50 protein-coding genes (2 of these 50 cut by a window edge) are annotated in these 57671 nt (G+C 64.1%); 29 read left to right on the top strand and 21 right to left on the bottom strand.

The window, feature by feature from the left end:
• From DES41_RS23585 to DES41_RS23550, 8 genes are all read left to right on the top strand, one after another.
• Positions 1 to 135: the 3' end of a carboxymuconolactone decarboxylase family protein gene (locus tag DES41_RS23585; protein WP_211333061.1), read on the top strand. Its footprint begins 216 nt before the window's first position; the window shows 135 of its 351 coding nt (coding positions 217-351); its start codon lies off the left edge, out of view; it ends in the stop codon at positions 133 to 135.
• Between the two features lie 106 nt (positions 136 to 241).
• Entirely contained in the window at positions 242 to 1462 is a 1221-nt protein-coding gene (locus DES41_RS23580) for a mandelate racemase/muconate lactonizing enzyme family protein (RefSeq protein WP_245965849.1), read from the top strand.
• A gap of 26 nt (positions 1463 to 1488) precedes the next feature.
• Entirely contained in the window at positions 1489 to 2442 is a 954-nt protein-coding gene (locus tag DES41_RS23575) for a Bug family tripartite tricarboxylate transporter substrate binding protein (protein ID WP_245965848.1), read from the top strand.
• 8 nt (positions 2443 to 2450) lie between these two features.
• Positions 2451 to 3401, top strand: coding sequence for a 2-hydroxyacid dehydrogenase (locus tag DES41_RS23570; protein WP_114470114.1), 951 nt, complete (start codon positions 2451 to 2453; stop codon positions 3399 to 3401).
• A 274-nt stretch (positions 3402 to 3675) separates the two neighbouring features.
• On the top strand, positions 3676 to 4488 hold the full coding sequence (locus tag DES41_RS23565; RefSeq protein WP_245965847.1) for a CoA transferase subunit A: 813 nt from the start codon (positions 3676 to 3678) through the stop codon (positions 4486 to 4488).
• The gene (locus DES41_RS23560) at positions 4485 to 5243 is read left to right on the top strand and encodes a CoA-transferase (RefSeq protein WP_114470113.1); all 759 of its coding nucleotides are present in this window, start codon (positions 4485 to 4487) and stop codon (positions 5241 to 5243) included. Before DES41_RS23565 ends, DES41_RS23560 begins: the two co-directional genes overlap by 4 nt.
• On the top strand, positions 5233 to 6429 hold the full coding sequence (locus DES41_RS23555) for a CaiB/BaiF CoA transferase family protein (RefSeq protein WP_114470112.1): 1197 nt from the start codon (positions 5233 to 5235) through the stop codon (positions 6427 to 6429). The genes DES41_RS23560 and DES41_RS23555 overlap by 11 nt, the downstream gene beginning before the upstream one ends.
• Before the next feature lie 215 nt (positions 6430 to 6644).
• Positions 6645 to 7595 (top strand): LysR family transcriptional regulator, encoded by a 951-nt coding sequence (locus tag DES41_RS23550; protein WP_114470111.1) that lies wholly within the window; start codon positions 6645 to 6647, stop codon positions 7593 to 7595.
• A 138-nt stretch (positions 7596 to 7733) separates the two neighbouring features.
• Here the strand turns inward: DES41_RS23550 and DES41_RS23545 are convergent, their stop codons facing one another.
• The 5 genes from DES41_RS23545 to DES41_RS23525 all read right to left on the bottom strand — a co-directional run bounded on the left by DES41_RS23545 (position 7734) and on the right by DES41_RS23525 (position 13308).
• On the bottom strand, positions 7734 to 8660 hold the full coding sequence (locus DES41_RS23545; protein ID WP_170168272.1) for a Bug family tripartite tricarboxylate transporter substrate binding protein: 927 nt from the start codon (positions 8658 to 8660) through the stop codon (positions 7734 to 7736).
• Positions 8661 to 9148: 488 nt separating this feature from the next.
• Complete coding sequence (gene can / locus DES41_RS23540) at positions 9149 to 9802, bottom strand: carbonate dehydratase (protein ID WP_114470109.1); 654 nt, start codon at positions 9800 to 9802, stop codon at positions 9149 to 9151.
• A 164-nt stretch (positions 9803 to 9966) separates the two neighbouring features.
• The gene (locus tag DES41_RS23535; RefSeq protein WP_114470108.1) at positions 9967 to 10929 is read right to left on the bottom strand and encodes a Bug family tripartite tricarboxylate transporter substrate binding protein; all 963 of its coding nucleotides are present in this window, start codon (positions 10927 to 10929) and stop codon (positions 9967 to 9969) included.
• A 15-nt stretch (positions 10930 to 10944) separates the two neighbouring features.
• A complete protein-coding gene (locus DES41_RS23530) occupies positions 10945 to 12264 on the bottom strand; it encodes an arylsulfatase (RefSeq protein ID WP_114470107.1) in 1320 nt (439 codons plus the stop codon).
• A gap of 123 nt (positions 12265 to 12387) precedes the next feature.
• The gene (locus DES41_RS23525; protein WP_170168271.1) at positions 12388 to 13308 is read right to left on the bottom strand and encodes a LysR family transcriptional regulator; all 921 of its coding nucleotides are present in this window, start codon (positions 13306 to 13308) and stop codon (positions 12388 to 12390) included.
• 461 nt (positions 13309 to 13769) lie between these two features.
• Here DES41_RS23525 and DES41_RS23520 point away from each other — a divergent pair, with 461 nt between their 5' ends.
• Both DES41_RS23520 and DES41_RS23515 read left to right on the top strand, forming a co-directional pair.
• Positions 13770 to 15140 (top strand): YncE family protein, encoded by a 1371-nt coding sequence (locus DES41_RS23520; RefSeq protein ID WP_114470105.1) that lies wholly within the window; start codon positions 13770 to 13772, stop codon positions 15138 to 15140.
• Positions 15137 to 15586: a DUF305 domain-containing protein gene (locus DES41_RS23515; RefSeq protein ID WP_245965846.1), complete on the top strand. Its 450-nt coding sequence runs from the start codon at positions 15137 to 15139 to the stop codon at positions 15584 to 15586. Before DES41_RS23520 ends, DES41_RS23515 begins: the two co-directional genes overlap by 4 nt.
• Positions 15587 to 16399: 813 nt before the next feature.
• On the opposite strand, the gene DES41_RS23510 is transcribed toward DES41_RS23515, so the two are convergent.
• From DES41_RS23510 to DES41_RS23480, 7 genes are all read right to left on the bottom strand, one after another.
• Positions 16400 to 16900 carry a MarR family winged helix-turn-helix transcriptional regulator gene (locus DES41_RS23510; RefSeq protein ID WP_114470104.1) on the bottom strand — a complete coding sequence of 167 codons (501 nt, stop codon included), beginning with the start codon at positions 16898 to 16900 and terminating at the stop codon, positions 16400 to 16402.
• Between the two features lie 113 nt (positions 16901 to 17013).
• Positions 17014 to 20721: a molybdopterin cofactor-binding domain-containing protein gene (locus tag DES41_RS23505; RefSeq protein WP_114470103.1), complete on the bottom strand. Its 3708-nt coding sequence runs from the start codon at positions 20719 to 20721 to the stop codon at positions 17014 to 17016.
• Positions 20718 to 21260, bottom strand: coding sequence for a (2Fe-2S)-binding protein (locus DES41_RS23500; protein ID WP_114470102.1), 543 nt, complete (start codon positions 21258 to 21260; stop codon positions 20718 to 20720). The genes DES41_RS23505 and DES41_RS23500 overlap by 4 nt, the downstream gene beginning before the upstream one ends.
• A complete protein-coding gene (locus DES41_RS23495; protein ID WP_425466387.1) occupies positions 21235 to 21915 on the bottom strand; it encodes an isochorismatase family protein in 681 nt (226 codons plus the stop codon). Before DES41_RS23495 ends, DES41_RS23500 begins: the two co-directional genes overlap by 26 nt.
• Positions 21912 to 22985 (bottom strand): 2,5-dihydroxypyridine 5,6-dioxygenase NicX family protein, encoded by a 1074-nt coding sequence (locus DES41_RS23490; RefSeq protein ID WP_114470101.1) that lies wholly within the window; start codon positions 22983 to 22985, stop codon positions 21912 to 21914. The genes DES41_RS23495 and DES41_RS23490 overlap by 4 nt, the downstream gene beginning before the upstream one ends.
• 32 nt (positions 22986 to 23017) lie before the next feature.
• Entirely contained in the window at positions 23018 to 23845 is an 828-nt protein-coding gene (locus DES41_RS23485; protein WP_114470100.1) for an alpha/beta fold hydrolase, read from the bottom strand.
• Positions 23842 to 24627: a maleate cis-trans isomerase family protein gene (locus DES41_RS23480; protein ID WP_114470417.1), complete on the bottom strand. Its 786-nt coding sequence runs from the start codon at positions 24625 to 24627 to the stop codon at positions 23842 to 23844. The genes DES41_RS23485 and DES41_RS23480 overlap by 4 nt, the downstream gene beginning before the upstream one ends.
• 192 nt (positions 24628 to 24819) lie before the next feature.
• Here DES41_RS23480 and DES41_RS23475 point away from each other — a divergent pair, with 192 nt between their 5' ends.
• The 6 genes from DES41_RS23475 (at position 24820) to DES41_RS23450 (ending at position 32265) form a co-directional block, all read left to right on the top strand.
• Positions 24820 to 25974 (top strand): FAD-dependent monooxygenase, encoded by a 1155-nt coding sequence (locus DES41_RS23475; RefSeq protein WP_114470099.1) that lies wholly within the window; start codon positions 24820 to 24822, stop codon positions 25972 to 25974.
• 187 nt (positions 25975 to 26161) lie between these two features.
• Positions 26162 to 26740, top strand: a complete 579-nt coding sequence (locus DES41_RS23470) for an amino acid synthesis family protein (protein ID WP_114470098.1) — start codon at positions 26162 to 26164, stop codon at positions 26738 to 26740.
• 761 nt (positions 26741 to 27501) lie between these two features.
• Entirely contained in the window at positions 27502 to 28671 is a 1170-nt protein-coding gene (locus DES41_RS23465; RefSeq protein WP_245965866.1) for an ABC transporter substrate-binding protein, read from the top strand.
• A gap of 146 nt (positions 28672 to 28817) precedes the next feature.
• A complete protein-coding gene (locus DES41_RS23460) occupies positions 28818 to 30749 on the top strand; it encodes an ABC transporter permease (RefSeq protein ID WP_114470096.1) in 1932 nt (643 codons plus the stop codon).
• Positions 30746 to 31531 (top strand): ABC transporter ATP-binding protein, encoded by a 786-nt coding sequence (locus tag DES41_RS23455; RefSeq protein ID WP_114470095.1) that lies wholly within the window; start codon positions 30746 to 30748, stop codon positions 31529 to 31531. The genes DES41_RS23460 and DES41_RS23455 overlap by 4 nt, the downstream gene beginning before the upstream one ends.
• Entirely contained in the window at positions 31531 to 32265 is a 735-nt protein-coding gene (locus DES41_RS23450) for an ABC transporter ATP-binding protein (RefSeq protein WP_114470094.1), read from the top strand. The genes DES41_RS23455 and DES41_RS23450 overlap by 1 nt, the downstream gene beginning before the upstream one ends.
• 374 nt (positions 32266 to 32639) lie before the next feature.
• Here DES41_RS23450 and DES41_RS23445 read toward each other — a convergent pair whose 3' ends face one another.
• Together DES41_RS23445 and DES41_RS23440 are read right to left on the bottom strand one after the other, a co-directional pair.
• Complete coding sequence (locus DES41_RS23445; protein WP_147282948.1) at positions 32640 to 33050, bottom strand: hypothetical protein; 411 nt, start codon at positions 33048 to 33050, stop codon at positions 32640 to 32642.
• A gap of 123 nt (positions 33051 to 33173) precedes the next feature.
• Entirely contained in the window at positions 33174 to 34136 is a 963-nt protein-coding gene (locus DES41_RS23440; RefSeq protein WP_147282947.1) for a helix-turn-helix transcriptional regulator, read from the bottom strand.
• A gap of 788 nt (positions 34137 to 34924) precedes the next feature.
• Here DES41_RS23440 and DES41_RS37965 point away from each other — a divergent pair.
• The 4 genes from DES41_RS37965 (at position 34925) to DES41_RS37955 (ending at position 40029) form a co-directional block, all read left to right on the top strand.
• On the top strand, positions 34925 to 36553 hold the full coding sequence (locus tag DES41_RS37965; protein WP_147282946.1) for an LVIVD repeat-containing protein: 1629 nt from the start codon (positions 34925 to 34927) through the stop codon (positions 36551 to 36553).
• A gap of 194 nt (positions 36554 to 36747) precedes the next feature.
• The gene (locus DES41_RS37960) at positions 36748 to 37101 is read left to right on the top strand and encodes a hypothetical protein (RefSeq protein ID WP_147282945.1); all 354 of its coding nucleotides are present in this window, start codon (positions 36748 to 36750) and stop codon (positions 37099 to 37101) included.
• Between the two features lie 114 nt (positions 37102 to 37215).
• The gene (locus DES41_RS23435; RefSeq protein WP_147282944.1) at positions 37216 to 38661 is read left to right on the top strand and encodes a hypothetical protein; all 1446 of its coding nucleotides are present in this window, start codon (positions 37216 to 37218) and stop codon (positions 38659 to 38661) included.
• A gap of 3 nt (positions 38662 to 38664) precedes the next feature.
• Entirely contained in the window at positions 38665 to 40029 is a 1365-nt protein-coding gene (locus DES41_RS37955) for a hypothetical protein (RefSeq protein ID WP_147282943.1), read from the top strand.
• 529 nt (positions 40030 to 40558) lie between these two features.
• Here DES41_RS37955 and DES41_RS23430 read toward each other — a convergent pair.
• On the bottom strand, positions 40559 to 41449 hold the full coding sequence (locus DES41_RS23430) for a LysR family transcriptional regulator (protein WP_114470090.1): 891 nt from the start codon (positions 41447 to 41449) through the stop codon (positions 40559 to 40561).
• 229 nt (positions 41450 to 41678) lie between these two features.
• Here DES41_RS23430 and DES41_RS23425 point away from each other — a divergent pair, with 229 nt between their 5' ends.
• Positions 41679 to 42455, top strand: a complete 777-nt coding sequence (locus DES41_RS23425; RefSeq protein WP_114470089.1) for an enoyl-CoA hydratase — start codon at positions 41679 to 41681, stop codon at positions 42453 to 42455.
• Between the two features lie 169 nt (positions 42456 to 42624).
• Entirely contained in the window at positions 42625 to 43161 is a 537-nt protein-coding gene (locus DES41_RS23420; protein WP_211333059.1) for a hypothetical protein, read from the top strand.
• Between the two features lie 41 nt (positions 43162 to 43202).
• On the opposite strand, the gene dsbG is transcribed toward DES41_RS23420, so the two are convergent.
• A complete protein-coding gene (gene dsbG, locus DES41_RS23415) occupies positions 43203 to 43955 on the bottom strand; it encodes a thiol:disulfide interchange protein DsbG (protein ID WP_114470088.1) in 753 nt (250 codons plus the stop codon).
• A gap of 218 nt (positions 43956 to 44173) precedes the next feature.
• A complete protein-coding gene (gene dsbD / locus DES41_RS23410) occupies positions 44174 to 45970 on the bottom strand; it encodes a protein-disulfide reductase DsbD (RefSeq protein WP_114470087.1) in 1797 nt (598 codons plus the stop codon).
• Between the two features lie 122 nt (positions 45971 to 46092).
• On the opposite strand from dsbD, the gene DES41_RS23405 reads away from it, so the two are divergent.
• Together DES41_RS23405 and DES41_RS23400 are read left to right on the top strand one after the other, a co-directional pair.
• The gene (locus tag DES41_RS23405) at positions 46093 to 46761 is read left to right on the top strand and encodes a response regulator (RefSeq protein WP_114470086.1); all 669 of its coding nucleotides are present in this window, start codon (positions 46093 to 46095) and stop codon (positions 46759 to 46761) included.
• A 64-nt stretch (positions 46762 to 46825) separates the two neighbouring features.
• Positions 46826 to 48187 (top strand): ATP-binding protein, encoded by a 1362-nt coding sequence (locus DES41_RS23400; RefSeq protein WP_170168270.1) that lies wholly within the window; start codon positions 46826 to 46828, stop codon positions 48185 to 48187.
• An 821-nt stretch (positions 48188 to 49008) separates the two neighbouring features.
• On the opposite strand, the gene DES41_RS23390 is transcribed toward DES41_RS23400, so the two are convergent.
• Together DES41_RS23390 and DES41_RS23385 are read right to left on the bottom strand one after the other, a co-directional pair.
• Entirely contained in the window at positions 49009 to 49788 is a 780-nt protein-coding gene (locus tag DES41_RS23390) for an IclR family transcriptional regulator (protein WP_245965845.1), read from the bottom strand.
• A 29-nt stretch (positions 49789 to 49817) separates the two neighbouring features.
• Positions 49818 to 50642 (bottom strand): TauD/TfdA dioxygenase family protein, encoded by an 825-nt coding sequence (locus DES41_RS23385; RefSeq protein ID WP_114470082.1) that lies wholly within the window; start codon positions 50640 to 50642, stop codon positions 49818 to 49820.
• A gap of 212 nt (positions 50643 to 50854) precedes the next feature.
• Between DES41_RS23385 and DES41_RS23380 the strand changes: the two genes are divergently transcribed.
• Complete coding sequence (locus DES41_RS23380; protein WP_245965844.1) at positions 50855 to 51832, top strand: Bug family tripartite tricarboxylate transporter substrate binding protein; 978 nt, start codon at positions 50855 to 50857, stop codon at positions 51830 to 51832.
• A gap of 176 nt (positions 51833 to 52008) precedes the next feature.
• Here DES41_RS23380 and DES41_RS23375 read toward each other — a convergent pair whose 3' ends face one another.
• The gene (locus tag DES41_RS23375; protein ID WP_170168269.1) at positions 52009 to 52893 is read right to left on the bottom strand and encodes a helix-turn-helix domain-containing protein; all 885 of its coding nucleotides are present in this window, start codon (positions 52891 to 52893) and stop codon (positions 52009 to 52011) included.
• Positions 52894 to 53202: 309 nt separating this feature from the next.
• On the opposite strand from DES41_RS23375, the gene DES41_RS23370 reads away from it, so the two are divergent.
• Positions 53203 to 54420 carry an ABC transporter substrate-binding protein gene (locus DES41_RS23370; RefSeq protein ID WP_114470080.1) on the top strand — a complete coding sequence of 406 codons (1218 nt, stop codon included), beginning with the start codon at positions 53203 to 53205 and terminating at the stop codon, positions 54418 to 54420.
• A 42-nt stretch (positions 54421 to 54462) separates the two neighbouring features.
• On the opposite strand, the gene DES41_RS39240 is transcribed toward DES41_RS23370, so the two are convergent.
• Positions 54463 to 55491, bottom strand: coding sequence for a winged helix-turn-helix transcriptional regulator (locus DES41_RS39240; RefSeq protein WP_114470079.1), 1029 nt, complete (start codon positions 55489 to 55491; stop codon positions 54463 to 54465).
• A gap of 156 nt (positions 55492 to 55647) precedes the next feature.
• Here DES41_RS39240 and DES41_RS23360 point away from each other — a divergent pair, with 156 nt between their 5' ends.
• The 3 genes in view from DES41_RS23360 to DES41_RS38855 are tightly spaced (at most 44 nt apart) and all read left to right on the top strand, a layout consistent with a single transcriptional unit that may run on beyond the window.
• Positions 55648 to 56799: an iron-containing alcohol dehydrogenase gene (locus tag DES41_RS23360; RefSeq protein WP_114470078.1), complete on the top strand. Its 1152-nt coding sequence runs from the start codon at positions 55648 to 55650 to the stop codon at positions 56797 to 56799.
• A 44-nt stretch (positions 56800 to 56843) separates the two neighbouring features.
• On the top strand, positions 56844 to 57233 hold the full coding sequence (locus DES41_RS23355) for an acyl-CoA thioesterase (RefSeq protein ID WP_114470077.1): 390 nt from the start codon (positions 56844 to 56846) through the stop codon (positions 57231 to 57233).
• Positions 57234 to 57273: 40 nt separating this feature from the next.
• On the top strand, positions 57274 to 57671 hold the 5' portion of the coding sequence (locus DES41_RS38855) for an enoyl-CoA hydratase-related protein (RefSeq protein WP_211333058.1). Its footprint extends 1186 nt past the window's final position; 398 of the gene's 1584 nt are visible here — the first part of the coding sequence; its start codon is at positions 57274 to 57276; its stop codon lies beyond the right edge, outside the window.

Here is a 57671-nt window from a genome sequence, read left to right as displayed (position 1 = left end):
CGCGCCGCGGGTGCGTCCGAGGCGGAGCTGGCCGAGGCCATGGGCGCCGCGATGGAGCTCAGCGCAAGCCCGGCCTATGCGAAATCGAGCCAGCTCGCCAGAGACAGCGACCGGAACCGGCCGCTGTGGTTGTGAGTCCGCGCGCGGCGTCGCGGCGTCGCGCCGCCGCCATCTAAGCAAATTTTTTTGAAGGAGCGCCGATGGGCGGCGCATCCGAAACCTGTGGGCAGGAGGGACTGTCTTGCCCGCAACCAAGGAAGTCATCATGAAGGTCACGAAGATCGAAGTTCTGGAAGCCGAGCTGTCCGGCCAGAACGGCATCGCATCCTGGCACCACGTGTTCGCCCGTGTGCACACCGACGAGGGCATCAGCGGCCTGGGCGAAATCGGCATGGCGTACGGCACGGGCGCGCGCGCCGGCGGCCCGATGGTTCTGGCCCTGGGCGAGCGCTTCGTGCTCGGCCACGACCCGATGTCCACCGAGACGATCTGGGAACGCATGCTTCGCAAGTCCTTCTGGGCGGAGGGCGGCGGCCCCGTGGTCTTCGGCGCGATGAGCGCCATCGACGCGGCACTGTGGGACATCAAGGGCCGCGCTGCCGGCAAGCCGGTGCACCAGCTGCTGGGTGCGGACACGCCGGCGCCGCTGCGCTGTTACGCGAGCCAACTGCAGTTCGACTGGGGCACCAATGAGGTCGTCAACCTCGTCGAGCCTGCACGCTACAAGGACGCCGCGGTGCGTGCGCGCGAAGAGGGCTACGACGCCGTGAAGGTGGACCCGCTCATGGTGGCCATGGACGGCAGCCGCGCCGCCCGGCTGCGCGGCATCCTGACGCCCGAGCAGCGACGCATGGTCCGCGCGCGCATGGAAGCCATTCGAGACGGCATCGGCCCGGACGCCGACATCATCCTGGAACTGCACTCGTTCACGTCCACCGCCGGCGCGCTGCAGACGGCCGAGGAGGTCAAGGACCTGGGCATTCTCTTCATGGAGGAGCCGACCCACTACAACGGCGCCCGCGCCCACAACCGCGCAGCGCGCAAGTCCCCGGTTCCGATCGCGGCCGGCGAACGCATGTACACGCGCTGGGGCTTCCTGCCCTACCTGGAAGCCGAGTCGCTCGACATGATCCAGCCGGACGTCGGCCTGGTCGGCGGCATCAGCGAAGCCATGAAGATCGCGCACCTGGCGCACACCTTCGACGTCGGCGTGCAGGCGCACGTGTGCGGCTCGCCCCTGGCGTCGGCCATTGCGCTGCAGTTCGAAGCGGCGATCCCGAACTTCGAGATCCACGAGCACCACACCTACGCGCAGAAGTCCTGCAACCGCGACCTGTTCCTGGAAGACCTGCAGCCGCAGCGTGGCCGCTTCCATGTGCCGACCGGCCCCGGCCTGGGCATGACGCTGTCGCCCGACGCCGAGCGCCTCATGACCAAGACGTCCGTGCAGCTCGCGCGCTGAATCCCACCCAACCCTGGAGACAATCGATGAAGAAATACGTTGCAGCATTCGGCCTGGCCCTGACCGCCTCGATCGGCATGGCACAGAGCAACTACCCCGCCCAGGCCGTGACGGCCGTCGTCGGCTACGTGCCCGGCGGAGCCGCGGACATCATCATGCGCCAGCTGGCCATCCTGATGGGCCCGAAGTTCCCGTCCGGCCTGGTGGTGCTCAACCGCCCCGGCGCCGGCGGGAGCACGGCGGTTGCATCGATCGCCCAGGGCAAGCCCGACGGCTACACCTTCGCCTTCGTTCCGCACTCGAACCTGACCCTGTCGCCGCAGGTCAACAAGCTGTCGTACAAGAACCCGGACGACATCTTGCCGATCATCAACGTCGTGAACTACTCGACGCTGCTGGTCGTGGCCAAGAACTCCCCGTACAAGGATGCGAAGGAGCTCCTGGCCGCAGCCAAGGCAGCGCCCGGGACGGTGAGCGTCGGCTATCCGGGTGACACCACGATCAGCCATCTGAACGTGTTGGAGCTCGAGCGCGTGGCGAAGGTGGAGCTGCTCAAGGTTCCCTTCACGGGTTGGGGTCAGGGCAGTCCGCAGTTGTTGGGCGGGCACATCAATGCAGCCGTTGCCCAACCGACCGAAGCCACGTCGTTCCTGGAAGCCGGCACCGTCCGCGGGCTGGCCTCGTTCAGCGAGAAGCGCCAGACCGGCCTGCCCTCGGTGCCGACGATGAAGGAGCAGGGCGCAGACGTCGGCATCGGCGTTCGCTACATGCTGATCACCACCAAGGGCACGCCGCCCAACATCGTGAAGTACATCCACGACGCCGCCAAGGCCGCCACCGAGACCAAGGAGTTCAAGGACTTCGCTGCGTCCCACGGCCTGGAACTGGCCTACCAGGACGGCAACGCCATCCGCGAAGCTGCCTGGGCCGACTATCGGAAGTATGGCGAGCTGCTCAAGCAGCTTGCTGCGAGCAAGTAAAGAGCCCCATGACCACCCCCATCATCCTGCTGCTTTCCGGGATCAGCCCGGAGTACAACGCCGAACTGGAGAAGCACGGACGGCCTGTCCGTGCAATCGCCTCGGACCTGCGCGAGAAAGCCATTGCCGATCTGGGCGAGGACGTCAAGGTCGTCATCACGAACGGCTTCGCGGGCCTGACCCAGTCGGAAATGGAGCGGATGCCGCAGCTCAAGCTCATCTGCTGCGTCGGCGTCGGCTACGAAAACATCGACCTCGCCTGCGCGAAGTCCCGTGGTATTCCCGTGTCCTTCGGGCCGAACACCAACGCCGACGCCGTGGCCGATCACGCGCTCGCCCTGGTGCTGGGCCTGCTGCGGCGCGTGGTGGAGGGCAACGATGCGGCTTGCCGCGGCATCGAGCGCAACCAGCTCAGCATCCCCGAGCAGTTGCACGGCAAGAAGCTTGGCCTGTTCGGCCTGGGCCAGATCGGCAGCCGCATCGCCAAGCGGGCGGCCGGGGGCTTCGATGCCGAGGTCGGATACGTCGCTCTGCAGCCACGCGAGGAGTTCTCGTACCGCTACTTCGACAACCTGGTGGCCCTGGCCGACTGGTGTGACGTGCTAGTGCTGGCTGCCCCTGGCGGCAGCGACACGAACCGTCTCGTGAACGCCGAGGTCCTGCAGGCACTTGGCCCCAAGGGATACCTGGTCAACGTCGCGCGGGGCAGCCTGGTGGACGAGGAGGCGCTTGCGAAGGCCCTTCGTAACAAGCACATCAAGGCAGCAGCGCTGGACGTGTACGACAGTGAGCCGCATGCCCCGTACCAGCTCATCAACAGCGGCGAGGTGTTGCTCTCGCCGCACGTCGCTGGCCGCTCGGAGGAGTCGATGCGCAACATGGCCGAACTGGTGATGCGGAACATGAACAGCTTCTTCGCTGGAAACGGACTCGTCACGCCCGTACCGGAACAGTCCTGAGACACGCGGACGGGCGAACTCGGTCATACCCGGATCGCGCGGATGCTGGGCTGCATCGCGCCGTCCGATGGCCAGGATGCCCGCCGCGCGACGGGACTGGCTGGGCTTCGCTGCATGCCGCGCGACGCAGCATGCATCGGAACTTTCGATGCTCAGCGCGGAGAAATTTTGAGCCCATCGGACTATGCGATGCCTATGATGCCCCGGAGACAAGGTCCCGGCAGTTCGAGGCGTGCGGGGCCCACTGGATAGGCACTTTCACAACGGAGACAAGATGCTGCAGACCATGCCCCTCATGGAGGTCGACGACATCGCGGCGAACATCGCCGACGGTTGTCGTCTCGCGTTGCCGGTCGAGTATGCCGGCGTTCCCATGGCGCTGATGGCGCCGCTCCTGCGGCGTGCGCCGCGACGGCTGACGATCGTTGGCGTGCCCACGGCAGGCCTGCCGCTGGACCTGCTGCTCGGCGCGGGTTTGGTGGAGACCGTCGAGACCAGCGCGGTCAGCCTTGGCGAGGCCGGCGGCGCTCCGTGTTTCGCGCGCGCCATCGCGCAGGGTGCGATCACCATGAAGGACAGCACCTGCCCAGCCATTCACGCCGGCCTCATGGCCGCGCAGAAGGGTGCCCCCTTCACGACCTTGCGCGGCCTGATCGGCACCGATGTGCTGCATCACCGCAGCGACTGGCGCGTGCTGCAGAACCCTTTCTCCGAGTCACCCGATCCGGTCGTGGCGATTCCGGCCTTGCATCTGGACGTCGCCGTGTTCCACGCGCCGATGGCCGACCGCGAAGGCAACGTCTGGATCGGCCGTCGCCGCGAGCTGGCGGCCATGGCCTATGCGAGCGAGCAGACCTTCGTCACGGTCGAGCGCATCGTGGAGGGCCGCTTGCTTGACGATGAACGGACTGCGGCCGGCGTGCTGCCGGCGCTGTATGTGCATGGCATCGCCAAGGCGGAGCGGGGCGCCTGGCCCTATGGTCTGTGGGGCGAGTACGCCCCGGACACGGAGAGCCTGCAGCGGTATGCCCGCATGGCACGCACCGAGGAAGGCTACCGGCAGTGGGTCCAGGAGGAACTGAAATGAGCACAGCGACGGCACGCGAGCGGTTGATCGTCACCACCGCCAGGCTGCTCGAAGGCGTCAGGCATGTTGCCGTGGGCGCCTCGTCACCGATTCCGGCCGCCGCCGCCATGCTGGTGCGTGCACGCGCCGCTGAGAGCGGAGCGCGACCCGTGCGCATCTCCATCCTCGGATCGGTGCAGCACAATTTCTTCACCAACGGCTCAGCCGAGCTGTTCGACTGCGCAGGCCAGGGGCGCATCGACGCCTTCTTCCTGGGAGGCGGCCAGATCGACGGCCAGGGCAACATCAACCTGGTCGGCACCAAGGGCTACCCGCAAAGCCCCGTGCGCTGGCCGGGCTCATTCGGTTCGGCCTACCTGTACTTCGTCGTGCCCAGGGTGATCCTGTTCCGAGAGGAGCACTCTCCCCGGGTGTTCGTCGAGAAGGTGGATTTCATCAGCGCGCCTGGAACGAGCGCACCCGACGTGCACCGCACGGGCGGCCCGTACGCGCTGCTCACGGGCATGGCGCTGTTCATGTTCGAACCCGATCGCGCCCGGTTCCGACTCGTCAACGTCCATCCGGGCTGCACGCTGCAGGACGTGCGCGAGGCAACCGGCTTTGCTTTCGACGTGGACCCAGCGCTGGAGCCGACGCCGGAACCCGATGCACGCACGATGGCGCTGCTGCGCGGGCGCGTGCTCGAGGAGTTGAAGGAAACCTACCCGGGCTTTGCCGCCCAGATGTCCCAGGAGATCGAAACCCATGTGGAATGACCCGTCCGGCGCAAGCGCCGGCTCCCTGTCCGGCCTGCGGGTCATCGATGCGAGCCGGGTGCTCGGGGGGCCGTACTGCGGCCAGGTCCTGGCCGACCACGGCGCGGACGTCATCAAGGTCGAGCCACCCATGGGCGACGAGACGCGCGGCTGGGGGCCTCCGTTCGTGGGCGACGCCGCGAGCTACTTCATCGGCGTGAACCGCAACAAGCGCGATATCGCCATCGATGTGACGCAGCCAGCCGGCCAGGAACTGCTGACCCGGCTGCTTGCCGACGCGGACGTGTTCATCGAGAACTTCAAGATCGGCACGCTCGAGCGCTGGGGCCTGGGCGCCGATGCGCTGCGCAAGCGCTTTCCGCGCCTGGTGCATTGCCGCATCTCCGGCTTCGGTGCCGACGGCCCCTACGGCGGCCTGCCAGGCTACGACGCGGCCGTCCAGGCCATGAGCGGCCTCATGAGCGTCAACGGCGAGGCGTCGGGCCAGCCGCTGCGCATGGGCGTTCCGGTCATCGACCTGGTGACGGGCTTGAATGCCGTGATCGGCATCCTCATGGCGCTGCAGGAACGCGGAAAGAGCGGCCTGGGTCAGTTCGTGGAGTCGACCCTCTACGACAGCGGCGTGTCGCTGCTGCATCCCCAACTGCCCAACTTCTACCTCAACGGCAAGGTTGCGCAGCGCGTGGGCAACCGCCACCCCAACATCTGCCCTTACGACTCCTTCGAGACCAGCACCGCCCCGCTGTTCCTCGCGGTGGGCAACAACCGGCAGTTCGCCACGCTGTGCAAGGTGCTGGGCCGTCCCGAGCTGGCAGTCGACGCACGCTATGCCACCAACGCGTCGCGCAACGAGCACCGCGAGTCACTGCGGGCCTCGCTGGTCGAGTTGCTGAAGGACAGGGACTGCATCCAGGTCTCCCAGGAGCTCGTCAACGCAGGCGTTCCCTGCGGTCCGGTTCGCACCATCGACCAGGTCGTCGCCGATCCGCACACGCACCACCGGGGCATGATCGTGGACAAGGACGGCTACCGCGGTACCGGCAGCCCCGTCAAGCTGTCCCGCACGCCAGCGACGTACCGTAGCAAGCCGCCTGCGTTCGCCGAGCACACCGACGAGGTCCTGCGCGAACGCGGCATCGATCCCGCCGACTATGCCACCGTGCTGCCGCGCAAGCCGGTGCCCTGAACCGCACCGGGCTTCGCCCGGGACTGCTCTTGCAGGGCGGTCGCGCCTCGGTCGTTGGCGCGCGGTGCTGGATGGGCCGGCCGCGGGGCACCTTCGTGGGGCCTCCCATCCCGCGCCGACCTGTCTGCGCCCGTCTGCGCTGCAGGGCTGATCGCCGTGAACGGGCGCGATGGAGTCCTGTCGGGATCACATCGCCCAGTGCATCGAGGCTTGACATGCTGATACGCTCGCTGCGCGCCTTCCTTGCCTTGCACCGCTGCGGGACCGTTGTTGGTGCCGCCGAGAAGGTGCACCTGTCCCAGGCGGCGGTGAGCGTTCAGCTCAAGAACATGGAAAGCGAGCTTGGCGTCGCCCTGTTCGTGCGCACGAAGCGCTCGCTGGACTTCACGCCGGCGGGCCACATGCTGGTCCCGCTGGCCGAGCAGATGGTGTCGATCTACGAGGAGATGAAGGCGCTGAAGGCGGGCCGCCCGGTGGGCGGCGTGCTGTCGCTCGGCGTCATCAACAGCGCGCTCGGCGGCGTGCTGCCGGAGCTGCTGCGCGATATGACGCAGAGGAACCCTGGCCTGGAAGTCAAGGTCGTGGCAGGGATTTCCGGCGAGCTCGTCGCGCAGGTCGATCGCGGCACGCTCGACATGGCGATCGTGACGCAGCCGCCCAAGCGATTTCCGACGAACCTCGCCGTGCATCATCTGTACAGCGAGCCCTTCGCGCTGCTGACCCCGGCGGAGGAGCCGTGCGACGACATCGTCCGCGCCTTGCACTCGTCCAGGCCTTACATCGCCTTCGATCGCGGCACCTGGGCTGGGCAGTTGATCGACGAGTACCGGCTGAAGCGCGGCGTCATGACCAGGCCGGGCATGGAACTCAACTCCCTCGATGCGATCGCCGGGCTGGTCCGCCGAGGACTGGGAACCTCCATCGTGCCGCTGATCCGAGGCGCGTCCTGGCACGAGAGCCCGGACCTTCATGTGGTGCGCCTGCCGAACTTTGAACGTCCCGTCTCTCTCGTCTCGCGTGTGGCAGACCAGCGTGACACGCTGCGGGTCGCGTTGTTGGCGTGCTTCGAGACAGCGCAAGGCCTGGGCATGGGCGATGGCGCTGAGACACACGTACCGGCCGCCACGGGAACGGGCATCTACGAGCACTTCGGCGACCCGCACTGAGGCCGGGGAGCGCGTGGCCTCGGGGGCCACGCGCAGGGTCGCGCGCCTGGGCGCCTGCGCCCGCCGAGGTGCTGTGGCGCAAGGCATGTGCCGGCTTCCTGGTCGAAGCCCCGGCGTACGGCATGACCCCCGTGACGCTCAGTTGGCGAACGACAGGTTTGCTGCCTTCACGAGCTTGGTGTACTTGTCCAGGTCGGTTTGCCAGCGCTCGGTCATCTCCTTCGGTGTCGACTGCAGGACATCGATCTGGAATCCCTCCATGCGCTGGCGCACGTCCGGCATGGACAAGATCCGGTTGAGGGTCCGGTTGGCTTCGGCCACGATCTCCGGTGGCGTTGCCGGCGGCAGCACCATGCCCCACCAGACCGCGATCTCGAAGGTGCCAGGGATCTTCGCGTCCTTCAGTCCCGGGACGCCAGGAAGGGCGCCTGAGCCCTCCCTCGTGGTGATGAGCAGCGGCCGGAGCTTGCCGGAGTCGATGAAGGGTTTGACGGCCGTCACCGTGTCCATGATGAACTGGGTCTCGCCGCCCATCATGGCGTTGACGGCCGGTGCGCTGCCTTTGTACGGGATGTGCAGTCCCTTGAGCTTGGTGGCTTCCTTGAGCATCTCGGTCGCGATGAAGGTTCCTGTGCAGCACGAGGCGTAGCTGAACTTGTCCGAGGCGGCCTGGCTCGCCGCTTCCAGGTCCTGAAAGGTCTTGTAGGGCGAGCGCTGGTCCACGGCCAGCACATAGCTGGAGATGCCCACCATGCCGACGGAGTCGAAGTCCTTGCTCGGATCGAACGGAAAGCCCTCGCGCACGACCTTGTTCAGCGCGATGCTGTGCGAGGTCAGACCCATGGTGTACCCATCCTTCTTCGCCCTGGTCACTTCCTGCGATCCGATGAGGAGGTCCGCGCCCGGCTTGTTGACCACGACCGCGGTAACGCCCCATTGCTCGGCGAACTTCTGCCCGATGAGCCGCGCCATGATGTCGGTTGCGCCTCCGGCGGAGAAGGGCACGACGATGGTGAGTGTTTTCCCCTTCTCTGGGTAGCCTTGCGCCGTGGCGTGGGTCGGCACGGCGATTGCGAGTGCGGCTGCAAGCGCACATCCGAGCAGTCTTCTCATTCGGTTGTCTCCATTGCGATGTATTGCGGTTTGCGCCCCGTCGCCGCCTCATCGGCGCGACGCGCTGGTGTGCGCGGGTCGCTGTCCCCTGGGCAGAAAAAATGTAGGGCGCATCGACCGCCAGGGAAAGCAAGACTTTGCAATGCTGAACTTCGGACAGTCCGAAGCTCGGGAAGGCGCAAGCGGACACATGCGCTCGATCGCAATGTGGGGTGCGTCAGCGCGCTTGAATAGAGTGGCCTGAGCACGGCCACGCTGCGGCCGGAGGCTCAGCCGCAGTGCGATGTCGGAGCTCAGCTTGCGCGCTCGGGGATGGCGGCCAAGGCCATGCGTGGCATGGCGTGCGATGTGTTGGCGGTTCCGGCGCGAACGCGAGGCATGACCGCTCGTGCGAGGACTGCCCCCTCAGGTGCCGAGGGGCTGAGCTGGGGCGGAGCTGCCTATTGCCGGGGGTAGCGCTTGATCGCGTTGCGAAAGCTGTCGACGACCTGGTCGGGATGGTCGATGCTGACCTCGAGATCCTTGACCAGGCCGTCCTTGAGGCCATAGCACCAGCCGTGGATGGTCAGCGGCTGGCCGCGCGCCCAGGCGTCCTGCACGACGGTGGACAGGGCCACGTTGCCGACCTGCTCGATCACGTTGATCTCGCACAGCCGGTCGTGCCGCTCCTGCTCGGTCGCCAGGTAGTCGATGCGCTTGCGGTGGCGCAGCCGCAGGTCGGCGATGTGGGCCAGCCAGTTGTCGGCCAGGCCCACGCGCTGGCCCAGCAGCGCGGCACGCACGCCGGCGCAGCCGTAGTGGCCGGTGACCATGATGTGCTCGACGCGCAGGTGCTCCACGGCGAACTGGATCGTTGTGAGCGCGTTGAGATCGGAGTGCACGACCACGTTGGCCACATTGCGGTGCACGAAGACCTCGCCTGGGTCCAGGCCCGTGATCTCGTTGGCCGGCACGCGGCTGTCGGCACAGCCGATCCACATGTAGCGCGGCTTCTGCTGCGCCAGGAGGCCGGTGAAGAAGCCGGGACGCTCCTGTTCGACCCGGGTGGCCCAGGCGCGGTTGTTGGCAAGGAGATGCTCGAGCGTTGAGGTCATTTCATTCTTGGAAAGCTTGCCCGAGCTTAGCGACCAAGGTCTTCAATCCCCGTTGAAATTTTGCTCATCGGTCGTCGCGCACGGGCTTGCGCGTGCCGCGACGAGCGCTGTAGTCCGCCCTGCGGGTGTGCGCTGCCGCGTTACGTCGCGTAGCCGCCCGCAGCTCACTCGAGATCCATCTTCGTGGCAGTTGCCAGCGCGCGCCAACGCTTGTTTTCGTTGACGACGAAGTCGCGCGCTTGCGTGGGGGTGGTCACGACCGCGTTGTTCGCGCCGGCCTGCAGGACCGCGGCGACCTCGGCGCTGGTGACAGCCTCGTTGATCAAGGCATTGAGTTGTGCGATCCGGTCGGCAGGCGTCCCGGCCGGTACGGCGGCGGCATACCATTGCGATGCGTCGTAGCCGTTCACGCCAGCTTCCTGGAAGGTCGGGACGCCTGGCAATGCATCGGCGTGCTGTGCGGTCGTCACGCCGTAGGCCCGCAGCCGGCCGCTCTTGATGTGCGGAAGAACGGGGGAGACGCCCAGCAGTGCCAGGGGGATCTGCCCGCCGACCACATCGGTGACGGCCTGACCGCCGCCCTTGTACGGGATGTGGGTCATGGAGATGCCGGCCGACGACTTCAGCAGTTCTCCGGCCAGGTGCTGCGACACGCCCGTCCCCGAGCTGCCGTAGCTCCACCTGTGCGGATTTGACTTCGCGTCCTTGATGAGGTCCTGCAGCGTCGTGATGGGGGACGAGGCGGGTCCGACCAGGACCATCGGGCCCTGGCCGAGCATGGCGACGGCTGCGAGCTCCTTGCCGACTTGAGGCGGCGTCTGCGCCGTGAGGATGGGACCCGCGAGGGAGATCACAGTGTAGCCGTCGGGCGCCGCACGGGCGACCGCCTGCTGGGCGATGGCGCCGGTCGCACCTGGCCGGTTGTCGACGACGACCGACTGGCCCGTCCTCTCGGCGATCCGCTTCGCAACCGCCCTGGTCAGTACGTCCAGCGTGCCACCCGGTGCGAAGCCGACGATCCAGGTGATGGGCTTCTCTGTCGGCCAGGGTTTCGTCTGTGCGTGCAGTGCAGTCGTGGCCATGGCGAGCAGGCACAGCGATGCGGCGAGGCAACTTCTGATCTTCATGGTTGCGGGTCCCTTTCAATCCGGTGCGCCTGGCGCGGTGTTGGGGTGGCGCTGGAAGGAGTCCTGGAACTCCTTGACCAGGCGAAGAATGGGCTGCAGCACCCAGGTGTTGAAGATGAGCACGTCGTTCTCCTCCTTGGGATCGCGCACGACGTTGAACAGGTAGGGCGACTCCAGCTTGCCCTGACCCTGGTTGACTTCCGGCTCCCAGTAGAAGTGCAGCTTCCAGTCGCGCCACTTGACGGCACGCAGGTCTCCCTTGATATAGAACGGGAAGCCCTCGCGCTTGGAGCGCGTGTCGCGCCCAAGCAGGAACTCCGACTGGTCGATGCCGTCGATGGGTCGGTCCTCGGGGACTGCGCCGCCGGCCAGTGCGATCAAGGTACTGAAGATGTCGGTCACGTGGAAGATCTCGTTGGAGATCTGTCCGCTCGCGATCTTTCCCGGCCAACGCGCCATGAAGGGCACCCGCAGGCTGCCCTCCATTGCCGTGTGGTATGTGCCACGCCAGGGCCCGGCGGTACCGCGGTAGGGTTGCCGGTACTCGGGACCGTTGTCGCTGCAGAAGATCACGAGCGTGTTCTCCGCCAGCCCGCTCTGGTCGATGAAGTCCACGATCTGGCCGACGCGGTGGTCCATCTCCACCACCGAGTCCGCGAACTCACCATAGCCCGTCTTGCCCGCGAATTCAGGATGGGGCAGGGTGGGCAGGTGCAGGTGCACCATCGGGAAGTACAGGAAGAACGGCGAGCCACTTTCGCTGCTGCGTTGCATGAACGAGATGCTCCTGTCGACCAGTTCCTCGTCGATCCTGCGGCGGCTGTCCAGGTCGTAGACCTTCACATTGTGCGAAGGGCTGCCGTCGACACCTTCCATGATGTGCGGGACCTGTGCCACGCTCGGGTCGAAGCCCAGGGTTTCGGTGAACTGGCTTTCGTCGGTCGTGCGAGGGATGCCATACCACTCGTCGAAGCCGCGGTCGCTGGGGTAGCGGCCCGGGATATCACCCAGATGCCACTTGCCGTAGTGGGCCGTGGCGTAGCCACGTGCCTTGAGCGCCTGCGGCAGGGTCACCTCGTCGCGGCGCAGCCCTTGCGGCAGGCCGGCAGGCACCGACTGCAGGCAGCCGGTTCGGATCGGATGCCGGCCTGACATGAGGGCAGAGCGGGTTGGCACGCAGTCGCTCTCGACGTTGAAGTTCGTGAGACGCAGTCCCTCGGATGCCAGTTTGTCGATCCGCGGCGTGGGTGCTCCGCGCAGGGCGCCGCCGCCGTAGCAGCCGAGCTCACCCCAACCCAGGTTGTCGGCGACGATCAGAACGATGTTTGGAAGCACGCATTACCTCTGCAAGTTGATGCGGAAACGGTAAGCCATTGCGGTGCCACTCCCCATAACCATCGGGCAGCATCCGATAACCAACCGGATGGCTCGAACGCGCTTGCGCAGCCCGTCAGGCGCCTAGCCGACACCCCGAGCGGCAGCGCTGCTTGCGGACAGGCGCCGAACTTCCTCACGGTAGGCGTGCATGAGGGGCGTCCAGTGGCTGCCTGGTCGGGAGAGCAGCATGAGGGTGCGCTGCAGCGCGAAGTCGCGCACGTCGATGGTGCGGACCCGTCCTCCCCATTCTTCGATGAGCCAGGTTGGGGCAAGGCACAGCAGGTCGGTACTGGCCACCACTGACATGGCTGTGTCGGACATGAATTGGATCTGCATCACGGCGTCGGGCGGCGGGACGCTCCATTTGCGAAAGATCTCGTCCAGAAGATCCCTGGACACGCTGGCCCGGTCGCCAACGACCCAGCCGAACGGGGCGAGCTCGGTCGGCTCTACGTGCCGGCCATGCGCCAATGGGTGGTCGAACCGCCCCGCGATCCGGATCGTGTCGGAGCCGAAGGACTCCTGCGCGCTGGTGAAGGGATGGTCGGGATAGGACGGCACCACAGCCAGGTCGAGCTGCCCATCCAGCACGGCTGCGTTGAGCGCATCGGACTTGCCGACGTCGAGTGTGACCCGCAGGGCGGGGCGGGCCTTGAGCAGGTTCGTCAGGGCGCGCACCGCGACGGACTCGCTGCCCGGGTTCGTCATCCCGATGCGCAGTCGTCCTGCAGCCTCCGCGCGCATGATGCGCGACGCCCTGAGCATCGCCTCGTGGTGGGAGTCGAAGGCCCGGGCATAGTCGAGGAAGGTCTCCCCGGCAGGCGTCAGTTTTGCGCCATGGCTGCCGCGCTCGATGAGGCGCACGCCGGCGGTGGACTCGATGCGCTTGAGCGCTTTGGACAGTGCAGGTTGCGATATCCCGCAGGCTGTGGCGGCCCTGCCCAGGTGGCCCTCCTTTGCGACTGCCAGGTAGTAGGAGACGTCTTGCGGCGAGTAGCTCATGGTCGTTCGTCGAGGATACGTCGGGCGGGGCTCGGCGCAGCGTGCGGCGAGGCGAAAGACGGCCACTAGCTTTGACCGATCGCATGCGCCCGTGTCTCTGTTGCCCGGCGCTCGGTGGGTCAGCGGCGGCATGCTCATGAACGCCGATGGCTCTATGGCTTGCCCTTGCCTGCTGGGGGCGTGCCTTCGTTGGTTGCCGCCACCGATCGCAAGCCGCCCGAAGTCTGAAGGCAAGGGCTTGATGCAGCCCCGTCGACCGGGGCACGCGCAATCGGCAAGCAGATGTTTCCGGGCGGCGGACGTGGAATAAACCGCGTCCCTCAACCGTCTCTTTGGTCTGGACGGGCCGCCGACCTTGCCAGCCCCTTTGAACCAGCCGGCGCTTGCCAGGAATGGGATCGGAGACGAGGCGTGGATCAGGTACGCCCAGACGAGCCACCACATCTTCCGAAACCCTATCCATGCAGACCAGACGCACACTCCTTTCGACCACCCTGGGCGCAGTCGCAGCCACCGTCCTTCCGAGCGCCAACGCACTGGCCAACGCGCAGACCGATCCGATCACCGTCGACCCTCGCGATCGCGTCTTCATCACCAACGAGGACTCGAACACCTTGGTGGTCATCGACCCGGCGAAGAACACGGTCGAGACAACGGTCAACCTGACTAGCTTCGACGAAGACCCTCGACCGCCGTTTCGCTACGTGACCGCGGGTGTCGCGCCCACGCATGCGGCGATGATCCACAAGCCGCTTTACCACGGTTGCATCGATGCCCATGGAGCCGTCCCCTCGCCAGATGGTCGCCTGTTGGCCACCAGCGGCCGCGGCTCCAGCAACATCTACTTGATCGACGCTGTGGCCAAGCGCGTGATCGGCAACACCCCGAACGTGAACGCAGGCCCCACGACGAACCCCGAGAGGATCTCCAGCGGCATCCTGCTCGGGAGAGAGCCGCACGAGCCGACCTTCACGCGCAACGGCAAGGAGCTGTGGGTGGCATTGCGTGGTGAGGACCGCATCGCGATCCTCGATGTCCGTCGGGCTCAGCGCCACCTCCACGGAGCCGAAAGCACTCCCGTGCGTCTGCATCTCGGAACCGTCGAAGGTCCCGCCCAGGTGTGGTTCAACCAGAGCGGCCGCCTCGCGTTCGTTGCGAGCCAGAAAGCCTCGAAGGTCGATGTCTTCGCGGTGAACCCGGACGCGGAGGGCTTCAGCCGCCCGCAGCGCGTCGTGACGCTGGACGTGTCCGGCCAGGACAAGCTCGGCTTCACGCCGTTTCTCAAGACCACGCCCGACGGCAAGGAAGTCTGGTTCTCCCACAAGCTGGCCGACACGCTGTCGTGCCGCTCCGTGGAAGGGAGCTTCGCGTTGCTCGATGCCGTAGGGCTCGGCGAGATGGCCCGCCCCAACCATGTGGAATTCGTTCGCAATGCTCGCGGCGACGTGGTCTATGCAAGCCTGGCCCGGGTGGACGACGGTGGCCCGGGCGGTGCGGCATCCAGCCGCATCGCCATCGTCGACCGGTCCGCGCCTGCAGGGAAGCGCAAGGTGGTCGGCACGTTCTTCAGCGGGGGCCGCGAGGCGCACGGCCTGTGGACCAATCCTGAGAACACCTTGCTCTATGTGGCCCACGAACAGGACGAGCTTCCAGGTACCCCGAACGCCGGCCAGACGGTCTGCTCCGCGTTCGACGTCCGCGATCCACTGCAGCCCAAGCATCTGGCGCAGATCCCGCTTGGCAACCTCGCGTTGCCGTCGGGCGCCCTGAGGAACAAGAAGAGCATCAACCTCGTCTACGTTCGCGTCGGCGTGCCTGGACAGACGGCATGATCGGAATCCGAACCTGGAGCGCGGCGGCGTGCACGATGGGTCGGTGCAGTGTGGCGGTAGCGGCCGCCGTGCTTCTGGTCGGCGCGACATCGTCGCAGGACATGCACCATCACCAGCGCAAAGCCCAACGCGAAGACCAGTTCCAGCACGACATGGACGTCAGCATGCAGCGCATGATGTCGGACATGCACGGCCCGGGCTATTCGGGTAGCGCGGACAGGGACTTTCTGGTGATGATGATCCCGCACCACCAGGGCGCCGTCGACATGGCCAGGCTGGTGCTCAAGCATGGCCGTGATCCGGCGACCCGTCAGCTGGCCGAAGAGATCATCGCGACGCAAACTGTCGAGATCGAAGGCATGCGGCGTCGGCTATCGCTTCTTCGCGGGAACGAGGGGAGCGCCGCCGATGAGTACCCGGCCCTGGGCGGGCTACGCGGACGATAACCGGACGGGTCTGTGCATATTCACATACGGTGGGCGGGCCGCCCCTTGGATACTTGGTTACTCATCAGGGAATGACCGTCCGGGCACGCCAGGCGGACGGCGCCGATCCTGCTGTCCGACGACGACATTTACGGCACCATGGTTCGCGTGCGCGCACGAACCTCGACACCAGAGCGTGACGCCGTCATGGTTTGGATCCTGCTCGCCACCGAGCTGCGCCCGCTGGAGGTGGCACGCATGCACATTGGCGACTGCCTGAACGCCGATGGATCCGTCCGGGTCGGGTGCGAGCTGCGAGCCGATGGTGCGGTGAGCGGGCGGGCCCGCGCGATGTACTTTTCCGCGGCCCCGGCCTGCGAAGCGTTCGACCTCTACCTTGCGAGGCGGATCGCGATGGCCGAGTTGCAGGATGCTGTCGACACCGCAGTCCACTTTCGCGGCCTGCGACGCGACGACGCGCTGTTCCTGAAACTGGACGGTCGTGACTTTAGCGTGCAGTCGACACTGACCCGCTCCGCAGTGCGATTGCTATGCCGTGAGATCCACTACGAGTACCGCAAGATCTTCCGTCGTATCGGTGTCGCGGGCCTTACTGCATTGAGTCTGCGGAACACAGTTGCAGACCGTCTTCTGTGCCGGGGTGCGGAAAGGGAGGACGTGGGCGATCTGCTTGGCGTGCGTGAGTCTAAGGCGCCAAAGCGCGAGCGCACTCCGCTGGAGGTCCTGATGCAGAACCAGGTCCGAGACAGGCACGGAGCGCGCTGGGGCTTTCGTTGTGAAGACACTGCCTGTCCAGAGCCGCCCGACGCAGAGTCACTCCGAGGCCAGCCCGCACATCTTCTTGAGCAGGAACACCAACGCGACCCGCTCGGCGGCGTTCAGCTCCCCGAAGGTCTCATCCGAGACGACCTCCGCCGTGTCGATGATCTGTGCGAGGAAGCGCGTACCCGTCGCCGTGAGGGAGATGGACACCTTGCGCTTGTCTTGCGCGTCCGCCGCGACTGCGAGGAGCTTGCGAGACACCAGGCGCTCGACCACGCCCCGGATGGTTGCCTGATCGATGGACGTCTCCGCGACGATCTCGTTGAGCGAGCAGGCGCGCAGGTCCCGCACCGCGCACAGCGTCACGAACTGGGGCATCGTCAGCTGGGAATCCGGAATGCGTTCCTGGAAGATCGCGATGTGGCGCTGGTAGGCACGGCGCAGCAGGTGGCCAACCTGGTGCTTCACCTTGTAGCCGGAGCGGTCGGTCGGCGTTGCGGGGGCTGCTGTGTCAAACCCATGGGCCGGCGGTGGGCTCTCGGAGGCCCCCATGCTGCGCGTCCGGCTCGGCTTCGCCTCGTTCTTGGGCCGCCGGGCGGTACGGGTAGTGCTTGAAGTCATAGAGCGGTAGCAGGCGTCACGCCAAGGTTTCTGATGGTATCCAGTTATTCGGGGGCGCCATGCATAGAGCGGAGCCTACCCACCGTCTTCTGGAGCGATCCCCATTGCTTTGCCTGCGGTGCAAAGCGCTGGCGCATGTAGCTGGCAAGCTCGGCGATCTCGACGTCGTCGAAGGCATCCTTGAAGGCGGGCATGAAGCCGAGGTCTCGCGTTGCCGGATGTTGGACGCCGTTTAGGATGGTGTTGATGAGGTTATCAGGTCGGTCGCTGGTGAGTTGGCTGTTCAAGGTCAATGGCGTGTTGACGCCGAGGAGCTTGGGACCGTCGCCATCGTGGTGACATGAGGCGCATGCGCTGTCGAATCGCCGCTGCGCCGCGCCCAAGAGCTGTCCCTTACTGGCTGCGGCCTGCTCGACCGCGCGCGTGGCGAGGACAACGGCGTTGTCCACCTTCGGGCTGAACGAGGCCAGGTAGGTGGCCATCGCGCTAATGTCGCCGTCCGGCAGGTGCTGCAGTTCACGCACGACTTCCGCCATTGGGCCACCCGCGACACCGTGCCGCGGCGAGTGGCCGTTGCGCAGGTACTGGTACAACGAGTCGTGGTCCCAGGGCACTGCGGTCTTGCCCACCCCGGTGAGGGCAGGTGCTTCCCAGCCGTCGATCACGGCGCCCGAGAGGAACGCGGCGCCGGTGAGTTCTGCGCCCAACGCGTTACGAGGTGTGTGGCAGGCGCTGCAATGCCCCAGGCCGTTGACCAGGTAGGCGCCGCGGTTCCAGTCCGGGGTCTGTTTGGGGTCCGGCTCGAAGGGTGTCGGGTCGTGGAACATCGCGTTCCAGCCAGCGAGCAGTGAACGCACGTTGAAGGGGAACTTGAGGTCGCTTTTCGGCGTCTGCGCGGCCACCGGCTCGAGCGACATGAAGTAGGCGAACAGCGCCTGCAGGTCGTCATCGCTGGTCTTGGCGAAGGCGGTGTAGGGGAATGCAGGATACAGATGCCGGCCGTCGCGCGAGATGCCCTCGCGCATGGCGCGTTGGAAGGCGGTGAACGACCAGCTGCCCAGGCCGGTGGCCTTGTCCGGCGTCAGGTTCGTGGTGTAGATCTTGCCGAACGGCGTGTCCATGGCCCGCCCTCCGGCATTGGGATGCCCATCGGCGGCCGTGTGGCACACGGCGCAGTCGCCGGCGGCCGCCAGCACGCGTCCGCGCTCGATCGTTGCAGCGTTGTACGCAGGCACGCTCAGGCTCACGGGCGCGATGGTCGGACGAGCACCGACGAGGCTCAGCAGCACGCCGATGCCGCCGAGCGCAGCAGCGGTCACCAGTGCAAGCACGCCCTTGCGCTTGGGCAGGACTGCAGCCGGCGGTATCTGCCTGGCTGGCTCGATCAGTGGCGGCTTTGCGGGCTGCTCCGTGGGCGCCGGCAAGGGGTTGAGGGCGGCGAGGACCTTTTCCGGCGTGAAAGGCGGTTCGCGCAGGCGGATTCCGGTCGCGTCGAAGATCGCGTTGGCAATGGCGGCCGTCCCGGGCACGGACGCGGACTCGCCCGAACCCAGCGGTTCTTCCCCCGGTCTGGCCATCTGCACGATCTCGATGACCGGGACCTCGCGAAAATTCAGGATGGGGTAGTTGCCCCATTCGCGGCTTGCAACCACGCCGGTCGGCAGCGTGCCGGGCAGCCTTTCGCCTGTCGGCGCCGAGCCAGGTCCTGGCGCGAAGCGAACCTCTTCCTTCAGCGCACGGCTTGTCGCCTGGACGACGTTCCCATGCACCTGGTGCTCTACGCCTGCGGGGTTGATGGTGAGCCCGGCGTCGTGTCCAACGACCACGCGCCGCACGTGCACTTCGCCGGTCTTGCGATTTACCTCCACATCGGCGACCCATGCCGCCCAGGCCGCGCCGAAACCCGGCCAGGCGCTGTGCATGTAGCGCGCGTAGGCGAAGCCCTGGCCGAAGAGGATGTCGCCGCCTTCTCCGAGCCCGCCGTCCGAGGCCTCCTGCGGACCTTCCCGCATCCGCCAGCCGGCCTTCGCTGCGGTCGCCTGGATCAGATCGAGCGCGCGCGGATCGGCCAGCTGCCGCAGCCGGAACTGGACAGGATCGACCTTCGCCTGGGTGGCCAGCTCATCGACGAAGCTTTCGTGCGCGAACGAGTTCGGCAGGGCCGACACGCCGCGCAGCCAGGAAGCCCGTACGATCGGCGGCATGTCGTTCACCTTGACGCGCATGCTGTCCGCGTCGTAGGGCGGGCGTGCGGTGCGGTCGCCCATTTCGAGCGACTGCGCGACTGGCTCGACGATCCCCGTGAGGAGCAGGGCCAGCGTGGGCGCGCCGTTGCTGGGGTAGGAGGTCTCGAAGTCGTACGCCGCAATGCGGCCTGCCTTGCTCAGTGCGCCTCGAACGTCCATGAGCTGTGCAGCACCTTTGGGCTCCCACTGGCTCTCTTGTTCGCGCGTGAGCTGCACCCGAACGGGCGCGCCTACGGCACGCGAGAGCAGCGCTGCATCGGCCGCAACATCGTCGGCGCCGTTGCGTCCGTAGCAGCCCGCGGCCTCCAGGCGGATCACATCGACGTCCAGCTCTCCGAGCGCCATCAGCCTGGCGAGGTCCGCTCTCAGAACGTGGGGATTCTGGGTACCCGCCCAGACACGCAGCCTGCTGCGCTCGTCAGGCTCCCATGCCGCGACCGCGCAGGACGGGCCGATCGACGCATGCATCTGGTAAGGCCAGAGATAACGCCGTTGCACCGGCTGTGAGGCGCTCTCGAGGCACGCCTCGATGTCTCCCTCATCGACCAGCAGCCGCTGCTTCGCGGGGTTGGCGCGGATCGCGTTCTCGACCTTGTCGGGGCTGGACAGGTCGGGCATGCCTGGCCAGGCCTTCCACCGGATCGCCAGGGTCTTCGCGGCTTCTTCCGCGTGTTCCTCGCGGTCTGCGACCACGCCCACGAAGTCCCGGATCACCACCACCGCGCGCAGGCCGGGAATGTGGGCGACCGAGGCTTCGTCGACCGACTCCAGGGTGCTGCCGACGAAGGGCCCGTGGTCCGCCCCGGCGTAGGGTGGCCGCACCACGCGGCCGTGCAGCATGCCGGGCAAGCGCATGTCGTGGACGAACACGAGCTCCCCGGCCAGCTTGGCCGGGATGTCCACACGTGGCTGGGACTTTCCGACCAGGTGGTAGTCCTGCGGTGCCTTCGTGCGCGCCTGGGGATCAAGCTTCAGCACGGTCGTGCCGTCACCCACGAGCGCAGCGAAAGGGACTTCGCGCTCACCGGCGCGGGCGATGCCCCTGCTCAGACTGACCTCGCTGGGCGCGGCCCCCAGCAGTTCGCCGGCCCGCTCCGCGAGCCACGTGCGCGCCTGGGCAGCAGCAAGACGCAAGGGCTTGGAGTGGATCTGGATGGTCGCGCTGGCGATGGTCGCGCCCTGGTTCGGCGCGCGCGCGGTATCGCCCAGGGCCATGACGACGCAGTCGAACGGCGCGTCCAGTTCCTCGGCGACGATCTGAGCGAGGGCGGTCTGGATGCCGGTTCCCAGGTCCACGTGGCCGTTCAGCGCGCTGATGCTGCCGTCGTTCCACACGGCCAGGAGCACCTCGTCGCCCTCCAGCGGGTTGCCGGTCACGGCGGGCGGCTGACCACGCTTGGGGGGCGGTGCAGGCGGCGTTTCACGGACCACCACGAGCACGCCCCTGGCCGAAAGAAAGTCGCTCCGTTGAAGTGGTGACGAGGCGCGCAAGGCCGTTCGGGTCATCCTGGGTTCTTTCTGTCTCTCAAACGCTCGGCCGCCAGCTCGACGGCCCGCACTATCTCGATGTGCGTGCCGCAACGGCAAAGGTTGCCCGACAGCTCGGCGCGGATCCGCGCGTTGCTCGGATGGGGGTCACGTTCCAGCAGGGCGGCGGCCTGCATCACCATGCCGTTCAGGCAGTAGCCGCATTGCGCGGCCTGGGCGTCTTCGAAGGCCTGCTTCACCGGGTGGAAGTCGCCTCGTGCGCCAAGCCCCTCCAGCGTGGTGATGCGCCGGCCCGCCACGCCGTGCGCAGGAATCACGCATGCGCGCGCAGCACAGCCGTCGACGTGCACGGTGCACGCGCCGCATTGGCCATAGCCGCAGCCGTACTTGGGTCCGTTGAGCTGCAGGTCGTTGCGCAACAGCTGGAGCAGCGTCGTCTGCCTGGGGGTCGCGAGCGTGTGCGTCCTGCCGTTGACCTCCAGTCTGAGCGGCCGCAGCGTCGCGCGCGAGGCAGGTGTTCCCGTCACCGCGTCACCGAGCCGCTTCCAGCACGTCATCCGTGCGGTTGATCGCAAGGTGCAGCGGCATGACCGCAGCGTACTTCTGGGCCATGTCGAACAGGTTCGCCTCGTGCGGTCCGATGGCGCGGTCGCCCACGCAGTCGGAGATGACCAGCGGGCGGAAGCCCGCCTGCATCGCGTCGACCACCGTGCTGCGCACGCAGCCGCTCGTCGTGCAGCCCGCGACGGCCAGGGTACGCACCCCGCGCTGCGCGAGCCATGCGGCGAGCATGGTGCCGAAGAACGCGGACGGCGTGCTCTTGCGCACGACGTACTCGCCCGGCAGTGGCGCAAGCTCGTCCACGATGGCGCTGTCGTGGCTGTCCTCCTTCAGCGCGAGCATGCCGGGAACCTTCAGGCAGAAGATGTTGCTGTCGGCATCGTCGTCGGAGAAGACGATGCGGCTGTGCGCGATGGGCCAGCCCTTGGCGCGTGCGTGGCGCAGCAGCACCTCGGTGCGGGCGATGGCGTGCGGGATGTTGCCGCCCCCGAAGACATTCGGGTTGGCGAATCCGTTGACGAAGTCGACGATGAGCAGCGCAAACGGGGCCTTCAGTTCGAGCGCGTTGCCGAAGCCCTGGCGTTCGTAGCTGGACAGGTCGCCGGCTGGTGCGGCGGCGACTTCCTGCGCGCGGATGGCGGATGAAATCACAAAAACTCCTTGCGTTTGCGGGCGTAGGCGGTGCCGGCCGCGTCCTGAACCTGGCCATCGACCACCACGGATTGCCCGTCGAGGCTCACCGTGCAGCGGCGCATCGGGATGTCGATGTGGCAGGTGGTGGTTCGCGTGCCGCCGGCTTCGTTGTTCGGGCCGAGCGAGAACAGGAAGTTGCCTTCGAACGCGCGGGCGTCCATGCCAATCGTGGCTTCGCGGTCGTACTGGGCAAGCGTGGACCAATGTGCGCGCGGCTGCAGTCCCCAGCCAACGTGCGACATGGCGTAGGCCTCAGCGTCCTCGAAGCTGGCCATGTACTCCGCGAGCAGGTCCGCATGGAAGCCGCCCGTGATCGAGCGCGCGTATCCGTCACGGATCACGATCTCGATGGGGTCGGAGATGTAGCACTTCATGGGCAGGAGGATGTCACCACGATCGAGCACGATGCGGCCCTCGGTGCCTCCCTCGTTGGGCCAGGTCAAGGCGAAGCCGCTCGGCCAGTGGTCCCAGCGGCCGGGCTCATCGACGAAGCCGTACTCGGCGATGGCGGGAAACTCGCCCAGCTCGCAGCGCAACTCCGTGCCTGCCTTGGACGTGACCGTCATCACCTTCGATCTGCTGATCAGGTTCGTCGCCTGCAAGACCCGTGCCCGGTCGTCTTCCGTCGGGACCATCCTGCACAGCACCTCCGGCGGCTCCACCGCCAAGAGGATCTTGGCGCCGGACGCAAGGATCTCGTGCTGCTCAGGCGAGAACAGGAGCGTCATGAGGTCCAGGACAAGGTCGCTGGCCTTGAGGGCGGCGATGGCCGCCTTGTTACCCGTCAGGGGCGTGGTGCCCAGGTAGGCCAACGAGTCCCGGCTCAACGCCTTCTCTCCGTTGACGGGTTGGAGATCGAGCCGGTTGACCACGGCACCCAGCGCGCTCGATGCCGCGATCGCACAGCGCAGCGTCTGCGGATGGGTCGACGCGCTGGTCAGCACGGTCACGGTCTGCCCAGGCTGCAGCTTGGACAGCTCCAGCACGCGGCGCCATGCGCCGATGAATTGTGTGTCGCTGACGGACATGGGATTCCTTGCGTTGGTGAGGCGGCGATGGGCTAGACGAGCGCGGTGCCGAGGAAGGTGCCGAACGCGGCGTAGAAGCCGGCCTCGTTGTCCCAGGGGATCATGTGGCCAGCGCCGGGGACGCGCACATGCCGGGAGGCGGGCGAGATCGCCTGCCACTCGGCCACGTCCTCCGCGCGAACCACGTCGCCGCGTTCCGCCGTCATCAACAGCAGGGGAACATCGACTTGCGGCAGATCGGCGAAGATGTCGTCGCGACCGAAGTCGGAGAAGCTCTGCACGATGGCCGACTCCTTGCAGGTGTGCAGCCATTGGGCGCGCAGCTGAAGCTGCTCGAAGGTCCAGTTCGGGCAGAAGTGCCGCATCTGCTCGGCGTCCATGCCGCGCCTGGCCTGTCGGATCGAGTCGACGTACCAGTCCAGCTTGGCCGGATAGGGCCGCCGGTGCGGGCCCGAGACGGGCGGATCCACTGCGACCACGCTTGCCAGGCCGCCTGGCTTCTTGCTTGCCGCACGCACGGCGATCCGGCCGCCCATCGAATGGCCGACGAGGACCCAGCGCTTGAGCTCCAGTGCCTGTGCGAGCGCAATCACGTCCAGAGCTTGCTGCTCGAGGCTGTAGTCGAGTTCGTCACCAGCATCGGACAGGCCGCGGCCCCGTACGTCCAGCACGTAGGTGTCGAAGTGGGTTCCGATGCGCTCGGCGACGAAGCCCCAGGTCGCCGCCGGGCTGGTGATGCCGGGGATGACGATGACACTGGGGCGCTCGCCCTGAACGCCTTCGGCACCACCGTACCTGAGGTAGTGCTGCCGGATGCCGTTGGCGTGGACTTGACCACCGTACAGAAAGGTGCTGGTCATTGGGCCGTCGCCGTCGCGATGGGGCCGGAGTACGCGCCCGACAGCAACGCACCTGCGCCCGGAACGACCGGGTCAAGGCCGAGCTGGCGGAGGATCGCGTAGGTGGTCGCGATGGATGCCGTAAGGACGGGCTTTCCGGTCTCGGCCTCGACCTGGGCGACGGCAGGCAGGGACGGCATCTGCACACAGGCGGACAGGACGATCACGTCGGCGTCGCGGTAGTTCATGCCGGCGACGATGCCCGGCAGCTTGGCCGGGTCGTGGCGGCCGACGTCCAGGTTGTCGGGGATCTCCAGCGCACGCCAGTCGACGACCTCGAAACCCTCGTGGACGATGTAGTCCATGACCAGCTTGGTCAGCGGGACCATGTACGGGGCCACTAGCGCGATCCTCTTGGCCTTCATGACCCGCAATGCATCCACGAGCGCGCCCGCGCTCGTGATCACGGGAGCCGTCCGGCCATTGGAGGCCGTCTTGTCGGTCAGGCGCTGTTGCGACACGCGGTGGTAGCCGTGGCCCATGGCCATGATCGCGACCAGGCAGGCATAGCCCAGCACATCGACTGCCGCGTCGCTCAGCTCCAACGCGCAGCGGTCGCTCTCAGCGTCCATCGCTGCGAGCTCATCCTTCTCGACCTTCTTCATCCGCATGCGGGCGGAGTGGAAGGTGAACTGATCCGCGGGACGCAACCGCGAATGCGCCTGCAGCATGGCTGGCACCTCTGTCTCCATGGTCGTGTTGGAGCTGGGAACGATCTGACCGATCCTAAATGAGCGTTGCATCAAAGCCTCTTGAAAGTTCATATATAGTGTAGACGCTTGAATATCATCGACGCAAGCGTTCGAATGCTGAGATTTCGCTATTTACTTCTCTTGGAGAACACGGGTAGACTCTTCATTAGTCGAGCGTGTACGCTCTAATTGCACCAAGTGTGCTTGTTGCGCGTGGTCGAGAGGCCCAAGGAAGGAGAACCCATGTCGAAGTCACCACGGATCGCCGTGATCGGAGCAGGCCTAGGCGGAGCGACCGCAGCGGCGCTGATGGCTCAGAACAATATGAATGTCCGCGTCTACGAGCAGGCGCCATCCTTCTCGCGGCTCGGCGCCGGCATCCACGTAGGGCCGAATGCGATGAAGGTGATGCGCCGCATCGGTATCGAGGACGTCATGAACCAGCAGGGTTCGCACCCGGACTTCTGGTACAGCCGCCATTGGGAGACCGGTGACATCCTGGCCAAGATCCCGCTTGGGAACTTCGCAGTGAAGGAGTACGGGGCAAGCTACCTGACCGTGCACCGTGGCGACTTCCACGAACTGCTCATGCGCGCGTTGCCGCCTTCTGCGGTCGCCTTCGGCAAGGAGCTCGTGAAACTGGAAGACCGTGGCGATGTCGTCGACCTGAACTTCTCCGACGGCACCACAGAGCAGGCCGACATCGTCGTGGGCGCCGACGGCGTCAACTCGCGCGTTCGCGAGAAGCTGCTCGGCCCCGAGCCACCGAAGTACGCCGGTTACCTGGCGCACCGCGCAGTGTTTCCGACGCCGCAAGTGAAGGCAGGCATGCTCGGCTTCGACGCCTGCGTCAAGTGGTGGAGTGAGGACCAGCACATGATGACCTATTTCGTCTCCGGCAAGCAGGATGAGATCTACTACGTCACGGGCGTGCCCGCTGTCGAGTGGGACTTGAACGATCGCTGGCTGGCAAGCAGCCGCGAGGAGATGCGCGAGGTGTTCCGCGGCTGGCATCCGACCGTGCAGGCGCTGGTGGAGAACACCCGCGAGGTGACCAAGTGGTCGCTGCTCGAACGCGATCCGCTGCCGCTGTGGAGCGAAGGCCGCATGGTCCTGCTGGGCGATGCCTGCCATCCCATGAAGCCGCACATGGCGCAGGGCGCATGCATGGCCATCGAGGACGCGGCCATGCTGGTGCGCTGCCTTCAGGAAGTCGGCGCCGAGGACCACACCCTGGCGTTCGACCTCTATGAGGCGAACCGGGCCACCCGTGCTAGCCGGGTGCAGAAGGTTTCGCACGACAACACCTGGTTGCGCACGCAGGAGGATCCTGCATGGTGCCTCGGATACGACGTGTTCAACGTGCCGCTGGTCGAGCCGGCGCTGCAGAAGGCTTGAGTCCGGTCGCGAATGCACCCCGGCAGGGGATGGACGTCCGGACTTGCCCGGGACAGCGTTCAGGGAAGGGCGGGCAACGCGATCCATGGTGCGGCTCGCCTGTCGACCCGGGGTCCAGCCTGTGCCTGAGCGCTTTCGTCCGATGCGCCACCGGCCATCCGCGCCAACATATTCAAGGAAGCAATCCATGTCATTGGTTGAAGTTCGCAAGCGCAGCCTGACGGTCGAGACGACCTGCCACGAAGGCGGTCCCGCGCCCGAGATTTCGTTGAAGCTTGCCGTCGCTGCTGCCGTGGTGGCCAACCCTTATGCCGGCCGCTACGAGCCTGACCTCCTCGCGTTCATGGCGCAGTTGCGCGACCTGGGTCGCTCAATGGCCGACGAGCTGGTTCAGCTGCTCGGCAGGAGCGCGATCGAGGTGTACGGGAAGGCCGCGATCGTTGGCATTGAGGGTGAGCTCGAGCACGGAGCGGTCTGGCACGAAGCCGGCGGTTGGGCGATGCGCGAGGCACTCGGCAATCCGAAGGCCATCGTTCCAGCGACAAAGGCCGTGGCTGTCGCCGGCTATCGGTTGATGGTCCCGGTGCACCACATCCAGGCAAGCTACGTGCGCAGCCACTTCAACAGCATTGAGGTCGGCATACAGGACGCACCGCGCCCGAAGGAGATTCTCTTTGCTCTCGCCATGGGAACGGGCGGGCGCGTCCATTCGCGTTTGGGCGGGTTGCTGAAGGAGAACATCGCCGTGAACGACGGCCAACGCTGAGCATCGGCTTCCAAGCTCCAATCCGGCCGCAGGCGTTCATGTTGCCTGCGCGCGCGGTTCCAGGTTCCAGTTGGGCCGCGCTCGCCATCGGGCCCCTTGTCCGCGCAGCACGAGTGGCGCGCCTTCCCGCAAGCGCGCGGGCGCCGTTGCGCGCCAATCGCGGGCTGTTCTGCGCGCAGATGCGTTGTCCTGCATTGTCGTTCTACGCGGACGCTTGCGCGGGCCGCCGCAGCATCGATCGACGATCGTCTTCCTCGGTCTCTCCGTCTCCCAGGCCCGGCATGCGTGCCATCGCCGCGCGCGTCCATCGTTTCGGCCCACGTCCGATCGTCAACGGCATGCGCAAGAAGGTTGTCTAGCGTCGGTGTGCGGATGCTGGAAACCGGCAGGCCCTGGCTCTTGAAAGGCGATCTCCAGCCGCTGGATGTCCGGCCAATCCTCTGTTCCGCGCGCTGTTCAGAAAAAAGCGTAGGCGCTTAATTTGTTACGCGAAAAGTTGATCGATTCCTGCCTACAGAGTGCACCGTTGCTGAGCACGATGGCACCGAAATGTCGCGCTACCTACAGTCAATGTGTGCGGAGGAACTGCTTTCGTGCATCGCACTGGGGAAAACGCTAGCACTTCACTCAGGCATAGCTCTTGCGATGGGTCAATCGAGCGTGTACGCTTTAAATAGCCCCAGCCAATGGCTGGGCCACATTGGCTTCAACTTTTCAGATTCGCTATGTCCATCTTTCATGTCCGTACCTCGATCGTTGTGATGGCCTGTGCCGCAACGACGTCGCTTTGGGCGCAAGGCGTTTACAAGATCGGTGAGATCAACAGCTACAAGGCGCAGCCTGCGTTCCTGGAGCCCTACAAGAGGGGCATGGAGCTGGCCATCGACGAGATCAACGCGTCGGGAGGCATCAACGGCAAGAAGCTGGAGTTGGTGTTGCGTGACGACAATGCGAACCCTGGCGACACTGTGCGCATGGCCGAGGAACTAGTCTCGCGCGAGAAGGTGGATCTGATTGCCGGCGCCTTCCTGTCGAACACCGGCCTCGCCTTGGCTGACTTTGCGAAGCAGCGCAAGGTCTTCTATCTGGCCGGCGAACCGCTGACCGACAAGATGACGTGGCAAGGTGGCAACCGCTATACATTCCGGCTTCGTCCCGGGACTTACACACAGGCCTCGATGCTGGTGCCCGAAGCCGTCAAGCTCAACAAGAAGCGTTGGGCTGTCGTCTACCCGAACTACGAGTATGGCCAGTCGGCAGCGGCTGCGTTCAAGAAGCTGTTGAAGGCGGCGCAGCCAGACGTGGAGTTCGTCACCGAGCAGGCTCCTCCGCTGGGCAAGGTCGATGCCGGCAGCGTCGTTCAGGCCCTGGCCGATGCCAAGCCCGATGCGATCTTCAACGTGCTGTTCGGCGCCGACCTCTCCAAGTTCGTCCGCGAAGGCAACACACGTGGCCTGTTCAAGGACCGTGCCGTGGTGTCCGTTCTCACCGGCGAACCCGAATACCTGGATCCGCTCAAGGACGAGGCTCCCGACGGTTGGGTCGTCACCGGCTATCCCTGGTACTCGATAAAGACGGCTGAGCACTCCGCGTTCGCGAGTGCGTACCAGACTAGGTTCAAGGACTATCCGCGCCTGGGTTCCGTGGTGGGATACACCATGATCAAGTCCGCTGCCGCCGGTATCGCGAAGGCCAAGGGTGCTGATGCCGAAAAGCTAGTCGAGGGATTCAAGGGGCTGCAGGTCGATTCGCCGTTCGGCAGGATCACCTACCGCTCCGAGGACCACCAATCGACCATGGGAGCATTCGTGGGCCGCACGAAAAAGGAAGGTGCGGCGGGCATCATGGTCGACTACACGTACCTTGACGGGAGCGATGCTCGGTTCCAGCCGAACATCGCGGACGTCAAGACTTCGCGTCTGGCCGACTGAGGTCTGCAGATGCCAAGCCTGTCGTCTTTGAAGACCCAGTCGCGCCGCGTCACCGCGGCGCGGCGCCGGGCATTGCCGCTCGGCTATGACCGCCTCGGCGTTTCCTGCTGCATCGACGCCATCTCCTTGGTGGTAAGGAGCACATCATGAGCACCTCAGGACTCATCGTCCAACTCCTCAACGGGCTCGCTTCGGCGTCCTCGTTGTTCTTGGTCGCGGCCGGGCTCTCGCTGATCTTCGGTGTTACGCGCATCGTCAACTTCGCGCACGGCTCGTTCTTCATGGTCGGCATTTATACGGCCTACACGCTCGTCGAGCGGCTCGGCGGCGTGCTCGGCTTCTGGTCCGCGCTGCTGCTGGCGGCGATTGCGGTGGGCATCTTGGGGGCCGTCGTCGAGGTGGTCCTGTTGCGGCGCATCTACAAAGCGCCAGAACTGTTCCAGCTGCTCGCCACCTTCGCCCTGGTGCTCGTGATCAAGGACGCTGCCTTGTGGCTCTGGGGCCCCGAGGAACTGCTGGGTCCGCGTGCACCTGGCCTGCGCGGCGCGGTCGAGATCCTTGGTCGGCAGTTCCCGTCCTACGACCTGTTCCTGATCGCCGTGGGCCCGGTAGTGCTGGGATTGGTCTGGCTCCTGCTGACGCGCACGCGCTTCGGCACGCTGGTGCGCGCGGCCACGCAGGACCGCGAGATGGTCAGCGCGCTGGGCGTGAACCAGGCCTGGTTGTTCACGGCCGTGTTCGCGCTCGGAGCTCTGCTGGCGGGCTTGGGAGGCGCGCTGCAACTGCCGCGCGAACCGGCCACGCTGGAAATGGACCTGCACATCATCGGCGCGGCTTTCGTGGTGGTGGTTGTGGGCGGCATGGGCTCGTTGCCGGGGGCGTTCCTCGCGGCGCTGCTGGTTGCCGAGCTAAAGGCCATCTGCATCTGGCTCGGCGTGGTCAATCTGTTTGGCCTCGAGGTGTCGTTCTCAAAGCTCACGCTGATGGTGGACTTCCTGGTCATGGCCGCTGTGCTGGTCTGGCGTCCGTGGGGGCTGCTGGGCAAGGCCCAGGCATCCAGCCGCTACGTCGGAGTTCCCGAGGAACCGCTGCGCCGCTCTGGCGTCGGTTATCAGGGATTCGTCGCCGCCATGGCATTAGGACTGGCCGCCGTGCCGCTGCTGACCGAGGCTGCTTCCTACACCACCGTGCTGCTGATCGACCTGTTGATCGCCGCGTTGTTCGCCACCAGCTTGCACTTCATCATGGGGCCGGCCGGCATGCACTCCTTCGGTCATGCGGCCTACTTCGGCCTGGGTGCCTACGCGGCCGCTCTGTTCGTGCGTGAAGCCGGCATGTCGATGGAGGCCGCGTTGGTGCTTGCCCCACTGGTTGCCGCGCTTGGTGCCTTCGTGTACGGCTGGTTTGCGGTGCGGCTGTCGGGTGTCTACCTTGCTATGCTCACACTCGCCTTCGCGCAGATCACCTGGGCCGTGGCCTACCAGTGGGACACCTTCACCGGCGGTAGCAACGGCCTTACAGGCGTCTGGCCCTCTGCAGCCTTTGCCGACAAGCGCATGTACTACTGGCTCACGCTGGCGCTGGTGGGTCTCGGCATCTGGTGGCTGCGCCGCGTGCTGTTCTCGCCCTTTGGCTATGCGCTCCGTGCCGGGCGCGATTCGGGGCTGCGGGCGGATGCCATTGGCATCGACGTAAAGCGCATGCAGTGGGCGGCCTTCGTTGTGGCCGGCGCGGTCGGCGGCCTCGCCGGAGCGCTGTTCGCCTTCTCCAAAGGCAGCATTTCGCCCGAGTCGCTCAGCGTGACCAAGTCCATCGACGGCCTCGTCATGGTGTTGCTGGGCGGCATCCAGACCTTGGCCGGTCCCGTGGTCGGTGCTATCAGCTTCACCTGGCTGCACGACACCGTGGCGCGCAACACCGACTATTGGCGCGCTATGTTGGGCGGCACCATCCTGCTGCTGGTACTGCTGTTCCCGCAAGGGCTGGCAGGCTACGGCAAGCAGATGCGAGATCGCTTCACTGCGCTGCGACGCAACGCAGCGCCTAGCGTCGGTTCTCTGGCAAAGGTGACCCCATGAGCGCAGCAGTGCTTACCGTGAAAGGACTCGGGAAGTCCTTCGGAGGCGTCAAAGCCGTCGATGGCATTGACTTCGACCTGCGGGCGGGGGAACTCCTCGCCCTGATCGGTCCCAACGGTGCTGGGAAGTCCACGACCTTCAACATGGTCAACGGACAACTCCGCGCCAATGCGGGTTCGATTCGGCTCAACGGCGTCGAGCTGATCGGCAAGCCCCCCCGCGAGATCTGGCGGCTCGGTGTGGGTCGCACGTTCCAGATCGCGGAGACGTTCGCGTCGCTTACCGTGGTAGAGAACGTCCAGATGGCGCTGCTGTCGCACGACAAGCACATGTTCTCTACCTGGCGACGCGCGGCCGACCACAGACTGGGGTATGCGCTCGACCTGCTGGATCAGGTCGGAATGCGGGCCCAGGCCGACCGGCCGTGCAGTGAACTGGCGTACGGGGACGTCAAACGAGTGGAGCTGGCCATTGCCATGGCGAACGACCCTAAGCTGCTGCTCATGGACGAGCCCACGGCCGGCATGGCGCCCAAGGAACGCAATGCGCTCATGGCGCTGACCAAGCAGCTCGTGGTGGAGCGTGACATGGCCGTGCTGTTCACGGAGCACAGCATGGACGTGGTGTTCGCCTATGCCGACCGCATGATCGTGCTGGCGCGCGGCCGGCTGATCGCCCAGGGCAAGCCGCTGGAGATCCGCGACCATCCCAAGGTGCAGGAGGTCTACTTCGGCACCGGGAAGACCTTCGAGAAAGCTGATGCAGTGGGAGTTCCGGCATGATGAACAACGCACCCCTCCTGTTGGAAGCCAAAGGCCTGTGCGCCTGGTACGGCGCCGCGCAGATCCTTTATGAGGTCGGCCTTAATGTGCGCCGCGGCGAGGTCGTGGCGCTGATGGGCCGCAACGGCGCCGGCAAGTCCACCACGCTCAAGGCCATCATGGGCATGCTGGCCAAGCGCGCCGGCAGCATCCGTTTCCTGGACCACGACATCTCACGCACCGAGCCGCACCATGCGTCGCGCTTGGGCCTGGGCTTCGTGCCCGAAGACCGGCGCGTGTTCACCGACCTCACGGTCATGGAAAACCTGGAGGTCGGCAGGCAGCCCGCGCGGCGCTGGGCCGATGGCACCGACGCGCCGCTGTGGACGCCCGAGAAGCTGTTCAAGCTGTTCCCCAACCTCGGCGAGATGCCGCAGCGCCCGGGCGGCCGCATGAGCGGCGGCGAGCAGCAGATGCTGACCGTGGCGCGCACGCTGATGGGCAACCCCTACCTGGTGTTGCTGGACGAGCCGTCGGAGGGCGTGGCGCCCGTCATCGTCGAGCAGATGGCGCACATGATCCTGCAGCTCAAGAGCCAGGGCGTGTCCATCCTGCTGTCCGAGCAGAACATGCACTTCGCCGAGCTCGTGAGCGACCGCGCCTACGTGCTCGAGAAGGGGCAGATCCGGTTTGAAGGCTCCATCGAGGCCCTCGCACAGAACGACGAGGTCCGCCGGGCCTACCTCAGCGTATGAGTTCGTTGGCCGCCTGGGATTCGAGAGTGGGGCGCAGCATGCGATGGCCGGGCTGCCTCGCTGCCGATCCTGCAAGTGAGGTGCGACTCCCAGCGGCAGCAGCAGCGACGTGGATGGTGCGCCACCATGCTTGACATCCCGTCCGATTGCCGTCGACCCATCGTCAAATCCGGGCAGTAGCTGGCCGACGACCCCATCGGCATGAACATCCGACCTAGCGGCATCGCAACACAGGTACTGGCCTACCGGACGTACCCGACGGAAACAATTCGTGGTGGTGCGGCCCGCAGTATGCGGCGGCACCATGCGCGGGACGGCGAGCTCCGGGCACACCCTGCGCCGCAGCAGTCGCTGCGGGCAGTGGGCCGGAGGACTCATGCAGGCGTGGACTGCTTTTGGTCGGGCGCGCTTGCAGCCGCTTTCGCCGAATGGGTCGGTACATCGGCTTTGACGGCTGCTTTGCGTGCGCTATCACATATCGATCTCTCTACGGGGCCATAGCCGTTGCCTTCCAGTAGGCGCCTGGCCTGACGCTCCGTCGCCTTGGTCGCATCTTCCGGGATGCAAGCCTGCGTGAGATGGCCCAGGTTCTTCGCCAGCCCCTCCGCGCCTTGGGGCAACACGATGAAGAAGGCACCGAGCGACCGCATGACGTCCTGGCCGATCCGCTGCTGGCGCGCCTCTCGGCTCTTGTCGAGTCCGATGCTTCGCTGGAAGCACAGGTACTGACCGCGGTGGCGGCGGCGCAGCGCATCGTCATGTTCGAGTTCGATGAGGATCTCCAAGGGGAGCGTTGGATCTCGACGCGCCTGCGGGTAAAACTCGATCCATGCTTCCTCCTCCTGTCGCCCGAGCCGCTTAATCTCCCGCGGCATAGCTGCTGTCGGCGCTGATGCAAAGGTGAGCCTTCAGAAGTGGCTCATTTCTCGGACGGCGCCAACACCGGATTGCTCATTGAACGGAGCAACCTCGCGTCTTCGCTGCTGGCCGCGGTGCTTGCCTGGCGAGACCCCGGTCATCCTTCGAAAGACATCGCTGAAATGCGACTGGCTTCCCAGTCCGACATTCATGGCGATCTGAGCGAGCGACATTGGCCCTTTCATGAGTTCGATCGACCTGCGCACCCGAAGATCTTGCAAATATCGGTACGGAGACATCCCGGTCGTCGCTTTGAAGACCCTCGAGAAGTGTGATGGGCTCATGTTCACCAGTTCTGCAATGCATGCGACGCTGATGTCTAACGAAAGGTTGCAGTCGACGTACTCGTTGATCCTTGCAAGGTGTTTTTGCGTAAGCCTGCCTCGCGAACTGAGGCCCTCTCCTCGCACAGCATATCTCGCCTTCACATGAGCGATCAGCGCGAGAGACAAGCCGTCAGCGAACATTGCACCGGAGATGCAGCCGCCGACGATCTCGTTCTTGATGCTTGTGAAGATGCTGAGCAAGCCGACATCCCTCTCGTCGCTGGAAAGTAGAAGGTCGAACCCTCTCGCATCGTCCTGAAGGTACCTGCTCAGGAGCGCTTCGGGGAACTGCGCACCGACGGCCAGCTCGACAACGCCGTTGATGATCCCCGTGTCGATCTCTGTGTGACGAGGAAGAACGCAGGCCTGTCCGGCATGGATTGCCCCCCCCCAACTGGAGACGCCACTTCGCGCCAGCCAACTACCGTGCCCGCCAAGGAACACCGACACGGCAGAACAGGGGACATAGCCTGCTTCGACGGTGATGCTCTCATCGGTCTGGGCCATCGCAATAGGTAGCCCCTGCCATCTGGCGGCCTCCAAAGAATGGACCGTGCCTTGCACGTCGGTGCGATGGACTTCACAGCTATGGATGTTGTCTTGATAGGACGCAGGGCGCTTGTGCATCGTGAGCAATGGTGCGATTACAGGGGAGCAGAGCGGTCGGCTGGTCCCCTGAACGCAAAATGCAGGCCATTGCTGCTGTCGGCGTCGACCGTCAGGAGGACGCCGATCGTTGACCGTTCAGGTGACTATCCAGACGCAAAGACCCAGCAATCCTGAGCGCTGAATAAAGAAGTGTCAACGCTCGTTCTTACTAGGTGCAAGCGCTGCGCACCATCGTGGAAAGACGCTTTCTATTGGTGCGAAATTCCGGAGAATTCTGTTGAAGAGAGGCGGCCAGATGAGTTCAGGCCCGTCGAGATTTCTCGCGACAGGTGTAGCGTATACGTTCTACTTGGTTGCCGCTTCAGTGGCGGACCGGGCTTGTTGGGGTTGCTCTTCTAGCGGGCGGCCTCGACGCCGGATGGGTCGAGCGCTTCCCGCTGCTGCTTTGGTATGCGCGGCGGGCAGGCGACGAGGGCCCGGCGTTGTGAGCGAACGATCGTCGATTTCCGGCGGCTTGGTCGATCTGGCCGCGGCGTAGCGAGCAGGTCTGCAAGGCTGGCAGACAAGACACGACAGACGGTCGCGTCCGAGAAGCGCGGAATGTTGGTCGGTATCCGATACGGCGTGATCGGAACCTGGAAGACCGAATGGGCCGGAATGTAAAGAATCGAGTCGCGCCCCCGCACTGGAGGACGAAACCGGCTAGGTCTCTGGGCGCCAGATCCTGGCCTTTCCACAAATGCAGGCGGCATCGGTTCCGAGGCCGTCGTTGATCTGTGATATCTGCTGCGAGAAAGGTTCCAAACATGACAACAGCCCTCGATTCGAATACAGCTGCAACCCCCTATGTGGCATTGCTGGCAACGGTGTTAAGCGGATGCTTTGCTCTGATGGGTTGCGGCGGCGGGGACGACGCTTCCACAACTGCCAGCGAGCGTGTTCTCGCGATCGCCAAGGCGACCTGTGGCGGAAGTGACAAGTCTGAACCCGGGCTGCAGGGGCAGACCCCAATGCCGGACCGTGCAGTCTTGTTTCCTGGATACAACTGCAATATGACGAAGACCGGGGAAGTGGCGCCAGTCGGTGGTTATGGGATCTGGCGGCAATTTGCACTGGTGAAGGATCGTTCCGGTCACACCTGCGGTTTCTCCGGCGGGCTCGCCGGGGAAATCGGCCGGCCGGAACTTGGAACGGCTGTCGTTGACCTCACGGATCCGGATCGCCCCATCCAGACTGTGACGTTGATGACCCCAGCGATGCAAGGTCCCGGAGAGGGCCTTCGCGCGCACCAGGAGCGAGGCCTCTTGGTCTCTGCTTATTACGTGAACGCGCCTCGAACAGCGGAGGTCACAAAAGGATTCGATGTCTACGACGTTGGAACAGACTGCCGCTATCCGCAACTGCTCGCGACCACAACTTCGATCACGTTTGACGCTACGGATATCGCCGCCTGGCCTGGGGAGCAGCCCTACACAGCTCAGGAACGCGCCATGGGGCACGAAGGAGCATTTGCACCGGACGGGCTCACGTACTACATCAGCGACCTGGTGCACGGCCTGTACCACGCCATCGACCTCACCGACCCCACCGCGCCGGTTCTTCTCAGTTCCTTCGCAAATCCTGGCTACAAGGTAAGTGCTCAACTGAATGTGCAGGCAATTCCGCACGGGTTGTCCTTGAGCAACGATGGAAACACGGGGTATATGACGACAATGGCATACGACTGGACGCGTTCCGATGGAGTGCAACCCCAAACCGGCGAGTGGCATAACGGCTTCCTTGTTGTCGATACATCAGAGGTGCAGGCGCGACTCCCCAACGCGAAGATGCGATTCAAACAGGAAGTCACGTTCCATGATGCGTCCGCGGAGCAACTGACGATTCCAGTCACCATTGGTGGAAAGCCTTACGTGATCACGTGGGGTGAGGGTGGCGGCGGACTCGGCGTCACCGGCTTCAAGAATGCCTGCGCCGCTGGAATAACCCCATTCTCCGCCCCTCGCATCTTCGACATCGAAAGCTCGGCGACTCCAACTCTGGTGAATAAACTGACGCTGGAGGCAGGAATGCCAGTTCCCGAAGTCTGCGCCACGATCACACCTGAAATGGAGACGGCAGGAGGAAACTACAACGTCCACATGTGCAGCGTTGACAATCGGGACGATGCGACGACACTGGCGTGCACCTACTATCAGGCTGGGATCCGTGTATTTGACATTCGCAACCCGAAAAATGTCAAAGAGGTCGCATACTTCAATCCGGCTGCGGTTGACGGCATTGCCGCTGGACTCGGATGCGCTGCACTTCCGTTCCTCGATGCGGCTCAAGGGCGTCTCTACACGTCTTGCGTGAACACCGGAATCGTTGCACTCAAATTCACGAATGGTGTGTGGCCATTCCCGGAAAGCAAGACGCCTTCGGACAGGCAGCTTTAATTCATTCTGATCTAAGCGAAGGGCGCCGGATTGTGGCGCCCCGTTTGGGAGGGTCTGCTTCGATGAATAACCGTGCGACAAGAAATTCCAAGCGCCGCTTGTTACTTGCACTTGGCTGCGTCTCTGCCGGTGGAGTAGTTGCATTTGCAAGAAGTCGGTTCTCGCTCGGAAGGAGTGAGCGGGCTGAAGTAGACATGTTTGCTGACTACTGCGTAACGGTTCCTCCGGAAGCCATCGTCGAGCCCACAACGCGGGCCGACGAAATCATTGATGCCATCGTTCCAATGTCGAACCCCGATTCCGCTGTGCTGGATGAACAGAAACAGCGATCTAGAAAAGTTGGCAAGAATCAGGTGATTGAGTTTCGCGTGTCCTCTGGCCGGAAGGGCGCTCTAGCGGTCCATGGCCTCAGCGAGCTCGTTCGCATAGATCCGTCCAGAGCCGAAGTAGTCAGGTTCAAGGCAATATATTCCGGTCGGTTTCCCTTGCATTTCCATGGAGAGGATATGTCCCACTTCGAGATTTCTGTGCTTGAGATCTATGGCTAACAGCTGTTGCAAAAAGAGGGTTGTGGAATATTGGTTTAGATGTTGGTCGAAAATGGAAATTATTGGTTGTGCAATAGAGAAATCGACGCCTCAGAGCATGAACGATTAGGCAGAATGAAGGTTCATCCCTCGCATGCGGCAGCGGCGGCCGCATTTTTTTGCGTTCCCGCATCTGCCCACTTCTTCGTCCAATCGTATACGCTGCCAGTGCCCTTCGCGACCTATGCTTGGTCGGCGGTTGGAGCGTTGCTTGCGACCTTTCTCTTGTCGGGACTATTCCTTCGCGCACGAAGTGCTCCACGGCGCCTGCGTCGCAGCGAGGAGCATGCCGTTCCGAACGAGGTTCTTCGAATTGGATCTTTATTTGGAGTCGGCTGTCTTCTTATATGCATTCTGTGTGGATTGTTTGGCGTGCAGCGGGCCGCAGACAACCTAAACATGACAATGTTCTGGGTTGGATTTGTGTTGCTGCTCCCCTATGCGACCGCAGTCTTCGGCGACGTGTTCATCATTCTCAATCCCTGGAGCACGATTGGACGAATGGTGGACCGCATGTGCCAATCTCCGGTGATCCAGATTCCCAGCTGGGTGGGGTGTTGGCCCGCCTTTCTTCTGTTCTTATCCTTCATCTACATTGAACTCTTTGCCGACTTAAAGCCGGGCGGGCTATCGATCGCATTAATCTCTTATACCTCGATCATCATTGCCGGCTCCATTGCATTCGGCGCAAGAGCCTGGATTCGGCGTGCGGAGTTCTTCTCGATCATGTTTCGGCAGATTTCCCTGATTTCGCCTCTGGCTTGGAAGATCACAAAAAACCCAAGCGGGCGGCCGCTGGTCAGCGTGCGATTTCGCGCACCAGTTGAGGGATTGCTGGAGCATGGGAGTCGCCTTTCTAGCTTTACCGCTGTGCTGGTCATTTGCTTCATGCTGTCGTCCACGAGCTTCGATGGAATTCATAACACCTTGTTCTGGGCTCGGATCTATTGGGCAGAGATCTATCCTCATTTGAAGCCGTTGATCGCAACAGGTGGAGGGCGCGACTTGTCTCATGCGATTTCCATTTTTGCGATTTGGCAATGGCTGGCATTGCTTTTGTCGCCATTTCTGTACATTGGACTATTCCTTGTTGCCTGCAAGCTTTGCAGAAAAATCGGAAGAACGAGGTTGGGGACTCTGGAGTTGGCGAAGATTTTTGGCATTTCCTTGGTGCCGATCGCATTCGTCTACCATTTCTCTCATTACTACACCCTTTTGGTGGCATACATCGGTCAGTTATACCGATTGGCATCGGATCCTCTGGGCTTTGGCTGGGATGTTTTTGGAACCCGAGGGGCGGGGGGCGGGCTTGTCATCCTCGATATGGGAAACGTCTGGAATACTCAAGTAGCATCCATCATCGCAGGGCACGTCGTAAGCGTGTTCGTGGCACATGTTCTCGCCTTGCGGATGTTTCGCGACGCTAGAGCCGCTGTATTCAGCCAGATTCCCATGCTCGTCTTGATGATGATCTTCACCTGGCTCGGTCTTTGGATTCTTTCTCTTCCTCTGACATCCTAGCCAATGAAACGTTTTTATCCTCGGCTACGCCACTATGGCGTGTGGAGTGCCGCCTTTTTGATTTCTCTTGCAAGTGAGAACTCGATAGCTTTTGAAGCGGATGTGCATTACGGCCTCACGAAATGGCTTGCATTGCAGGCGGGCTATCGAGATTTCGAGGCGAATGCTGTAGCAGTAGGAAACTATCGAGTTGATTCCGGCGCCATGGGCCATCTAGACCTTGTCCTTGACTACGCTTGCCTTGCTCCGGATCGTGAGGCGGTCCAACGAATTAAAGACAAGCACTTCCCCTCTCATGGGGAATCGACCGTAGAAGGTGGCGGTGATGCGGCTACCGCCGCGCTAAGAATGGTACTGCAGGAGTCGAAAGGGAAGGAAGGTCAGATGCTTGGACTGTTGGGTCAGGCATTGCACCCTTTGCAGGATTCATTCGCACATGCGGGAGGTTCCCTGGAAAGCCGCTTGGCTGGCTTCACTATTTGTTCTTCCTCGGTCCCGCAGGAGCAATCACCTGACGTACTTGCCGCGGAAGATCCTCATGGACGACGAGTCACACCATCTCATTCGGAGTCAATCATGTCCGCTGCTCTTGCGACATACGACGCTTTGAGGAGATTTCCTGCGATAGGAGGCAGGGAGCGAGTCGCCCGCTCTGAGAGCGAACTGCTTCCGGAGATATCGGACTTCTCGTCCGCAAGAACGAAGGGAGCGAAGCAGCTTTGGTTCCGCGCTCGCGGGATCTCTGAAACTGAGTTTCTAAAGGGAATCAGCATTCCGGATGGGAACTGGTCGACCGAGCGTGGCGATTCGCAACGGAACTTGCCATCGCTATCGGCCATCAAATCGCGGCAGTGGGAAATTCCCGATGATCTCCGACAGTTTTTCGACCATGTTATCGAACGATGGTTGACCGCTGAAGACGTCGACAAAGTAGCTGCTGATGCATTCAAGGGTGCCAATGGCCCGCGAAATTTGGAGCGCTCTGATGTGGCCCGTGTGCGGGAGTTGAGCGCACGCTTGAAGCTATGGTTGGTTCAGGACCACGCTTTGGTCGCGCAGCTTGCTCACGCACCAGCTCCGTTTAGCAGATCACAGCATTCTCAAATCGATCGGCTGCTTCATCGCAAGGGGGTACCGATTTTGCGAAGCGAGCGACCTTGGGAGAGCCTTACGCCTTTGGTTGCGAAAGGGACATCGCCTTCGCCGCTTCTCGGGTACATCGTGCGCCGAACGGCAGTCGCAGGTGGAATTGAGGCGGTTGCTTTGCTTCGGCTCAAGCATGCACCGTACGACACCGTTGGTCTTGTGGCCGAGCATGGTGCTGGAGGGTGGCGTCTGATCAAATTGGTCTCGGTGGTCGACCAGTGATGTTCACCCCGCTGGCGTGCTCGACTGAGTTTTTGAGGTGGCTCGCGGGGTGGGAGCGACTAGCCTTGCCCAGTTGCTTCTCGGGAGATGTCGCCGAGGGGGTTTATTTTAAATTTCCAATAGAAATATGCACAGGATTGAAATCCCCACTTCGCACTTTCTGAATTGTTGATCCGACGAAGAAGTGGTAGTTCCCGTTGGATCGGGCGAATTGGGTCGTAACCCATAGGCATGGAGTCGATCGAAGGCGAGAAGTCTTTGCGCCGCTGGGCGGTAGGGTTGCGTTATTATCGCAACTGGCGTTGGAAGCCGCATGATAATAAGATTATTTGTCTGTCAAAGGCGTGCGTTGAGTTCAATTTGAATTGAGCTTTGTCCTTGCGCTGACGTCAAATTGTTGCCCCCATCGTTGGGGCAGACCACAAGCACGCGAGCATCAGGCTGCCGCAGGCGGCACCCTATGCCGAGGAACGGGCAGCACGGCGCTGAACCAGAACCCGGTGCCGATCCAGGCCTGTCACCTGGACGGTCAGCGGGGCACGAGAAGTTCCTGCTGGCGCGCGACCACATCGCGCAGAAAGTCCCAGGTTGCACGCATTCGCGACAGCTGCTTCACCTCCTCGGGCATCGACATCCAGAACGTGCGATGAAACCGAAGTTGGGAGGACAGAACGGGTTTGAGTTCGGGACAGCGGTCGGCGAGGAAGGCGGGAAGCACGCACAGCCCCACGCCTGCGGCCGCCGCGTTGAGCTGAGCGACCACGCTGGTACTGCGCAGTGCGAATCGCTCGCGCGGCTGGATCTCATTGACGAATTGCAGTTGCTTGCTGAAGAGCAGGTCATCGACGTAGCCGATCAGCGTATGGTGCTCAAGGTCAGCCACGCGGCGCAGCTTGGGATGGCGTCCCAGGTATGTTTGAGAGCCATACAGGCGCAGAACGTACTCGCATAGCTTGGTCACGACGAACGGGCCGCGGAGAGGGCGCTCCAGAGAGATCACGATGTCGGCTTCGCGACGAGAGATGCTGACCACGGCAGACACGGCGACAAGATCGATCGACAGGTGAGGGTGTCTGGCGGCGAATGCGCCGAGTTGCGGTGCAAGCACCGTCGCGCCGAAGCCCTCCGTAGTACCGACGCGAACGGCGCCCGCAAGCCCGTCGCCGGGTCCGCCGGAGAGCCCTAGCACTCTTCCTGCGGCTGCCTCGATGACTTGCGCATCGGGAAGAAGCCGTTGGCCCGCCTCGCTGAGTTCCATGCCGGACGACGTTCGGAGGAACAAGGCGGTGCCCAGGCGCTTTTCCAACGCTTGGATGCGTCTGGAAACAGTGGCCTGATCGACTTCGAGTCTCCTGGCAGCGGTCACTAGTTTGCCGGTACGCGCGAGCTCGAGGAAGAAGCGGAGATGGTCCCAATCCATGCGTTGCAATTTTGCAAGGTCAAAGTCAGTTCTGTCTATTGAGTCCTCTTCAATGCAACGACAGAATCCGCGCGCACAAGCCGTCCACCGCGGCGATTGTGTCCCCGGGATCCTCCTGTTCCGCAACGCTAAGTCTTTGCATCGGCGGTGCTCCCGGCTGGTCGCGCGGACCTGTGCTGCGCAGCATGAAGGCTCGCGTGACGCTGGATCAACCTGAACTGAGACCACAATGAACTACGAGAACATCATCGTCGAGAAGCAGGGCAAGGTTGCCTTGATCATGCTGAACCGTCCCAAGGCACTCAATGCCCTGTCCCCAGACTTGACCCGTGAGCTCGGGTCAGCGCTGGACGAACTGGAAGTAGACGAGAGCGTCGCGGTGCTGCTGCTGACGGGCAATGAGAAGGCCTTCGCCGCCGGCGCGGACATCAAGGCGATGCGCGACTGGAACTACATGGATGTCTACAAGCAGGACTTCATCACTGCCACCTGGGAGCGCATCACCCGCTTCCGTAAGCCCACCATCGCAGCTGTTGCGGGTTACGCCCTCGGCGGCGGGTGCGAGCTGGCGATGATGTGCGACATCATCTTGGCCGCGGATACCGCCCGTTTCGGCCAGCCGGAGATCACCATTGGAACCATTCCGGGTGCCGGTGGCACGCAGCGCCTGACGCGCCTCGTCGGCAAGCCCAAGGCCATGGAGATGGTTCTTTCCGGCCGCACCATGCATGCGGAAGAGGCCGAGCGCAGCGGCCTCGTTTCGCGGGTGGTGCCGGCCGCCGACCTGATGAGCGAAGCGATGGCGCTCGCCAACCGCATCGCCGAGCTTTCGCTGCCGGTGGTGATGATGGCCAAGGACTCGGTGAACCGGGCCTACGAGACGACCCTGGCCGAAGGCATCCATTTCGAGCGACGCCTTTTCCACTCGACCTTCGCGACAGAGGACCAGAAGGAAGGCATGGCTGCGTTTATCGACAAGCGCAAGCCTGAATTCAAGAACCGCTGAGATCGAGCCGTTGGCGCGGACGCTGGCAAGCCGCATCACGCGACCTCGTGGAGGCTGACCGCAGCCTGGTCGTGTTCAAGTTATCACCGCGGACTGTCCGGCGCAGCGATTCGCTCGCAACGGCTTGACGGCTGTGCATCAGCTGCTAAGGTGCCCCTGTAAGGGCGGCATGCTTTTTGCCGGTGCGACGTCCGTTGACTATCCAACACTGGATGGAGACTATGTCGAGTACGCGCTGCGCAGCATGGAGGCAGAGGGCGCGGAGGTCCTTCCCGACCCGCGGGCCGCCATTCAAGCGTTCGAAGTGCTGGGACGTCGGCCGGAGGAGCTGATCCGCGCATTGCGGCAGTTGCAGCATGAGGATCCTGCCGACGCCGACTGTTTCCTGCCGGTGATTGCATCGACCTTCAGAACTGCGGCCGCTGACGTGGAACTGCGCAAGGTCGAGGATCTTGGGATCCTGGCTGGTGCCGTGTTCGACCGCGTTGCAAGCGCGGACGGCGATGTGACTGGCCTATTCGCGGGGGATGCCTTGAGTGCCTATTCCGGGAGTGCCGGTCGCGAGGTCACGGCAGACCAGGTTCAGCGGGTCGCAGAAGAGCTTCGCGACGACAATCTCATCATGCGCAAGGGGCACCGTGTCTACGCGGTGACGGATCCTTTCGTCCGTGCTGAGTGGCGTGAGAGGAAGGCGCTACCAGTCTGAGCAATTTGCATCGCTGGGACCGAAGAGGCGTTCTGGTCGCGCTACTTCGCCCCGAGGATTTCAATGAGTGAGGACGCCGGAGCGCCGGTGCGCGTCTTCAGGTTGCCAGCGGCGTTAACCCAGGCGAGCGCGGGTGTCGCATCAAGGCCGAGCTGCTCCATCAGGCGCTGGTTTGCCTTGAGTTGCTCCGCGATGCGCTCGGGAATCGGCAACAGCGGCTTGAGGGTGGCGTCCTTGGCGCCTTTGTCCTTCGTTCCAGCAAGCGTCCGCTCGTAGGCTGCGAGCGCCGCGGCCGGATCCTTCTGCGACAACAACGCCGCGGCCTTGCCAGCGCTCGTCGGCTTGATGATGCCGACCAGAATGTGCCGCAGCTGGACCTTTCCAGCGCTGACCCAGGGGCGTGCGTCGGACCAGAACTTGTTGCAGTAGGGACAATTGGGGTCGGTGAACACATAGGCCACGCGCGGCGCGCTCGGGTTGCCGTCCATGAGCCAGTTGGTGTTCTGCAGGGCCTTCAAGCTGGCGTCGGTGACGAGCTTGAACAGGGCTTTCTCGTCAACGTCCTGGCCTTGTGCATTGAACATCGTTCCGACCACAGCATGCTTGCCATCGGGCGTCGCGTAGATCGAGAGCGGCCGTCCGTTCACGCTTGCCGCCCATGCAGGAAGCCCGCTCGCCGACTCAAAGCTGCCGAACAATGTCACGCCCTGTTGCTCGAAGGCCCTGACGGGGGCGGGAAGAGGCGATCCCTGCGCGAACAGCGATGTGCTGACGAGTAGTCCGGCGTAGGACATGCAGCGAGCGAGGTGGTGAAGAAGTCCAGGCAGTTCGGAGGTCAAGAGAGAGGCTTTCTAAGACGAGGTTTGGGGGAGGGGCATGGGCCTTGTGGATGTGTGCTTGGCGGCCAGCGCTGGCGGCGCCGCGTAGTGCCGAGACGCGCGCCCATCGAGACGGTGGACGCGCGCAGCAACTTGCGGACAGCCAGTTCGCCGTTTCGAGGCGAATGTCTGCGTCAAGAAGCGGACTCGCTGGCGTTCAGCCGTCGCAGGAAGGTGTCCGTCCCAAATTCGCCAACCAGTCTCAGCGTCCGGCGCTCCTGACCACGCGCATCGAGCAGGAGCACCGTTGGAGGTCCGAGCACTTGCATATTCCGCATCAGCGCGCGCTGATCGGGATCGCCTTCGGTCACATCTGCCGTGACGAGATTCCAGCCGGAAAGTGCCGAGCGCACGGCACTCTGGTCGAACACCTCGCGTTCGATGGTTCGGCAGGAAGTGCACCAGTCCGCGGAGAAGACCACCATTGTTGGCTTGCCTTCGGCAACTGCGGCGGCAAGCTGTCGATCCAGTCCATCCGCGCTGCGCACTTTCGCGAAAGGCATCTCGTCCGCGGCGGATGGTGTTCCGGCGATCGAGGCCAGCGGCCTGAGCATGTTCGACGCACCGGCAGCGGAGCCGAGCATCATTGACAGCCCCCAGATGCCTGCGAGGGCTGCGCCGCTGCGCTGCAGCACCCCCCAGCGGGAGACATTTGGGCTCCTTTTGCCTGCGCTGTAGGGCCACAGCGTGAACGCGACCGTGATCATCCAGGCACCTGCCAACGCCAACGTGGCCGAAGCAGGCACGACGCGAGAAATCATCCAGATCGCGGTCGCGAGCAATCCGAAGCCGAACACGCCGTTGACGCGCGTCATCCACGGGCCCGGCTTCGGCAGGAAGCGGCTGCCGACAGTGCAGACCAGCACCAGCGGGGTGGCCATGCCCAGTCCGAGCACGAACAGCAACATTCCGCCTTGCGCTGCGTTGCCGGTCTGCGCGATGTACATGAGCGTTCCCGCGAGCGGCGCGGTCATGCAAGGTCCGACAAACAGTGCCGAAACCAGCCCCAACACCGCTGCACCGGCGACTGTGCCCCCGCGTGTGCCGCGTCCGATGTTGTCGAGCCGAGCCCTGACGGAGCCTGGCAGCTGCAGCGTGAAGAAGCCGAACATGGACATCGCGAGCAGCACGAACGTCGCCGTGAACGCAGCGATGGTCCATTGGTTCTGCAGGGCCGCCTGCAGGTTGGCGCCGGCCAAGGCCGCCGCGACGCCGATGGCCGCATAGGTCAAGGCCATGGCCAGGCCGTAGCTGCCCGACAAGACGAAAGCGCGCCTTTGCGTAGCGTGGCTGCCGACAACCATCCCGGAGACGATAGGAAGCATGGGAAGGACGCAGGGCGTGAACGCCAGCCCAATGCCGAGCACGAGGAAAAGAGGAATGGTCCAGACGAGCGAGCGGCTCGCCAGGATCTGCGAGATCCCGTAGTCGCTGTCCGTCGCCTGCGCGGGATCTGCGACGTTGGTCGGCGGCGCCCCCGGCGGTGCGACAAGCTCGGAAGCCGCACCGCCTTGCACGGGCAGCGTCCTGCTCTGGGGTGGATAACATAGGCCTGCCTCCGCACAACCTTGCCACGTGATCGTCAGCTCCCTGGCCCCCGAGGACTTCGCTTCAGTGGACACCGCCTGATGGAAGACCTGAACCTCACCGAAGTTCGGGTCGTCCTTCAGCTGCCCGGGGGGCAAGGGGAGGACCACTGTCGCGCCCGAGTCGGTCATGGCTTCGATGCGGTCGCGGTAGAGGTAGTAGCCGGGTGCGATGGTCCAGGACAAGCGGACGGTTGTGCCTGTGCTCTGGTCAATCTGCAGTGCGAACGCCTTGTCCGCCGGCAGGAAGTTCACTTCGCCGCGCGCTGTGCCAGTCGCCATTGCGACCATCAGAACCATGAAGAACAACCACAGAACTCTGGCAGGGCGGAACAAATCGGGCATCGGCGGCACTTAGACAACGGGGCGGCTAGGACGGCGGCTACTGTGCAGCGCGCCGATTAACTGGGCGTTAACGGCCCTGCGGCTGCTGTGGCATATTGCGGCGCCCCAAGAGAAGGAGATCCGTGCGCGTTTTGTTGGTTGAGGACGATGACCTGGTGGCCAGCGGGCTGCTTGCGGGTCTGAGGCTGCACGGCTTCGATTCCATGCGCGCCGGTACGGGCGCCGCAGCCGACGCAGCGATGCGGGCAGGCCACTTTGAGATCTGCATCCTTGACCTGACCCTTCCAGACGAAGATGGGCTATCGCTGCTTGGGCGGTGGCGCGCGCAGAGGCGCGATACGCCTGTTCTTGTCCTGACGGCGCGGGACGCAGTCCATCACCGCATCGAGGGGTTGATGGGTGGAGCGGACGACTACATGATCAAGCCGTTCGACCTGGGCGAACTGGTCGCGCGCCTGCATGCTCTCATTCGCAGATCCGCTGGGAAGAGCGCGGACTTGGCCGTCCATGGCGACCTCTCGTACAAAGCTTCGACAGGCGAGGTGAAACTCGGGGGCCTTGCTGTCGCCCTGTCTCGCCGCGAGCTTGCACTGCTCCAGGCCCTGTTGTCGCAGCCGAACCAGATCCTGAGCGCAGGGCAGCTGCACTACAGGCTCTACGGCCTCAATGAGGAACTGGAGAGCAACGCGCTGAACGTGCACATCCACCATTTGCGGCGCAAGCTTGGGTCTGGCATCGTCACCACAGTCCGCGGCCTCGGCTACCGTCTCGGGCCTGCGGGACATGGCTGAACGCTGCGGGTCAGTACCGTCGGCGCGGATTGCCGGACGCCACGGCTCTGGGAACACTTCGAGTTTGAGCCTGCGCGCGCGCCTGCTTCTTACCATCGGGCTGTCCTTGATTGGCCTGTGGAGCAGCGTTGCGCTGTGGATGTTCATCGACGTGCGCAACGAATTGCAGGCAGCGCTGGATGCGAAGCTTGCCGCGTCGGCTCGGATGGTCGCGGGGCTCATCGCGCGATCGGCGCCAGCGGCGACCGGTGGGAGTGGGCACAACGATTCGCTGCTGCAGGTGGCGGCTCGCGACGGAATCGCCTGCGAGGTGAGCGTGTTGCGCGGGGAGATGACCATGCGCGCTGTTGCCAAGACTGCCGGCAGTCCGGGGTTCGACGAAGCGCGACCGGGCTACAGCATGCGAACCTACAGTGGCGTGCAGTGGCGCACCTTCGTTCTGGAGCAGGGCAATGTTCGGGTGGCAACAGCCGACAGGATGGACGTGCGCGACGGACTGCTTCGCGACGTCGCGCTGACTGCGGCCATTCCGTTTGCTGTCGCACTGGTTGCCAGCCTCGGCTTGCTGTGGTTCGGCATCGGCCGCGGCCTGGCGCCACTGGAAAGCGTTCGGCGTGTGCTCGGTAGTCGGCATGCGGACGACGATGCTCCGCTTCTCAATGAGCCGTTCAGCGGCCCTCCGGAGTTGCAGCCGCTCGTCGAGACGATCGACAGCCTATTGGCCCGCGTGCGCGGGGCCATCGCCAGGGAGCGACGGTTCACCGATGACGCGGCCCATGAACTGAGGACCCCGCTCACCGCGGTCAAGACCCACCTGCAGGTGATGCGCCTCGCCGACGCCAAGGACGAGCGGCTGGTGGCACGGGCCGCAGTGGGCCAGGCGGAGCAGGGCGTTCACAGACTGGAAGCGATGCTTGACCAGTTGTTGCTGCTCGCGAGACTCGAAGGGGATGCCCAGAATGGCGCGGGCCATGCGGCGCAGGTGAACCTCGCTGCTCGACAGGCCGTCACTGAAGCCAGTACTGACCTGCCCGGCACGGCCCGCGTTGCGCTGTCGGAAGCCGCGGGCGAGATCTGCGTCGGGCTACCCCATGCCTTGGTCGTGAGCGCAGTGCGCAACCTGCTGGACAACGCGCTTCGGGTGGCACCCGAGACGACGGTGGTGCGTTGCGACATCGTCCACGGCGATGGCGGAGTCGTGCGCGTCTCGGTCATTGACCAGGGGCCTGGCATGAGCGTGGAGGACTGCGCGAGCGCGCCCCAGCGCTTCTGGCGCAAGAGCCCGGGAGGTGCTGGACTCGGCCTCTCCATCGTGAGCGCAATCGCGGCCTGTGCGGGGGGCACCTTCAAGCTGAGCTCTCGTCTCGGCGAAGGCACGTGCGCGGAACTTGTTCTGCCGACTGCCCGCGCGCGTCACGTCCGATGAGGCTGGCTTGCGCGGTGGTGCGTTGGGTCGTTGGCCGCGTGGGCGCGAACTTGACGCGGCGGCAACTGGCTGCCTGTACGGCGTTGCCGCATCTGTCCTGCAGGGTCCCTGCTGGAACAGCGGATCAAGGTAGGCTCAGGCGATGGGCAAGGCTGCACGGCTGCACGGCTGCACGGCTGAACGGCTGAACGGCTGAACGGCTGAACGGCTGAACGGCTGAACGGCTGAACGGCTGAACGGCTGAACGGCTGAACTATCGCACGCCGCGGAGCATTTTCAGGCCCGCCCTCAAACGCCGAGGATTGTTGGCAGTGTGCGGAGCAGCAACGGCAAGCATCGGCCACTGGCTGGAACCGACGGCCAGCCGTCCTCAGTAACGCCGCAATCCAGCTCCACCTCTCGTTCAAGTGCAGGGCTGACCTGGGGCCGCAATAGGCCACAGGTCTGGCCGAGAGCCTGCCGCAGCTCGCCAGGCTCGATTGGCCAGTGCCCCGGCTGCCGCACCCTGAACTGGCGCCAGGAGACCTCGAGCGTGACCAGCACGACACGTCCCAACCGCGCCCCGGCCGGCACCCGCCGATCGACAGCACGGACGTGAAAATGTTGGGCAAAGGAGAGTGGACAACCATGTTGTGGGAGCGACGTGCTCGCAAGAACTAGCCGTCGAACAATGGCTTGCCAACGACCCGAGCCTGATCGATACAAGCTGGTGTCGCGGTGTGCGCTTCATAGCAAGGACGGATTTCCGATGTCTTCCCGTTGGGAGACGAAGAGCCCCACTTTGCGCAGCGGAGGCCGTCTTGAAGGGCAGGAGTCGGGTATCAGTTTGTCTGCGCGAGCTGGCGCGACACCAGGTTGCAGGTCGTCAACAGTTGCTGCGCGCAGGATTCGATGCTCGACTGCATCCGATGGCGTGGACCAGCCACGCCAATTGCCATGGTCTCGCGGCCGGCGCGAAAGAACGCCGCCACGGCCCAGACATCCTCGACGTTCTCCCCTCGCGTTTGGAAGAAGCCGGCGCTGCGGCCCCGTTGGATATCGGCCACGAGCTGTTCGGGGTCGCAGATCGTCCCAGACGTGATGCGCGGAAAGCTCTGTCCAACAGCCCAGTCATGCAGCGATACCTCCTTCTGCGCGCCCAACAGAGCCTTGCCAATCGCACTGGAATGCAGCGGTTTGAGGTCACCCGGCTTGGCCGAGTAGCGGATGGAGTGCAGCCCGTCCAGCACCTGCAGATACACCACGCGTTCGCCTTGCCGTTTGCCCAGGATCACGGTTTCTGTCGAGGCGTCGCGCAACGCCTCGAGGCGAGGCAACACGTGCTCGAGGAACGGGTCGCCGGCCACGATGTCGTGCGCCACGTCCAGCAGACGCTGGGTTGGGTACAGCGCCCGCGGATGCTCCAGCGAGTAGAGGTAACCACGGGCGATCAGCGTGCCGACGATGACGTGGCAACTGCTCTTGGGAAGGCGCGCAGCTGCCGCGAGTTCTGTCAGCGACAGTGGCCGCTGCCCGTGCCGGAAGACCTCAAAGATGTCGATCACGCGGTCGACCGCGCCCCTGCCTTCTGCCATGCACACTCCCGGAAGATTCAAAATCATCGCACGGTCTTCCGGCGTTCGCCTAGCCTTCAGGCCGGCCGGTCACCCTGGAGTGTGATGCGGTGCATCACCCGGCGGTGGCCGTGGTAGTCGTTCACCGGGTTGTGCTGCACGCAACGGTTGTCCCAGAAAGCGATGGTGTGGGGCTCCCAGCGGAGACGGCACGTGAATTCCGGCTTGATCTGGTGTTCGAAGAGGAAGCGCAGCAGGGGCGCGCTTTCCTCGTCCGTCATGCCGACGATGCCGGCCGTGTGCGCCACGTTGACGAACAAGGCCTTGCGGCCGGTTTCCGGGTGCGTGCGCACGACCGGGTGCTCGGCCCGGTACTCCTTGGGCGCTTCCTGCTTGCCGTCGCTCTTGATGCGGTCTTCGCGCGTTTTGCTGACATCGGCCTTGGCGGAGCTGCTGATGCCGACCAGGGGGGCGAGCAGGCTCTTCATGGTGTCCGACAGCGCTTCATAGGCCGCGTACTGGCTCGCGAACAAGGTGTCGCCGCCATAGGGCGGCACCTGGCGTGACAGCAGCATGGAGCCCATGGGCGGCTCGGCGAGGTAGGTGGTGTCCGAATGCCAGACGCCACCAAAGTTGTGCTTCTCGTGCTCGAGCTTCTTGACCTCGATGATGGTCGGGAAGCCCTCCAGGCCCTTGACGAAGGGGTACTCCACGGGCTCTCCCATGGCCTGCGCGAAATGCAGGAACTGCGCTGGCGTCAAGTCCTGTTGCGGGATGAAGATGACCTGGTGCGCCAGCAACGCCTGCCGGACTTCGGCCGCGACCTGCGGCGTCAGCCCATGGGCCAGGTCCAGGCCATGAAGTTCAGCGCCCAGGGCGCCCGCGGTCTTCTGGATTTGCATGAAGGATGTGAGCAAGGTTGAGGTGCGGGCAACTCTAGCGGCTGGTGGCTGTTGCCTGTTCAGCTGGTGGAACGACGGCGCTCTGCGCAACGCCCTTGGCCGAACTTTCCGAAGTTTGTTCAGCCGGCTGAACCGGCTGGGCCAGGATTTCCCGATTGAAGGCAGACCGGACCACTGGTTTACTGCAGCGCTTGTCAGATTGTGGAGTGCGCATGCACAAGAAGATGTTCCTGAATTCGCTGGCCTGTGCCGCGCTGCTGGCCCTGGCCGGCCAGCCAGCGTTCACGCTCGCGCAGACCTACCCAACGAAGCCCGTGAAGATCGTGGTGCCACAGACGCCGGGCGGCGCGTCGGACGCTCTGGCGCGCATCATGGGCCAGAAGCTGTCGGAAAAATGGGGCCAACCGGTAGTGGTGGAAAACCGCGCGGGTGCTGGCGGCAACGTCGGCATGGAGGTAGTGCTGGCCGCGCCGGCCGACGGCTACACGCTGCTGATGACCTACGTCGGCACGCAGGCCATCAACGGAGCGCTGTACAAGAACCTGCCGTTCGATCCCGGGCACGACTTCGTGCCCGTGGCCACGTTGGCCACGGTGCCCTTCGTGATCGTGGCCAAGGCTGGCACGTCGTTCAAGACGGCCGGGGCGCTGGCGGATGCCGCGCGCGGCCGGCGCGTCACGTATGGATCGGCCGGCAACGGCTCGGTCAATCACCTCCTCGGCGAGATGTTCGCGCGCGCGGCCAAGGTCGAGCTCGTGCACGTGCCCTATCGAGGCGCCGCGCCGGCGCTGCAGGACCTGCTGGGCGGCCAGATCGACGTGGTGTTCACGAGCCTGCCTTCGGTGGCCGGCCAGATCAAGACCGCGGCACTTCAGCCGATTGCGGTCACAAGTGCGCGGCGCGCACCGGCGTTCGCCAGCATTCCGACCGTGGCCGAGAGCGGGCTTCCCGGCTTCGATGTGAATCCCTGGTTCGGCCTCATGGGACACCGGAACATGCCGCGCGTACTGGTGGACCGCATCAACGCCGATGTGAACGCGGTGCTCGCGCAGCCCGAGATGGCCGAGCGCTTCGCGGCTCAGGGCGCCGAACCGTACCCGACCTCGGCAGCCGAGTTTGCGGCCATCCTCGCCGCAGACATCGACAAGTGGGGTGCCGTGGTGCGGGCCTCGGGAGCCAAAGTCGACTGACGCTGCCTAAAGAACGGGCAATGCGGTCCGGGGCCGCGTGGATGCTCGCGATGTTCAACCGGGTCAGCACCTGTCCCCAGAGATGTCCACAGGTGCGGGGGACAAGCTGGAACATTGAGAACCGCTCGAACGCCTGGGACATCGGATTGGAGCCATGAGGTGGAACGAGCTCCACATCATGCTGCTCGGCGCCACCGCGCGGGCGTGGCCCCGGTTCGCTTGCGGAACACATCCGTGAAGTGAGCCTGGCTCGAGAAGCCGCAGTCGGCGGCGATTTCCACGACTGACCGGTCGGGGTTCCTGCGCAGGGCCTTGCTGGCCGCCTCGATTCTTCGATCCAACACATAGGCGTGAACGGGGAGGCCGTAAGTCGCTTTGAACACGCGGGTGAAGTGGTAGGCGCTCATCGATGCGGTCTGGGCGAGCGTAGAGATCCGAAGGTCGCCCGCGAGGTTCTCCGAGATCGCAGACTCGAGTCTCGCGCGATCCCGGCTTCCAAACTTGCTCGCCACGTTCTTGGCGCCGCTCTTGCCCGCCGAGTACTTGTGCGACAGGTAGCCGAGCAGGGCGAGGGTCAGGCCTTCGGAATACATCGCTCCGAGCGGCAGACCGTCTGCGGCTTGTTCCCACAGACTGCCGATGAGGTGCGAAAGGCTGGGGTCGATGAGCTCCAAGCAAGTGGAGAGCTCGAACGTCGGCAGATCGTCCTGGAGCAAAGGGTTGACGAGTACAGATGGCAGCTGGATGAGGATCACCTCTCCTACCTTGCCGGCGCACCTTGCATGGTCCACACGGAAGCCAGCCGCCCCCATGGCCATAAGGCCCGGCGCACTTCGAAACTCCTGCGTCCGCCCGGCTGTCGTGAGCCAGCGCTTGCCGGTTCCGCTGCGGATCAGACCGATCGCTGCATGCGGCAAAACGCCGCCGGCAACCTCCTGCTCGACCGGAAGCCGTTCCAAGCTCATCGGCAAGCCACCCCAGCCGACATGCCGAGCCAATGGCGTCGATGCTTGGCACCCGTGGGCCGCTGCGGTCCGCCTCACCGATGGACTGTGATTCATGTTCGTCTCCTCAATTGGCCCCTGCGAACAGGTGCTGAGCCTTCTTCCCCCAAGATCCTTGCCGCATTCTCGATAGAGATCCACCTGATCTCGATAGATCGAAGACGCGACGTTCTCTACCGTCGCGAGGTGTTTAGGCATCGAGCGCGACGGCGAACGGCACACGCAAAACGACGAGAGCGCGATGGGAAGCGGGGCGTCCCGGGAAAACACCAATGATCACTTGCATTGATGGACTATGCAAGTCACTTGCATTAATGGATCATCTCGGCGCTTTCCACACTCGTCTCTGAAAGTTGAGGTTTCCCCATGAAGATTTCCTGTCCGCTGCGCGCCAGCTTTGCGCTGGCCTTGACCGTCTTTTCCGTTTCCATCTGGGCACAGCCCAAGATCTCGGACAACGTCGTGCGTATCGGCGTGCTCACCGACATGTCGGGCCAGTTCTCCCATGAGTCCGGCAAGGGATCGGTTGCCGCAGTGCAGATGGCCGTGGAAGACTTCGGCGGCAAGGTGCTCGGCGTTCCGGTGGAGGTCATCTCCGCCGACCACCTGAACAAGCCCGACGTCGCCCTCGCAAAGACTCGCGAGTGGTACGACACACAAAAGGTGGACATGATCACTAACCTGATCAACTCTGCGATCGCGCTGGGCGTGGTCAACGTCGCAAAGGAGAGAAATCGGATCGCGATCGTGAACGGGTCGGGCACTTCGCGCTTGACCAACGATTCGTGCACGCCCAACAGCGTCCACTACGCGTACGACACCTTTGCTCTGGCGAATGGCACGGCGCGCGCGCTCCTCGAAAAGGGGGACGACACCTGGTTTTTCCTGACGGCCGACTATGCCTTCGGCCAGGCACTGGAGTCGGATACGACGGCCATCCTGAAGGCGCGGAACGGTCGTGTCGTCGGCAACGTGAAGTATCCCGTGGAGACCAGCGATCACTCTTCGTTCCTGCTGCGCGCGCAGGACTCGAAGGCGAAGGTCGTGGCGATCGCCGGCTCGGGTTCATCGTTCGTGAACGCGGTCAAGTCGGCGCACGAGTTCGGCATCGGCGGAAAGCAGACCGTCGCCGGCTTGCTGGTTTGGCTGACCGATGTCCACTCCTTGGGGCTGGAGACGGCTCAGGGAATGCTGCTCACTGACGCCTTCTACTGGGACCGCGACGAGAAGACTCGCGCGTGGTCCAAGCGCTTCTTCGAGCGCATGAAGCGGATGCCGCACATGGGGGATGCGGGCGACTACTCCTCGACCATGCACTACCTCAATGCGGTGCAGGCGGCTGGAACCGATGAGGCTGGTGCTGTCATGGCAAAGATGAAGTCGATGCCGATCAACGACTTCTTCGCGACGAATGGACGCATCCGCGAGGACGGGCGCATGGTCCACGACATGTACGTCTACGAGGTGAAAAAGCCGTCGGAGTCCAAGTACGCGTGGGACTACTACAAGCTGCGGGCGACTATTCCGGCGGACATCGCTTTCCGGCCCCTGTCGGAGAGCGCATGTCCGTTGGTCAAGAAGTGAGCGCAGGCCGTGCCATCGAGAACGCCATCGGCGGCTTGTGCGTTATGGGGTGGAAGCCGGGTCGCGGTAGTTCATCCGGTATCGCATCTCGGCGGCATTGACGGCCTCTAGGCACTGGTCACACGCCACAGTTGGGTCGAAATCACTCCCGCACGCCGTATGGGTCAGGACAAGTGGCGGCTTTCCCTCGGAAAGCCAGGCATCGCCCCAGTGCAGCATCGCCATCATCGGCCCGAACAGGTCGCGCCCCTTGTCGGTGAAACGGTACTCAAAGCGCTCGGGGCCATCCTGGTACTTCACGCGCTGGAAAACGCCTTCCGCAACCAGCCTGTTCAGCCGGTCTGCAAGTATGTTTGGAGCGATGCCGAGTCTGCTCTGAAGGTCGTCGAAGCGACGAACGCGGAAGAAGGCTTCGCGGATGATCACGAAGCTCCACCTGTCCCCGATGACCTGCAGCGCGCGCGCAACCGAGCTAGGGCGACGTCGCTCCAGTGCGGTCGGGTCGGTGGAGCGCCGACTCGTACGAGTCTGTGGCACGGGACCGGTGCCCGCGCCGGGACCATCCCGGTAGGTTACCTCTCGCGCAACGATCTCTTTCCTGCAGGCAGAGCAGACGACGATCGCCGTACAAGGTTGTTCGCAAAGTTTGTGGATGAGCTGCAGTGGTTTGGGCTTGCGTCCAGCGAGCCATCGGTCGCCGAAGGTCATGAGCGCAAGCATCACGGGATACAGGTCCATGCCCATGCGCGTGAGTTGGTACTCGTAACGCTCCGGGCGCTCCGAGTAGGCGACCTGGCGCAGCAGTCCCAGTGCCGTGAGCTTTCGAAGGCGGTCGGACAGTGTCGTGCGCGGCAACCCGAGCATGTCCTTGAAGCGCTCGAAGCGGCGCACGCCGAAGTAGCACTCACGCAGGATCATGAAGCTCCATCCATCGCCGATGACATCGATGGTCCGGCCAACCGAGCAATTGCGCTCGCGTGCGCCACTGTCGGCAGCCACCGTGTGTGCTTCAGATGCGAAGTTCTTGGACGCAGGCCGCGGACGGGTGCTCTGCTCGGTCTTGAGGGCCATGGATTCAGTGAAGGAGGTAAGCGGGTGCCGGCTTGCGCTCGCCGAGTGTGCCGCAGTCTAAGTGCCGCAGTGTTTTCCCGTAGCTCTCGATTTTCCTCTTGCACCGCGACCAAGTCAGTCCAATAATGCAAGTCATGTTTTTCTGAGCCTACAAAGATGCAGGACTTCGACTTCAATACCACCCGTTCGCTGAGCGTGATGAAGGGGGGCGCTCGGCGCCTTGGAGAGCGCGTTCGCGCGTTGGGCTTCAGAAGCGTGTTGATCGTGACCGACCCCGGACTGCTCGCTGGAGGCTTGCTCGATGGTGCAATCGCGAGCCTGAAGGCTTGCGACGTCGCCTACCACATCTACGCTGACGTGGTGGCCGATCCGCCAGAGACGGTCATCCTGGACGCATGCGCAGCTGCCTCTTCCTGTAAGGCCGATTGCGTCATCGGTTTCGGTGGAGGCAGTTCGTTGGACGTCGCGAAGCTCGCGGCTCTGCTGGTCTGCGGCAAGGAGGCCTTACATCAGGTCTACGGCGTGAACCAGGCCAAAGGACCACGCCTTCCGCTGATCCTCGTTCCAACCACCGCTGGTACTGGTTCGGAGGTCACGCCGATCTCCATCGTCACGACCGGTCCCGGAGAAAAGAAAGGTGTCGTCTCACCGTTGCTGCTGCCCGATGTTGCGTTGCTCGATGCAGAACTCACCTTCGGGCTCCCGCCCCACGTGACCGCAGCAACCGGAATCGACGCGATGGTCCATGCCATCGAGGCCTACACGAGTCGCCATTTGAAGAACCCGATGTCCGACTGCCTGGCGCGCGACGCTCTGCGGCTGCTCGCCGGAAGTATCCACATGGCCTGCTGCGACGGGACCAACGAGAAGGCGCGCGAAGACATGCTGCTGGGCGCTTGCCTGGCTGGCATCGCATTTGCAAATGCACCGGTAGCAGCAGTGCATGCCCTTGCGTATCCAGTCGGGGCGCGCTTCCATGTGCCACACGGCCTATCCAACGCGCTGGTTCTCGGACCGGTAGTTCGGTTCAACCTCGAGGCCGCACAGACCCAGTATGCACAGCTGTGCGAGGTCATCCTCCCCGAGATCACGGGGACCGAGAAGCAGAAGGCTGGCGCGCTGTCGACCTATCTGAGCGAGCTCACAAGCGAGCTCAAGCTGCCCACACGGCTGCGCGATCTGGGGATCCGTTCGGGCGACATCCCTCAGCTCGCGAGCGACGCGATGAAGCAGACCCGCTTGTTGGTCAACAACCCGCGCGATGTCACCGAAGCCGACGCGGCAGCGCTCTACGAGGAGGCGCTGTGAGTCCGAGGGTCCAAGCAACGACCCGCGATGCGTACCGCCTGTTCATGCGGCAGGACACGCGCTGGGGTGACAACGATTCCTATGGCCACGTGAACAACGTCGTGTACTACGCGTTCTTCGACACGGCCGTGAACCGCTACCTGATCGAGCGCGGGGTCCTCGACATCGCGAAGAGCTCAGTCATCGGCCTTGTGATCGAGACCCGATGCACGTACTTCTCGTCCATCGGCTTCCCCGACACGATCGATGTAGGGCTGAAGGTCGTCCACCTTGGAAGCAGCAGCGTGCGCTACGAGATCGCGCTGTTCCGCAACGATGAAGCCATCTCGTCGGCCGTGGGTGAGTTCGTGCACGTGTACGTCGAGCGCGCGAGCAATCGCTCGACGCCGATCCCGGTCGATGTACGCGGCGTGTTGCAGTCACTCATGGCCTGAGATCGACTGCCCCGAAAAGAAGCAATAGGAGACCGAGAAGATGGAGATGTTGGGCGAAGCCCGCCTGGGCGCATCGCGAGAACTGGTCTGGGAGGCATTGAACGATCCGGAGGTACTGCGCGCCAGCATCCCCGGCTGCGAGACGCTGGAGAAGGCCGAAGATGGGTCGTTGACTGCGACCGTGGTATCCAAGGTGGGGCCGATCAAGGCTAGGTTCGCCGGGAAGGTCACGCTCTCGAACATCGTGCCGCCCCGCAGCTACACGTTGACCGGCGAAGGCTCCGGTGGCGCAGCCGGATTTGCGAAGGCGGACATCGGCGTCAACCTCGACGCACTTGATGCGAACCTTACCTTGCTACGCTACTCGGTGAAAGCGAACGTGGGCGGCAAACTCGCGCAGCTGGGTTCCCGAATGGTCGATGCTGCAGCGCGCAAGTC

The organism is Pseudorhodoferax soli (assembly GCF_003337555.1).
Classification (GTDB): domain Bacteria; phylum Pseudomonadota; class Gammaproteobacteria; order Burkholderiales; family Burkholderiaceae_C; genus Pseudorhodoferax; species Pseudorhodoferax soli.
Note: the sequence above shows the minus strand (reverse complement) of the source record. Positions and strands in the feature narration are given on the sequence as shown.

Coding starts and splice junctions, on each gene's coding strand:
- DES41_RS23570 (WP_114470114.1), top strand. CDS start 2,451: ATGACCACCCCCATCATCCTGCTGCTTTCCGGGATCAGCCCGGAGTAC.
- DES41_RS23510 (WP_114470104.1), bottom strand. CDS start 16,900: ATGGGGGCCTCCGAGAGCCCACCGCCGGCCCATGGGTTTGACACAGCA.
- DES41_RS23455 (WP_114470095.1), top strand. CDS start 30,746: ATGAGCGCAGCAGTGCTTACCGTGAAAGGACTCGGGAAGTCCTTCGGA.
- DES41_RS23560 (WP_114470113.1), top strand. CDS start 4,485: ATGAGCACAGCGACGGCACGCGAGCGGTTGATCGTCACCACCGCCAGG.
- DES41_RS23470 (WP_114470098.1), top strand. CDS start 26,162: ATGTCATTGGTTGAAGTTCGCAAGCGCAGCCTGACGGTCGAGACGACC.
- DES41_RS23355 (WP_114470077.1), top strand. CDS start 56,844: ATGCGGCAGGACACGCGCTGGGGTGACAACGATTCCTATGGCCACGTG.
- DES41_RS23380 (WP_245965844.1), top strand. CDS start 50,855: ATGCACAAGAAGATGTTCCTGAATTCGCTGGCCTGTGCCGCGCTGCTG.
- DES41_RS23505 (WP_114470103.1), bottom strand. CDS start 20,721: ATGACCCGAACGGCCTTGCGCGCCTCGTCACCACTTCAACGGAGCGAC.
- DES41_RS23450 (WP_114470094.1), top strand. CDS start 31,531: ATGAACAACGCACCCCTCCTGTTGGAAGCCAAAGGCCTGTGCGCCTGG.
- DES41_RS37965 (WP_147282946.1), top strand. CDS start 34,925: ATGACAACAGCCCTCGATTCGAATACAGCTGCAACCCCCTATGTGGCA.
- DES41_RS23485 (WP_114470100.1), bottom strand. CDS start 23,845: ATGACCAGCACCTTTCTGTACGGTGGTCAAGTCCACGCCAACGGCATC.
- DES41_RS23525 (WP_170168271.1), bottom strand. CDS start 13,308: ATGAGCTACTCGCCGCAAGACGTCTCCTACTACCTGGCAGTCGCAAAG.
- DES41_RS23425 (WP_114470089.1), top strand. CDS start 41,679: ATGAACTACGAGAACATCATCGTCGAGAAGCAGGGCAAGGTTGCCTTG.
- DES41_RS23515 (WP_245965846.1), top strand. CDS start 15,137: ATGATCGGAATCCGAACCTGGAGCGCGGCGGCGTGCACGATGGGTCGG.
- DES41_RS23460 (WP_114470096.1), top strand. CDS start 28,818: ATGAGCACCTCAGGACTCATCGTCCAACTCCTCAACGGGCTCGCTTCG.
- DES41_RS23385 (WP_114470082.1), bottom strand. CDS start 50,642: ATGCAAATCCAGAAGACCGCGGGCGCCCTGGGCGCTGAACTTCATGGC.
- DES41_RS23375 (WP_170168269.1), bottom strand. CDS start 52,893: ATGAATCACAGTCCATCGGTGAGGCGGACCGCAGCGGCCCACGGGTGC.
- dsbG (WP_114470088.1), bottom strand. CDS start 43,955: ATGTCCTACGCCGGACTACTCGTCAGCACATCGCTGTTCGCGCAGGGA.
- DES41_RS23360 (WP_114470078.1), top strand. CDS start 55,648: ATGCAGGACTTCGACTTCAATACCACCCGTTCGCTGAGCGTGATGAAG.
- DES41_RS23370 (WP_114470080.1), top strand. CDS start 53,203: ATGAAGATTTCCTGTCCGCTGCGCGCCAGCTTTGCGCTGGCCTTGACC.
- DES41_RS23465 (WP_245965866.1), top strand. CDS start 27,502: ATGGCCTGTGCCGCAACGACGTCGCTTTGGGCGCAAGGCGTTTACAAG.
- DES41_RS23565 (WP_245965847.1), top strand. CDS start 3,676: ATGCTGCAGACCATGCCCCTCATGGAGGTCGACGACATCGCGGCGAAC.
- DES41_RS23575 (WP_245965848.1), top strand. CDS start 1,489: ATGAAGAAATACGTTGCAGCATTCGGCCTGGCCCTGACCGCCTCGATC.
- DES41_RS23435 (WP_147282944.1), top strand. CDS start 37,216: ATGAAGGTTCATCCCTCGCATGCGGCAGCGGCGGCCGCATTTTTTTGC.
- DES41_RS23440 (WP_147282947.1), bottom strand. CDS start 34,136: ATGCACAAGCGCCCTGCGTCCTATCAAGACAACATCCATAGCTGTGAA.
- DES41_RS39240 (WP_114470079.1), bottom strand. CDS start 55,491: ATGGCCCTCAAGACCGAGCAGAGCACCCGTCCGCGGCCTGCGTCCAAG.
- DES41_RS37960 (WP_147282945.1), top strand. CDS start 36,748: ATGTTTGCTGACTACTGCGTAACGGTTCCTCCGGAAGCCATCGTCGAG.
- DES41_RS23535 (WP_114470108.1), bottom strand. CDS start 10,929: ATGAAGATCAGAAGTTGCCTCGCCGCATCGCTGTGCCTGCTCGCCATG.
- DES41_RS23480 (WP_114470417.1), bottom strand. CDS start 24,627: ATGCAACGCTCATTTAGGATCGGTCAGATCGTTCCCAGCTCCAACACG.
- DES41_RS23390 (WP_245965845.1), bottom strand. CDS start 49,788: ATGATTTTGAATCTTCCGGGAGTGTGCATGGCAGAAGGCAGGGGCGCG.
- DES41_RS23555 (WP_114470112.1), top strand. CDS start 5,233: ATGTGGAATGACCCGTCCGGCGCAAGCGCCGGCTCCCTGTCCGGCCTG.
- DES41_RS23500 (WP_114470102.1), bottom strand. CDS start 21,260: ATGACGTGCTGGAAGCGGCTCGGTGACGCGGTGACGGGAACACCTGCC.
- can (WP_114470109.1), bottom strand. CDS start 9,802: ATGACCTCAACGCTCGAGCATCTCCTTGCCAACAACCGCGCCTGGGCC.
- DES41_RS23520 (WP_114470105.1), top strand. CDS start 13,770: ATGCAGACCAGACGCACACTCCTTTCGACCACCCTGGGCGCAGTCGCA.
- DES41_RS37955 (WP_147282943.1), top strand. CDS start 38,665: ATGAAACGTTTTTATCCTCGGCTACGCCACTATGGCGTGTGGAGTGCC.
- DES41_RS23430 (WP_114470090.1), bottom strand. CDS start 41,449: ATGGATTGGGACCATCTCCGCTTCTTCCTCGAGCTCGCGCGTACCGGC.
- DES41_RS23420 (WP_211333059.1), top strand. CDS start 42,625: ATGCTTTTTGCCGGTGCGACGTCCGTTGACTATCCAACACTGGATGGA.
- DES41_RS23490 (WP_114470101.1), bottom strand. CDS start 22,985: ATGTCCGTCAGCGACACACAATTCATCGGCGCATGGCGCCGCGTGCTG.
- dsbD (WP_114470087.1), bottom strand. CDS start 45,970: ATGCCCGATTTGTTCCGCCCTGCCAGAGTTCTGTGGTTGTTCTTCATG.
- DES41_RS23550 (WP_114470111.1), top strand. CDS start 6,645: ATGCTGATACGCTCGCTGCGCGCCTTCCTTGCCTTGCACCGCTGCGGG.
- DES41_RS23475 (WP_114470099.1), top strand. CDS start 24,820: ATGTCGAAGTCACCACGGATCGCCGTGATCGGAGCAGGCCTAGGCGGA.